The 57,671-nt window shown below is 65.4% G+C and carries 44 protein-coding genes (2 of these 44 cut by a window edge); 14 read left to right on the forward strand and 30 right to left on the reverse strand.

Annotated elements, in window-relative coordinates; all coding sequences use genetic code 11:
• From IB243_RS20510 to IB243_RS20600, 19 genes are all read right to left on the reverse strand, one after another.
• A protein-coding gene (locus IB243_RS20510; protein WP_192429016.1) for an AbrB family transcriptional regulator crosses the window boundary here: on the reverse strand, window positions 1-241 show its beginning. The gene continues 827 nt to the left of window position 1, outside the view; 241 of the gene's 1,068 nt are visible here — the first part of the coding sequence; its start codon is at window positions 239-241; its stop codon lies off the left edge, out of view.
• 177 nt (window positions 242-418) lie between these two features.
• Window positions 419-1,369, reverse strand: a complete 951-nt coding sequence (locus IB243_RS20515; RefSeq protein ID WP_057229544.1) for a UDP-glucuronic acid decarboxylase family protein — start codon at window positions 1,367-1,369, stop codon at window positions 419-421.
• Window positions 1,366-2,766 carry a UDP-glucose/GDP-mannose dehydrogenase family protein gene (locus IB243_RS20520; RefSeq protein WP_192429018.1) on the reverse strand — a complete coding sequence of 467 codons (1,401 nt, stop codon included), beginning with the start codon at window positions 2,764-2,766 and terminating at the stop codon, window positions 1,366-1,368. The genes IB243_RS20515 and IB243_RS20520 overlap by 4 nt, the downstream gene beginning before the upstream one ends.
• Before the next feature lie 67 nt (window positions 2,767-2,833).
• Window positions 2,834-5,050, reverse strand: a complete 2,217-nt coding sequence (locus IB243_RS20525) for a glycosyltransferase family 41 protein (protein ID WP_192429020.1) — start codon at window positions 5,048-5,050, stop codon at window positions 2,834-2,836.
• Window positions 5,051-5,241: 191 nt separating this feature from the next.
• The gene (locus IB243_RS20530; protein WP_057229550.1) at window positions 5,242-5,799 is read right to left on the reverse strand and encodes a hemerythrin domain-containing protein; all 558 of its coding nucleotides are present in this window, start codon (window positions 5,797-5,799) and stop codon (window positions 5,242-5,244) included.
• 7 nt (window positions 5,800-5,806) lie between these two features.
• Window positions 5,807-6,220 (reverse strand): hypothetical protein, encoded by a 414-nt coding sequence (locus IB243_RS20535; RefSeq protein ID WP_010462995.1) that lies wholly within the window; start codon window positions 6,218-6,220, stop codon window positions 5,807-5,809.
• A 48-nt stretch (window positions 6,221-6,268) separates the two neighbouring features.
• On the reverse strand, window positions 6,269-6,940 hold the full coding sequence (locus IB243_RS20540) for a nitroreductase (RefSeq protein WP_192429022.1): 672 nt from the start codon (window positions 6,938-6,940) through the stop codon (window positions 6,269-6,271).
• 24 nt (window positions 6,941-6,964) lie between these two features.
• On the reverse strand, window positions 6,965-8,296 hold the full coding sequence (locus IB243_RS20545) for an NnrS family protein (RefSeq protein ID WP_242421487.1): 1,332 nt from the start codon (window positions 8,294-8,296) through the stop codon (window positions 6,965-6,967).
• Window positions 8,293-10,737, reverse strand: coding sequence for an adenosylcobalamin-dependent ribonucleoside-diphosphate reductase (locus IB243_RS20550; RefSeq protein WP_192429029.1), 2,445 nt, complete (start codon window positions 10,735-10,737; stop codon window positions 8,293-8,295). Before IB243_RS20550 ends, IB243_RS20545 begins: the two co-directional genes overlap by 4 nt.
• 96 nt (window positions 10,738-10,833) lie before the next feature.
• On the reverse strand, window positions 10,834-11,514 hold the full coding sequence (locus tag IB243_RS20555) for a carbonic anhydrase (protein WP_057229552.1): 681 nt from the start codon (window positions 11,512-11,514) through the stop codon (window positions 10,834-10,836).
• Between the two features lie 27 nt (window positions 11,515-11,541).
• Window positions 11,542-12,348: a peptidylprolyl isomerase gene (locus tag IB243_RS20560; protein WP_225585136.1), complete on the reverse strand. Its 807-nt coding sequence runs from the start codon at window positions 12,346-12,348 to the stop codon at window positions 11,542-11,544.
• Between the two features lie 157 nt (window positions 12,349-12,505).
• Complete coding sequence (gene narI / locus IB243_RS20565) at window positions 12,506-13,240, reverse strand: respiratory nitrate reductase subunit gamma (protein WP_010463001.1); 735 nt, start codon at window positions 13,238-13,240, stop codon at window positions 12,506-12,508.
• Complete coding sequence (narJ, locus tag IB243_RS20570) at window positions 13,237-13,938, reverse strand: nitrate reductase molybdenum cofactor assembly chaperone (protein ID WP_192429033.1); 702 nt, start codon at window positions 13,936-13,938, stop codon at window positions 13,237-13,239. Before narJ ends, narI begins: the two co-directional genes overlap by 4 nt.
• A 21-nt stretch (window positions 13,939-13,959) precedes the next feature.
• On the reverse strand, window positions 13,960-15,483 hold the full coding sequence (gene narH, locus IB243_RS20575) for a nitrate reductase subunit beta (RefSeq protein ID WP_192429035.1): 1,524 nt from the start codon (window positions 15,481-15,483) through the stop codon (window positions 13,960-13,962).
• Between the two features lie 23 nt (window positions 15,484-15,506).
• Window positions 15,507-19,310, reverse strand: a complete 3,804-nt coding sequence (locus IB243_RS20580) for a nitrate reductase subunit alpha (protein ID WP_192429037.1) — start codon at window positions 19,308-19,310, stop codon at window positions 15,507-15,509.
• 34 nt (window positions 19,311-19,344) lie between these two features.
• Window positions 19,345-20,754 carry a NarK family nitrate/nitrite MFS transporter gene (locus tag IB243_RS20585; RefSeq protein WP_192429038.1) on the reverse strand — a complete coding sequence of 470 codons (1,410 nt, stop codon included), beginning with the start codon at window positions 20,752-20,754 and terminating at the stop codon, window positions 19,345-19,347.
• 20 nt (window positions 20,755-20,774) lie between these two features.
• Window positions 20,775-22,067: a nitrate/nitrite transporter gene (locus IB243_RS20590; protein WP_057229561.1), complete on the reverse strand. Its 1,293-nt coding sequence runs from the start codon at window positions 22,065-22,067 to the stop codon at window positions 20,775-20,777.
• 388 nt (window positions 22,068-22,455) lie between these two features.
• Window positions 22,456-23,235, reverse strand: a complete 780-nt coding sequence (locus IB243_RS20595; protein ID WP_225585115.1) for a response regulator — start codon at window positions 23,233-23,235, stop codon at window positions 22,456-22,458.
• A complete protein-coding gene (locus IB243_RS20600) occupies window positions 23,232-25,220 on the reverse strand; it encodes a type IV pili methyl-accepting chemotaxis transducer N-terminal domain-containing protein (RefSeq protein WP_192429040.1) in 1,989 nt (662 codons plus the stop codon). Before IB243_RS20600 ends, IB243_RS20595 begins: the two co-directional genes overlap by 4 nt.
• A 73-nt stretch (window positions 25,221-25,293) precedes the next feature.
• On the opposite strand from IB243_RS20600, the gene IB243_RS20605 reads away from it, so the two are divergent.
• Window positions 25,294-26,172 carry a ChaN family lipoprotein gene (locus tag IB243_RS20605; RefSeq protein WP_192429042.1) on the forward strand — a complete coding sequence of 293 codons (879 nt, stop codon included), beginning with the start codon at window positions 25,294-25,296 and terminating at the stop codon, window positions 26,170-26,172.
• Between the two features lie 6 nt (window positions 26,173-26,178).
• On the opposite strand, the gene IB243_RS20610 is transcribed toward IB243_RS20605, so the two are convergent.
• Window positions 26,179-28,491, reverse strand: coding sequence for a bifunctional diguanylate cyclase/phosphodiesterase (locus tag IB243_RS20610; RefSeq protein ID WP_192429044.1), 2,313 nt, complete (start codon window positions 28,489-28,491; stop codon window positions 26,179-26,181).
• A gap of 87 nt (window positions 28,492-28,578) precedes the next feature.
• On the opposite strand from IB243_RS20610, the gene purU reads away from it, so the two are divergent.
• The 5 genes from purU to IB243_RS20635 all read left to right on the forward strand — a co-directional run bounded on the left by purU (window position 28,579) and on the right by IB243_RS20635 (window position 35,397).
• A complete protein-coding gene (purU, locus tag IB243_RS20615; RefSeq protein WP_192429046.1) occupies window positions 28,579-29,427 on the forward strand; it encodes a formyltetrahydrofolate deformylase in 849 nt (282 codons plus the stop codon).
• A gap of 13 nt (window positions 29,428-29,440) precedes the next feature.
• Complete coding sequence (locus tag IB243_RS20620; protein WP_010463019.1) at window positions 29,441-30,346, forward strand: LysR substrate-binding domain-containing protein; 906 nt, start codon at window positions 29,441-29,443, stop codon at window positions 30,344-30,346.
• Between the two features lie 176 nt (window positions 30,347-30,522).
• On the forward strand, window positions 30,523-32,559 hold the full coding sequence (locus tag IB243_RS20625; RefSeq protein ID WP_225585117.1) for a UvrD-helicase domain-containing protein: 2,037 nt from the start codon (window positions 30,523-30,525) through the stop codon (window positions 32,557-32,559).
• 175 nt (window positions 32,560-32,734) lie between these two features.
• Window positions 32,735-34,234 carry an FAD-linked oxidase C-terminal domain-containing protein gene (locus tag IB243_RS20630; RefSeq protein WP_192429048.1) on the forward strand — a complete coding sequence of 500 codons (1,500 nt, stop codon included), beginning with the start codon at window positions 32,735-32,737 and terminating at the stop codon, window positions 34,232-34,234.
• A 728-nt stretch (window positions 34,235-34,962) separates the two neighbouring features.
• On the forward strand, window positions 34,963-35,397 hold the full coding sequence (locus IB243_RS20635; RefSeq protein WP_192429050.1) for a hypothetical protein: 435 nt from the start codon (window positions 34,963-34,965) through the stop codon (window positions 35,395-35,397).
• Window positions 35,398-35,806: 409 nt separating this feature from the next.
• Here IB243_RS20635 and IB243_RS20640 read toward each other — a convergent pair whose 3' ends face one another.
• From IB243_RS20640 to IB243_RS20655, 4 genes are all read right to left on the reverse strand, one after another.
• Window positions 35,807-37,102 (reverse strand): DUF445 domain-containing protein, encoded by a 1,296-nt coding sequence (locus tag IB243_RS20640; protein WP_192429052.1) that lies wholly within the window; start codon window positions 37,100-37,102, stop codon window positions 35,807-35,809.
• A 33-nt stretch (window positions 37,103-37,135) separates the two neighbouring features.
• Window positions 37,136-38,275: an aminotransferase class V-fold PLP-dependent enzyme gene (locus IB243_RS20645; protein ID WP_192429054.1), complete on the reverse strand. Its 1,140-nt coding sequence runs from the start codon at window positions 38,273-38,275 to the stop codon at window positions 37,136-37,138.
• A gap of 39 nt (window positions 38,276-38,314) precedes the next feature.
• Window positions 38,315-41,602 (reverse strand): carboxyl transferase domain-containing protein, encoded by a 3,288-nt coding sequence (locus IB243_RS20650; RefSeq protein ID WP_370540369.1) that lies wholly within the window; start codon window positions 41,600-41,602, stop codon window positions 38,315-38,317.
• A gap of 72 nt (window positions 41,603-41,674) precedes the next feature.
• Window positions 41,675-43,285 (reverse strand): AMP-binding protein, encoded by a 1,611-nt coding sequence (locus tag IB243_RS20655; protein ID WP_192429056.1) that lies wholly within the window; start codon window positions 43,283-43,285, stop codon window positions 41,675-41,677.
• Window positions 43,286-43,440: 155 nt separating this feature from the next.
• Between IB243_RS20655 and IB243_RS20660 the strand changes: the two genes are divergently transcribed.
• The 3 genes from IB243_RS20660 (at window position 43,441) to ltaE (ending at window position 46,594) form a co-directional block, all read left to right on the forward strand.
• Window positions 43,441-44,091, forward strand: coding sequence for a TetR/AcrR family transcriptional regulator (locus IB243_RS20660; protein ID WP_192429057.1), 651 nt, complete (start codon window positions 43,441-43,443; stop codon window positions 44,089-44,091).
• A gap of 73 nt (window positions 44,092-44,164) precedes the next feature.
• Window positions 44,165-45,415, forward strand: coding sequence for a branched-chain amino acid ABC transporter substrate-binding protein (locus IB243_RS20665; RefSeq protein WP_140426321.1), 1,251 nt, complete (start codon window positions 44,165-44,167; stop codon window positions 45,413-45,415).
• Window positions 45,416-45,523: 108 nt separating this feature from the next.
• Window positions 45,524-46,594, forward strand: a complete 1,071-nt coding sequence (gene ltaE, locus IB243_RS20670) for a low-specificity L-threonine aldolase (protein ID WP_192429059.1) — start codon at window positions 45,524-45,526, stop codon at window positions 46,592-46,594.
• A gap of 16 nt (window positions 46,595-46,610) precedes the next feature.
• Here ltaE and IB243_RS20675 read toward each other — a convergent pair whose 3' ends face one another.
• Complete coding sequence (locus IB243_RS20675) at window positions 46,611-47,330, reverse strand: YggS family pyridoxal phosphate-dependent enzyme (RefSeq protein WP_192429061.1); 720 nt, start codon at window positions 47,328-47,330, stop codon at window positions 46,611-46,613.
• A gap of 37 nt (window positions 47,331-47,367) precedes the next feature.
• Here IB243_RS20675 and IB243_RS20680 point away from each other — a divergent pair, with 37 nt between their 5' ends.
• From IB243_RS20680 to IB243_RS20695, 4 genes are all read left to right on the forward strand, one after another.
• Window positions 47,368-48,411: a type IV pilus twitching motility protein PilT gene (locus IB243_RS20680; RefSeq protein ID WP_010463046.1), complete on the forward strand. Its 1,044-nt coding sequence runs from the start codon at window positions 47,368-47,370 to the stop codon at window positions 48,409-48,411.
• 57 nt (window positions 48,412-48,468) lie between these two features.
• Window positions 48,469-49,104 carry a Crp/Fnr family transcriptional regulator gene (locus tag IB243_RS20685; RefSeq protein ID WP_010463048.1) on the forward strand — a complete coding sequence of 212 codons (636 nt, stop codon included), beginning with the start codon at window positions 48,469-48,471 and terminating at the stop codon, window positions 49,102-49,104.
• A 61-nt stretch (window positions 49,105-49,165) separates the two neighbouring features.
• Complete coding sequence (locus IB243_RS20690) at window positions 49,166-50,302, forward strand: PilT/PilU family type 4a pilus ATPase (RefSeq protein ID WP_010463050.1); 1,137 nt, start codon at window positions 49,166-49,168, stop codon at window positions 50,300-50,302.
• Between the two features lie 169 nt (window positions 50,303-50,471).
• Window positions 50,472-51,386 carry an NAD(P)-dependent oxidoreductase gene (locus IB243_RS20695; RefSeq protein ID WP_192429063.1) on the forward strand — a complete coding sequence of 305 codons (915 nt, stop codon included), beginning with the start codon at window positions 50,472-50,474 and terminating at the stop codon, window positions 51,384-51,386.
• Window positions 51,387-51,642: 256 nt separating this feature from the next.
• Here the strand turns inward: IB243_RS20695 and IB243_RS20700 are convergent, their stop codons facing one another.
• The 3 genes from IB243_RS20700 to IB243_RS20710 form a co-directional block, all read right to left on the reverse strand.
• Complete coding sequence (locus IB243_RS20700; RefSeq protein WP_192429065.1) at window positions 51,643-52,311, reverse strand: BON domain-containing protein; 669 nt, start codon at window positions 52,309-52,311, stop codon at window positions 51,643-51,645.
• Window positions 52,308-52,910 (reverse strand): SIS domain-containing protein, encoded by a 603-nt coding sequence (locus IB243_RS20705; RefSeq protein ID WP_010463055.1) that lies wholly within the window; start codon window positions 52,908-52,910, stop codon window positions 52,308-52,310. The genes IB243_RS20700 and IB243_RS20705 overlap by 4 nt, the downstream gene beginning before the upstream one ends.
• 100 nt (window positions 52,911-53,010) lie before the next feature.
• Entirely contained in the window at window positions 53,011-53,421 is a 411-nt protein-coding gene (locus tag IB243_RS20710; protein WP_010463057.1) for a YraN family protein, read from the reverse strand.
• On the opposite strand from IB243_RS20710, the gene rsmI reads away from it, so the two are divergent.
• A complete protein-coding gene (gene rsmI / locus IB243_RS20715; RefSeq protein ID WP_192429067.1) occupies window positions 53,421-54,383 on the forward strand; it encodes a 16S rRNA (cytidine(1402)-2'-O)-methyltransferase in 963 nt (320 codons plus the stop codon). The genes IB243_RS20710 and rsmI overlap by 1 nt on opposite strands.
• A gap of 137 nt (window positions 54,384-54,520) precedes the next feature.
• On the opposite strand, the gene IB243_RS20720 is transcribed toward rsmI, so the two are convergent.
• Both IB243_RS20720 and IB243_RS20725 read right to left on the reverse strand, forming a co-directional pair.
• The gene (locus IB243_RS20720; RefSeq protein ID WP_010463060.1) at window positions 54,521-55,777 is read right to left on the reverse strand and encodes an Hsp70 family protein; all 1,257 of its coding nucleotides are present in this window, start codon (window positions 55,775-55,777) and stop codon (window positions 54,521-54,523) included.
• A gap of 474 nt (window positions 55,778-56,251) precedes the next feature.
• A protein-coding gene (locus IB243_RS20725; protein WP_370540370.1) for a choice-of-anchor U domain-containing protein crosses the window boundary here: on the reverse strand, window positions 56,252-57,671 show its 3' portion. It continues 458 nt past the right edge of the window; 1,420 of the gene's 1,878 nt are visible here — the last part of the coding sequence; its start codon lies off the right edge, out of view — the gene reads right to left on this strand; the stop codon is at window positions 56,252-56,254.

The following is a 57,671-nucleotide window of genomic DNA, read 5'->3' on the forward strand; positions in this document are numbered from 1 at the left end:
CAATCAGCACGACCACCTGCGGGGTGAAATACAAACCCAGCGCCGCACCAATGGCCCATTGCCCCGCATTGCGCAGCGGCCCCCAGCTGTACGTAGGGCCACCCGCCATCGACACGATGGACGTGGCCAGCAATGGACCGATCATCCACGGCAAGGGCGTGTGCAGCGCGACACAGCCCCCGGCGGCAACCAGGGCGAGAAGAAGGGTGAAAAGGACGCGAAGCAGAAAATTCACAGGCATGGGTTTGGGATGCTTACGGAGCACAAGGCGGCGCCTCCCACGGGGACCATACCCTCACTTGGACTCAAACCACCGGAGGAAAATGGAACGGGGGGCATCGTGGAATGCCACCGCAAACTCCGAGAGCCAGATCCCACGACACTCCATGCCACCCGGTGCCCATCGCGCCTTTTCAACTCAACCAGTGCCCTCCGCCCTGAAATAGGCAATGGTCTTGCGCAAACCGGCGTCAAGATCAATGCGGGGCTCCCAGCCACCCAGCAGCTGCCGCGCCAGCGCGATGTCGGGCTGGCGCTGACGGGGGTCATCTCCCGGCAGGGTATGGTGGGTGATCCGGGCAGAGGACCCAGTCTGCGCGAGAACCTTTTGCGCCAGCTCCAGGATGGTGAACTCATCCGGATTGCCCAGGTTGATGGGGCCCGCCACTTCGTCGGGCGTGGCCATCGTGCGCACCAGGGCTTCCACCAGGTCGTCTACATAGCAAAAACTGCGGGTCTGCGCCCCCGCACCATACACCGTCAGGTCCGCGCCGCTGAGAGCCTGGACGATGAAGTTGGAAACAACCCGGCCATCGTCGGGGCGCATGCGGGGGCCATAGGTATTGAACAGCCGCACCACCTTCGTGCGCACACCATGTTGGCGCCGGTAGTCGAAAAACAGGGTCTCTGCACAGCGCTTGCCCTCGTCGTAGCAGGCACGCACCCCGATGGGGTTGACGTTGCCCCAGTAGGACTCCGGCTGCGGATGCACGCTGGGGTCGCCATACACCTCGCTGGTGGAAGCCTGCAGAATAAAGGCCCCGCACTTACGGGCCAGCTCCAGCAGGTTCATCGCACCGATCACGCTGGTGCGCAGGGTCCGCAGTGGATCGGCCTGGTAATGCACGGGTGATGCAGGGCAGGCGAGGTTGTAGATTTCATCCACCTCGACATCCAGCGGCTGGGTGACATCATGGCGAAGCAAGCGAAAGCCCGGCAAAGCCTGGAAGTGGGCGATGTTTTTTTCCAAGCCCGTCGAAAAGTCATCCATGCACCACACCGCATGGCCATCGCCCAGCAGGCGCTCGCACAGATGGGAGCCAAGGAAGCCCGCGCCCCCGGTGACCAGGATTTTCTTCGCCGTCGTCATGGTGTGGTGGATCCCAGTGCCTCCAACGCGTTACGGCCCACGGTCAGATAGTCAAAACCCAGGGCTCGCATGGAACGTGGTTCGTAAAGATTGCGCCCGTCCACGATCAGCGGCTGCCGCAGGGCCGCCCGCAGGGCATCGAAGTTGGGACTGCGGAAAACCTGCCATTCGGTCACGATCAGCAAGGCGTCTGCGTCGCGCGCCGCCTTCATAGGGCCCTGGGCATAGCAGATACGCTCCAGCAGGCGAGGCCTGTCGCGCAGGTCGTCCTCCAGACAGCGGCGAGCCTCCTGCATGGCTACCGGATCGAATACCTGAAGCACGGCCCCACGCTCCAGCAATTCGCGCACCAGCACCCGGCTGGGAGCCTCACGCATGTCATCGGTATTGGGCTTGAAGGCCAGACCCCACAAGGCAAGCCGGCGGCCGGAGAGATCCGGTCCGAGCCGTTGTACGAGTTTGTCCACCAGCAGCCGCTTTTGGCCATCGTTGACGTGTGCCACCGCTGCAAGCAACCGCAGCGGCAGCCCCACGTCATTTCCCATCCGCTGCAACGCGGTCACATCCTTGGGGAAACAGCTGCCGCCGTAGCCCACGCCCGGGTAAAGAAAGCTGTCCCCAATGCGGGGGTCGGCGCCAATGCCAACCCGCACTGGCTCGATGTCCACACCCAGGCGGTCGGCCAGATTGGCCATTTCATTCATGAAGCTGATGCGCGTTGCGAGCATGGCGTTGGCCGCGTACTTCGTGAACTCGGCGCTGCGACGGTCCATGCAGATGACACGATCATGCCCATGCCCGAATGGCCGATACAACGCACGCATGAGATCACCGGCACGCTGCTCTTCGGGCGCGTCGCCCAACCCAACGATGATGCGGTCAGGCCGCATGAAGTCGTTGATCGCACTGCCCTCTTTGAGGAACTCTGGGTTCGATACCACCGCAAAGCCAGGTGCTGGTCGGGCACCGGGCCAACGCTGGGCAAGCACAGTGGCTACGGCCTTGTGCACCGCTTCGCCCGCGCCCACAGGTACGGTGGATTTGTTGACGATCACCTTGAAGCTGGTCATGTGGGTCGCGATGGCACCCGCCACCTCAAACACATGGCTCAAGTCCGCACTGCCATCGTCCGCAGAGGGTGTTCCCACCGCGATGAACTGCACATCACCGTGGGCAACACCGCGCGCCATGTCGGTGGAAAACGCCAGCCTGCCGGCGCGGACATTGCCGACGATCAACTCCTGCAGCCCGGGCTCATAGATTGGCACCTCTCCGCGCTGCAGTGTGGCGATCTTGTCGGCATCCGTGTCGATGCACAGGACATCATTGCCCAGCTCCGCAAGGCATACGCCCGTAACGAGCCCCACGTAACCGGTTCCGAACAAGGTGAGATTCATGAAGGGGGCAAAAAATGAGAAATACAACACATGAGGCTCGCGCCCACGTGAAGGGCGCCGTGAAGTTTCACACCTCAATCACATCGGGAGGCAGCCCCTGGTGCACGCGTTCGACCATTGTGGTGTATGCCGACTCGATATGCCGCGCAAAGAGCCGGGCATTGAACAAGGGCGACCGGGGCCCCTGTTCCTCCAGCTTGTCCCGAATGCTCTTGAGTTGCGCCACATCGCGGGCAAGCTCTATGGCTCGGGACTCAAATGCAGACTGCGTCTCGGTGACAAGCTCGGGCAACCCGACAGCATGCAACAGGCTTGCAGCCACTCGGCTCGCAAACGACTGCCCTGAACACGTCAGAACTGGCAGCCCTACCCACAATGCATCGCTCGCGGTGGTGTGCGCGTTGTAGGGCAGCGTGTCAAGGAAAAGGTCGGCCATCCGCTGGCGGGCAAGATGCTGATCCATGGGCACACGGCCGGAAAACACGAGGCGGTCTGCAGAAATCCCCCGGGCCTGCGCCTCTCGGCGCAGATTCCGGGCCGCAATCGGGTTGTCTTCCAGCAGCCACAAGACGCTGCCTTCAACAGCGTGGAGGATGCGCATCCAGCCGTCGAATGTGGACGGCAGGATCTTGAAATTGTTGTTGAAGCAACAAAACACAAAACCAGTAGCGGGCAAACCCAGTTCGTCGCGGGAAAAGCTGCGGTCAGCTACTTTCCGCTGGGAGTCGTTGACTTGATAACTGTGCGGCAGATAGACCACTTTTTCAGTGAAGTCGGCCTGGGCATGGGGAGGAATCACCACCTTGTCGGCAATCACGTAGTCCATGTAGCTGGCGCCGGTGGTGCCGGGGTAAGCCAGGTAGCTGACCTGAACGGGTGCACATCGGTAGGAAAAACACCTCAAACGCGTCGCTTGCGTAAAGCCCATCAGATCCACGGCAATGTCGATACCAAGCTCTCGCGAAAGCCTCGCAATATCAAGATCGGTACGCTCACGCACATCCAGAAAATGGTCAAAAGCCACCACCAGTCGCTCGCGCATGCTGTCGTGCACTTGGGGACTGACCGAAAACGCGAACAACTCAAATCGCTCGCGGTCATGCACTTCAATCAGCTCTGCAATCAAGTACGCAGAGGGGTGGTTGCGAAAATCTGCGGAGTAGTAACCGATGCGAATCTTCTCGCCCCTTGCACGAACAGGAATCGCGCCCAACGCCGCAGACGCAGGCAGATCGCGTTCTACAAGAAGGCGTGCAACCTCTTTGTGGAGGGCAGGCTGGTCGAACACGGACAGGGCAGAGAAAGGCTCAAGGACAGGCTTCCGAGCCCTGATTTCTTGCTGGAGTTGAAGTAACTCCTCATCCAGGTTTTCCCAAATACAACCATGGACCTTGGCGGTAACTATCTCGCTTTGCAGCATCGCCAAAGGAGCAGGCAGGCGCTGGGCCACATAGAACTGCTGCAAAGCCTCGTCGTACCGCTTCATCTCCCGCAAAAGCCGGCCCATAAGAAACCTGGACTCCGCTTGCTGGGGCCGAAGCTCGATCGCCCGGCTAACGTCCGCCAGTGCACTTTCCAGATTTCTCAATTGCAGTTGCGCCTCGCCACGGTTGTTGTACGCCTCGGCGGACTGCGGATTGAGCTCCAGCGCCCGACTGAAGGCAGCGACCGCTTCTGCATACCGGCCCAGCCTGAGTAAGGCCGTGCCCCGGTTGTTGTGCGGCTCCGGTATCTGGGGTGCGCGTTCGATCACCTGGTCCATGCACTCCAGGGTTTCATCAAACTGCTTCATCTGCAGGTGAATGCAGCCCAGATTGAAACGCGCCTGAACATTCGCAGGATCTATCGCCAGCACCTTGCGGTAGCTTTCCATGGCCTCCGGCAACCGGTCCAAGGTTTGCAGGACCGTTCCCCGGTTGTAATGCGCGAGCCCCAATGCGGGCGACAGCGCGATGGCCTGGTCGAACGACGCCAGCGCTTCCTGGTTGCGCTGCAGGCGTAGCAGCGCGTTGCCACGATTGAAATAGGGATCAATGTAGTCGGGCTTGAGAGCGATGGCCCGGTCGTAGGCGCGAATGGCGTCTGCGGGCCGGTTGGACAGCAGCCATTCATTGCCCCGGGTGTTGCACGCCGTCGCATCATCGGGAAGGGGCGACTCCACAGCTCTACCGCCCGCAACCAAGCCCGTTCCGTAATTGATTCCGAATTTGAAACTGGGCTGGCTGGATGGTATGGCGCCAGGCTTGAAGGACTGGCCGAAATGGGGTTTCTTTGCGTCGGTCAAGGTGCTTCCCGATACGGATGAGAGGTTGACATCCCCTCATGGTAAACACCTGCGCAGTACCAAACCGCCGTCCGGCGCTAGCCGGGCGGCTCCCGGGCCAACAGCCAAGCACTCACCGTCAAGCGAACCCCATGGAAAGCGGGTAGCGTGACGCCCTGTTTCAGAGCGCGCTGATGGAACCTGCCTGCGCCTCAGGCAGCGCCCCGCCGGTGCGCCATCTCCTGCCCCATCCGGCCAAGCACAGCGGGCTCCAGCAGATGCAGCGCAGCCGGGTAGGCCAGATGTTCCTCTTGGTGGATATGGCTCGCATAGCGTGCCGCAAATCGATCAAAGAGCGCCTCGATCGATTCCGAGAATCCCTGGATAGACCCTTGCGCCAGCGCCTGTAGCGGAACTCGCGCCGCCTCCCAGTCAGCCACCATGTCCACATGGTCCTTTTGCAATGCCTGCACCAGCACCTTCACCTCAGGCGAGGCCTGGGCCAGGAGCAGCGGGAAGACATGCAGCTCCTCATCCTCATGGTGCAATGGCGCAGCGACATCAAAGTAGCGCAGCACATCGCGTGCGGCCTGGCGCGCGCTCTCGTCGGCACCTTGCTGGCGGACATGTTCACGCAGGCGGCCCAGAAGTGCCAGTGTGCGCTGCACGCGTTCGTGGCAGGCTTCCAGCATGGCAAAGGGCTCTTCGAACCCTACTGCGGGCGCGCTGAAGCCAGGAATGTGGCGAGCGGGTGCAGGAGAGGACGCCATCCTCGCCTCACCCAAAACGCACGGGCTGGCCCTGGCGGTCGAAGGGAATGTAGGCACCATGCGCGCCGCCCTTGATCGCATCCACCATGCGCTGCAAAGGCGCCTCGGCATCGGCGCTGGTGGGCGCCTTGTTGAGCGTGCCCGACATCGCGGCTGCAAACACCATGGCCCAGTCGTGGCCAGGGGCCGTGAACTGGCGCGCCTCTCCTACCAGCGCGTCGAATGATGGCAGTTCCTGCGGCGTTTTGTCCACGCACATCAGCGGCACCAGGGCACCGCCTTGCCCGGCTTCAAAGCGCGCGCGCTGCGCGGGGGTGGCGTCGTCGGGGAGTTCAACGGCAGCAAACACAAACAAGAGACGCTGAGGTTCGGGTTGCATGCGGGCTGCCTGCAACAGATCGTCGAAGCTGGAAATGTTCATAAAAATCTTGGTGAAATAAAAAATGCTGTCGGGTTCTTTCTGGCTTGCTCAGAAACCAGGCACCACGCCCTGCTGCGCGTCCAACGTGCTCACATAACTATCTGCAACGGGCCGCGCCCGCACGGCCTTGCGCGATTGCACGGTACCGATGCTGATAAAACACAGCGCCTGCTCCCAGGCTGCCAGCTGGAACAAGCCGCGCAATCCAGCTGATTTGAGCGCTTTGCCACTCGTGAGGGCGGATCCATAGCCCTGCGCAGTGGCCATCAGCAGCATGTTCTGCACGGCACAGCCTGCTGACACCAGGCGTTCGGACAGGTCGATGGCGGGGTCCCCGCATTGGCCGTCGACCACCACCAGCATGAGCACCGGGGCTCGGTAGGCTTTTTCGCGGGCCTGCTCGGCCTGCTCTGGTGTGGCGGCTGGATCGCGCTCACGAAGAGCCCGAGCAAACACGTCTGCCAGCGCTGGCCGCGCCGCGTCGGACACCAGCACAAAACGCCAGGGCGTCAATTTGCCATGGTCGGGGGCATGGGCCGCAGCGCCAAGAATCTGGGCCAGCTCCCCCCCTCTAGGCCCTGGGGCGGCCAAGCGTTTGGGCAGGATGGTCTGGCGCGACTGGATCAGCGCAGCAGCCATCGCGGCAGTGTCGTCTGAGGTGGTCGCCGCAGCGGGCATGCGCCGTTGTGCATGCTTCAAAGGCCAGGGAATGACAGCCATCGCAGATCCTTGAAAGAGCCGCCGTCAGCCCGGGCGACCGTCAGCCCGCAGGCAGCCGTACCACCTGCCAAGCCGGACACCCCACACGCCCATGGTGGCGGCCCACAGGCATGCCGCCAGCGGCAAAAGCGACACCCACGCAACGCCAAATACCCCCGGCACCGCCGCGGCAATGCGCAGTACCGTGGCCACCTGCAGGATCCAGAACAGCGTCCATGCCGTGCGGTCTGCCACCAGCGCACGGCCACTGTGTCCACAGGACACTCGCGTCACCATGGCCAGCATCAGCGATGCCAGGCAGCCCATGGTCAACGCGTGCAGTGCTCCCAGGCCCAGCGCTCCCATGCCAAAGCCCCAGGCCAGCCACGGTGACAGCCCGCCAAGAAGAAAAGCCAGGCCGAGCCATAGAAAACCAATGTGCAGCATCGCGAGCAGCCTGTTCTTGAGGCTTTGCACCAGGCCCCAGACACAGGCCAGCCAGACCAGCACGCCACCCACGGCCAATTGCAGCGTGCCGTATACCAGCCCCCAAACCGTCCCTGCAGCACCGGCAGGCAATCCGGCCCATTCCAACCATGCAGCCAGCACCTGCAGCAGGGCCGCTGCCAGCATCAACCACAGCACCCAGAAAGGCCTCCACGCCTTCACCATGGGCATGGCGCTGGAGGTGAAAAACGGAATCATGCGATGCGCCACCGTCACATACACCACGACAACAAATCCCCACAGACCGGTGAATACCCAGACACGCGCGAGCGCATGGGTCCCCACCGCCAGACTCAGCCACAGCCCTGCAAGACTGACGCAGCCCAGCGTGCAAGCCCAGGCGATGGTGCGAGCATGCAACTGGTCCTCGGACTGGCTTTTTCGCACACGCCCCCAGAACTGCACGGTCATCCAGACGAGGCCCACCACCGCCACCGCCAGCCCGCCCAGCGCCACACCCACCCACAGGTGCGCGCCTGCCAGCCACAGCAACCACCCCACCGCCTGCGCCACCAGGGGTGTGCGAAGCGCCTGCACGGGCAAAGGCTCCACCCCAAGCCATTTGGGGCCTGCCGTGAACAAGAAGCCCGAAAAGAACAGTGGAATAAATCCGAACGCCATCACGGTCGAGTGCACCAGCGTGGGAGACACCGCGTAATAGAGCCCCCACCCACCGGTAGACCGCGCCACCTGCACCAATGCCCACCACCCCCCCGACGCCACCAGCACCACCATGGCCAGGAAGAACCCCAACCGGTGCGGCGCCAGCATCAGATAGCGCCAACGCCAGTGACTGTCCAACGACGCCAGCACTTCGGGCGAAGGTTTTCCCGACGCGGTACGCAGTGGGATGACAGGACGAGACGTCACCCGCAGGTCCCCAGGTGCCCACACTGCGTGCAATAGTCGCAACCATCCTTGCGGATCACTGCATGGGCGCCACATTCGCTGCACTTCTTGCCCGCCATGGCCTGCGGGACCGCCAGAGGCGCGGGCGCGGGCTCATCCAGCGGCAGTTGCTGTTGCACCGGGTCCGCCACGCGGCGCGCCAGGATGTTCTGGATGGCATAGGCCATGGCCGCCACTTCGGAGTCATGCCACATGGGCACCAGCGTGCCGTCGTCCTTGCGGTGGGTGCCCAGGCGCACGGGCCCACGGTCCCAGGCCACTTTGCGCATGTCGGAGAGCGCCCGCTCCAGGAAGCCGCCGCGCGCCGCCAGCGACAACATGCGCATGCTGGACGTGATCCACTGCTGCGACTCGCCGCTCTGACCTACAGGCATGAAGAACTCGATGGCCCGGTCCACCGTGCCATTGCCAACCCCCGTGGGGACCGGCAAGAACGAGACGATAAGGTACAGCGTCTTGTGGCCTTCCTGCGTCCAGTATTCGAGCTTTTCGGCCACCGCCGAGAGGCCGCCTTGCGGGCGGCTTTCGATCACGGTACGCATGGGGTCCACCGGAGGTGCGGGGGGTGCCACAGGTGCTGCAACGGCTGCGGGTTCAGGCGCTGCATGGGTTTCCAGCACCGATCCCAGGATGGCATTGGGCCGGTAGGTGGCCAGGCCCTTGAGCTTGGCGCGCCAGGCCTGCAGGTACAGGTCCTTGAAACCTTCGTAGGGATAATCGGCGGGGATGTTCACCGTCTTTGAAATGGCCGTGTCCACGAAGGGCTGCACAGCTTCCATCATGGCAATGTGGCCTTCGGCGGGCATGGCGAGGGCCGAGACGAAATAGTCCGGCAAAGCACCCACGTCACCGCCCAGTTCGCGGTACAGCCGCCAGGCGTGGTCTTCGACGGCGTATTCCGAGGTAGTGCCGTCGGATTCACGCTTCTTGCGCTTGTACATCCACGAAAACGGCGGCTCGATGCCGTTGGAGGCGTTGTCGGCAAAGGCCAGGCTCACCGTGCCCGTAGGGGCGATGGAGAGCAGGTGGCTGTTGCGGATTCCGTGCTGGCGGATGGCCGCCTGGAGCGATTCGGGCAGGCGGCTGGCAAACGTGCCCTCCGACAGGTAGGGCTCCGCCTGGAACTTGGGAAACACCCCCTTCTCGCGCGCCAGGTCCACCGACGCGGCATAGGCGGCGTCGCGCATGCACTCGGCAATGCGTGCCGCCATGGTGCGCCCTTCAGGCAGGTCATAGCGCAGGCACAGCATGGCCAACGTGTTGCCCATGCCGGTAAAGCCCACACCAATGCGGCGCTTGGCCATGGCCTCGTCGCGCTGCTGCGGCAGCGGCCAATAGGTCACATCGAGCACGTTGTCCAGCGCTCGCACCTGCAGCGCCACGGCTTTGGTGAAGTCATCGAAATCAAACGCAGCCATGCCCCCAAAACCGAAGGGGTGGCGCACAAAGCGGGTCAAGATGATAGGGCCCAGGTCACAACACCCGTAGGACGGCAATGGCTGCTCGCCACAAGGGTTGGTTGCCGCGATGTCTTCGCAATAGTGCAGGTTGTTGTCTTCGTTGATGCGGCCCAGGAACAGGATGCCGGGCTCGGCGAAGTCGTAGGCCGACTTCATGATCGTGTCCCACAGTTCGCGCGCGGGCACGGTGGCGTAGACCCACAGGCCATCGGCACGCTGGCGAGCGCCCAGGGCCAGCAAAGCGGCACCCGGTTTCGCCTTGTGCACCAACTCCCACTGCGCGTTGTTCTGCACGGCGTGGATGAACGCATCCGACACGCCCACCGATACGTTGAAATTGTTCCAGCGGCCCGGCGTGCGCTTGGCGGTGATGAACTCGTGCACATCGGGATGGTCAATGCGCAGCACACCCATCTGAGCCCCCCGGCGCGCGCCTGCGCTCTCCACGGTCGAGCACGACTGGTCGAACACGTTCATGTAGCTGCACGGCCCCGACGCCATGGAGGCCGTGGCCTTCACTTGCGCGCCTTTGGGCCGGATGCGGGAGAAATCGTAGCCCACGCCGCCCCCACGGCGCATGGTTTCTGCAGCCTCGCGCAGGGCTTCGTAGATGCCTGGAAAACCCTCGTCGTCCACCCCCTGGATGCAGTCGCCCACGGGCTGTACAAAACAGTTGATCAGCGTGGCCTGGATGTCGGTGCCTGCCGCGCTCATGATCCGGCCCGCTCCGATGGCGCCCGCCTTCAGGTTGGCGAGGAACAGGGCTTCGTATTTGTCGCGCAGCTCCGGCGCCTCCACCGAGGCCAGGGCCCGCGCCACACGCTGGTAAAGCTCGTCTGCGGTGGTTTCCCCGGGTTTGAGGTATTTCTCACGCAACACATCCAGGCTGATGGGCTGCAATGAAGAGGTGGGCTTAAGGGGGGGCTGTGGTTCGCGTTTCATGGGGGCCGATGATTTGGGTTTCACGCCAGTGAGGTCTTGCGTTCCATCAAGAGGGCCTCATTCCTCACGGATATGCCGCGAGAATGCCGGACAAGGTCAAAGCTCGTCCAGAAGAACTTGCCCATCATGCTCCACGTAGGGGTGGTAGGGACCAGTGCCGCTGTTGTCCGCCCGCGAGGCCGGCACAAAGCCGCCCGTCTTGACATCAAACACATGGACTTCTCCTTCCTCGATCACATAGTGCCAGCCATGCAGGCTGATCTGCCCTGACTGCACACGGCTACGCACCATGGGGTACTCCATAAGCCGCTCCAGCTGCAGCACCACAGCGCGTTGCTCCGTGCGGCGCAGCACCTCAGGTCCGGGTTGCATGGGCAACAAGGCCTCTCGCCCCAGGTCCAGCCAGCGGTTCAGGTTGGGGGCTTCGGGCGAAACCTCACCATACATCGCCTTGATAGCCCCACAGTGACTGTGGCCGCACACCACAATGCGGCGCACCTGCAGGTTGAGCACCGCAAACTCGATGGCCGCCGTGGTGCCATGGTGGCCATGAGATCCGTCATACGGCGGGATGAACGCACCCACGTTGCGCACCAAGAACAGCTCCCCCGGGCCCGCACCGGTCAGCAGGTAGGGCACCAGGCGCGAGTCGGAACAGCCGATGAACAGGGTGGTCGGGTGCTGCCCTTCGTCCACCAGCGCCTGGAACTGCTCGCGGTACTGGGGAAAGGCGTCGTTATGGAAACGGCGCAGGCGATCAAGCAGCTCGTCGGGCATGGGGCACTCGGTTGAAGCGTGGTACAACTACTGTACAAGCGGGGAGTCGGCCGCGTCCAGTGCCACGCCTTCCACCACGGCAGCGCCCGCCAGCAATTGCAGGTACTGGCGCAGCGCATTCACCCAGGCCTGCTGGCGCAACGTGAGCGCAATGGCCTGGCGCACTTCTTCAAACGAAGGCTGCTGCCCGGGGTCGCGCGCCACCACCTCCACCACATGCAGGCCAAACCGGCTGTGCACCAGGCGTGCCAGCACACCGATCTCCGCGCTGCCAAACACCTCGCGGGCGAATTCAGGCGCACAGTCGGCGCGGGTCAGCCAGCCCAGATCGCCGCCTTGCTGGCCGCTGGGGCAGTTGGACCACTGCGCTGCCGCTTCGGCAAACTTGGCGCCACCGTCGTCCGCACAGCGCAGGTCAATCAGCATGGCTTCGGCACGCAGGCGCAGCTGCTTGACGTCCACGCCGGGCGTCACGGCAAACAGCACGTGGCGCAGCTGGGCCCGCTCACCATGGGCGTGTGCCGCAGGGTGGGCGTCATGGTAGCGGCGGCAGGCTTCTTCCGACGGGTCGGGGATGGGCAGCTCGCGCTCCAGCAGTTGCTCGATGGCATTCGAGGCCTTGGTGCTGATGGCCCCTTCGACACCCGGCACATCGTCCTGCGCCAGCAGGCCGCCTTGCTGGGCTGCCTGTCGCAGCAGCTCGGTGCAGGCACGCTGGCGCAAGGCTTCATCATCCAGCCACTCGGCCGTTGAATTCAATGCCACGCCGTTGATGCGCGCCACCGGGGCCTGCCCTATGGGCTGAGGGGTTGCCATGGCGGGCGTGTCTGCCATGGCCGTCGCTCCTACCGTGGCGGAGAGCGCCTCGTAGGCGGCCGTTTGCTCGGGGGAAAGCGTGCTTTGGGGGGCGCTCTGGCTGGTTGCGCTGGTGCCGCAACCGCAGCTACCGGTTCCACATCCGCTCATGGTGTGCTCCTTGGGTGGTATGAATTCAAACGCCACGGCGGTCTTGCGACTGCATATGGCCGGGTGGCAGATTCAGGCGGCGCGCACGCACTACCTGATAGGGGCGCAGCACATAGGCCAGCGTGCCAAAGCCGCTCCACACATGCACCAGGCGGGTGAACGGGAAGATCAGGAAGATGCTCATGCCCAGGAACATGTGCGTCTTGAAGATCCAACCCGCACCGGCCAGCAGATCGACCGCACCACTGCGGAAAGTGACGATGCGTTGCCCCCACTCAGCCAGGCGCATCATCATGGAGCCGTCCAGATGTTGTGCCGACAGCGGGATGGTGGCCAGGCCCAGCGCCAGTTGTACCCACAAGAGCACCAGGATCAGGATGTCGCTGGTCTTGGAGGTGGCGCGGATGCGCGCATCCGACAGGCGGCGGTGCAGCAGGAGGGACAGGCCCACGAAGCCCATCAGGCCTGCAATCCCCCCCGACACCATAGCCATGAGCTGCTTGGCGCCGGCGCCGATAAAGTGCTCATACAAGAAGTGCGGCGTAAGCATGCCCACGGTATGGCCGAAGAACAGGAACAACACGCCCACATGGAACAGGTTGCTGCCCCAGCGCAAGCTGCCGGTGCGCAGCAGCTGGGAGGAATCGCTTTTCCAGGTGTACTGGTCGCGGTCAAACCGCGCCCAGCTGCCAATGAAAAAGACAGCGAGGCAAATATAGGGATAGATGCCAAACAACAGGGTGTCAAGCCAGGTGGTCATACGGAGACTCCTTCTGGTGCCCGCTCGGCGCGGGGGGTACGAACAAAATGCAGAGGTTGTGGCTGGTCCGGCTTGGACTGGCCCTGGGTGCTGCAACCGCCAAACGCCTCGGGCTCGGCCCAGACCTCGTCCATCGGCGGCTCGGGGGTCAGCGCTACCGACTGCACGCGCTGGCCCGACACTTCGAGCACCGCAGCAATCACGCTGGCATAGGGGCTGTTGCGCGCCACCAGCGCACTGAACAGCGCGTTCAGGATGTGGGCCATCTCGCCCAAGAACTCCTTGGCCACTTCCACAGGCTGGGTGGAGGCGAACTCCAGCACCACCGGCAAGTGGTCGGGCAGTTCGTCGGCTTCGAACTTCAGGCCTGCTTTGTCGTAGGTCTGCAGCAGGTCGATAAGCGCCGGGCCCCGGTCGCGCGAGTCGCCGTGCACATGCTCGAACAGGTGCAGCGAGGTCTGACGGCCCCGGTCGAAGTTGTCCACATAGCGGGCTTCGGCTTCGAGAGGGTCGAGTGCAGCCAGGTGCTCGCACACAGCCTTCAGTTCATTCATGCGATCGGCTGTCAGGGCCTGCTCTGTCTGCAGGGCGTCGATCAGTTGCGGCATCACGCTGCGCAGTTGCGCATCGGGGTAGCTCAGCAGGTAGCCCAGGGCGCGCAGGGTCAGGCGCACGGAGGTCGGGTTCTTTTTGAACATGGTGATTCCTTTGCCTGAGCTTCAGACCGTGGCTTTGATCGGGATCGTGCGGGGCTTCTTGCCGCCGAACATGCTGGTCTCGGTGGCGCCATCGGAACAGCCGTTGCCAAACGAGAATCCGCAACCACCCCGAATGTCGAACGCGTTTTCGGCATATTCGCGGTGGGCCGATGGGATGACAAAGCGGTCCTCGTAGTTGGCAATCGCCATCACGTGGTACATCTCCTCGACCTCGGCCATCGACAGGCCCGCCTGCTTGAGCACACCCAGGTTCTGGCGCTGCTCCACATGCTTGTCGCGCTGGTAGGTGCGCATGGCCAGCATGCGCTCAAGCGCCCGTACCACAGGCCCGGTGTCGCCGGCGGTGAGCAGGTTGGCCAGGTACTGCACGGGGATGCGCAGCTGCGACACATCGGGAATGTCGCCATTCACACCCACATGGCCCGCGTTGGCGGCGGCGGTGATGGGCGAGAGCGGTGGCACATACCAGACCATGGGCAGCGTGCGGTATTCGGGGTGCAGCGGCAGGGCCACCTTCCATTGCACGGCCATCTTGTAGACCGGGCTGTTGCGGGCAGCGTCCATCCAGCTGTCAGGGATGCCGTCGATGCGGGCCTGCTTGATCACGTCCGGGTCGTTCGGGTCCAGGAAGATGTCGAGTTGCGCCTGGTACAGGTCGCGGTCGCGTTCCACGCTGGCGGCTTCCTGGATGCGGTCTGCGTCATACAGCAGCACACCCAGGTAGCGGATACGGCCCACGCAGGTCTCGGAGCACACGGTCGGCTGGCCCGCTTCGATGCGGGGGTAGCAGAAGATGCACTTCTCAGCCTTGCCTGATTGCCAGTTGTAGTAAATCTTCTTGTAGGGGCAGCCTGAGACGCACATGCGCCAGCCACGGCACTTGTCCTGGTCGATCAGCACGATGCCGTCTTCCTCACGCTTGTAGATCGAGCCGCTGGGGCACGATGCCACGCACGCCGGGTTCAGGCAGTGCTCGCACAGGCGCGGCAGGTACATCATGAAGGTGTTTTCGAACTGGCCGTAGATGTCCTTTTGCACATCGTCGAAGTTCTTGTCCTTGCTGCGCTTGCTGAACTCGCCGCCCAGAATTTCTTCCCAGTTCGGGCCCCACTCGATCTTCTCCATGCGCTTGCCGGTGATCAGGCTGCGCGGGCGGGCCGTGGGTGCGGCCTTGCTTTCAGGTGCGGACTGCAGGTGGTCGTAGTCGAACGTGAAGGGCTCGTAGTAGTCGTCGATCTGCGGCAGGTTGGGGTTGGCGAAGATGCGCATGAGCAGCTTCCACTTGCCGCCCTGGCGGGGGGCGATGGAGCCGTCCGGGTTGCGCACCCAGCCGCCGTTCCACTTGTCCTGGTTTTCCCATTCCTTGGGGTAGCCGATGCCGGGCTTGGTCTCGACGTTGTTGAACCAGGCGTATTCCACGCCCGGGCGACTGGTCCAGACGTTTTTGCAGGTGACGGAACAGGTGTGGCAACCGATGCACTTGTCCAGGTTCAGCACCATGCCGATTTGTGCGCGAATTTTCATCGTGTTTCTCCTTGTCTTCGGCTTCAGGCGTGGGCTGCCGTGCTGGACACGGGCTCGTCGTCGAGCCAGTCCACGCGGTCCATCTTGCGCACCAGCACGAACTCGTCGCGGTTGGTGCCAATGGTTCCGTAGTAGTTGAAGCCGTAGCTCAACTGCGCATAGCCGCCGATCATGTGGGTGGGCTTGAGCACGATGCGCGTGACCGAGTTGTGGATGCCCCCGCGCGTGCCGGTGATCTCGGAACCAGGGGTGTTGATGATCTTCTCTTGCGAGTGGTACATCATCACCATGCCCGGGTTCACACGCTGGCTCACCACGGCACGGGCTGCGATCGCGCCGTTGGCGTTGAAGAGTTCGACCCAGTCGTTGTCCACGATGCCGGCGCTCTTGGCGTCGTCTTCGCTCAGCCACACCACCGAGCCACCGCGATTGAGCGTGAGCATCATCAGGTTGTCGCTGTACGTGCTGTGGATGCCCCACTTCTGGTGCGGCGTGATGAAATTCAGCGCGATCTCGCGGTTGCCATTGGGCTTCTTGCCTTCGACCTCTTCCAGCGTCTTCAAGTGCACGGGTGGGCGGTAGCTCACGAAGCCTTCACCAAAGTCACGCATCCACGGGTGGTCCTGGTAGAACTGCTGGCGGCCCGTGAGGGTGCGCCACGGGATGTACTCGTGCACGTTGGTATAGCCGGCGTTGTAGCTGACCTTTTCGCTTTCCAGGCCCGACCAGGTGGGCGAGCTGATGATCTTGCGCGGCTGCGCCTGGATGTCGCGGAAGCGGATCTTTTCGTCCTCGCGGTGCAGCGCCAGGTGCACGTGGTCGCGCCCGGTCTGCTTGCCCAGGGCCTCCCATGCCTTGCAGGCCACGTGGCCGTTGGTCTCAGGCGCCAGCATCATCACCACCTCGGTGGCATCGATGTCGGTGACGATGCGGGGCATGCCCTGCGTCACGCCCTCTTCCTTCACGCGGCCGTTCAGGTCACCGAGCTGGCCCACTTCGGTCTGCGTGTTCCAGCCAATGCCCTTGCCGCCATTGCCCGCCTTGTCCATCAATGGGCCCAGGGCGGTGAAGCGCTTGTAGAGGTTGGGGTAGTCGCGCTCGACCACCGTGACCTGCGGCGCGGTCTTGCCGGGGATGAGTTCGCACTCGCCCTTCTTCCAGTCGCGCACGCCATAAGGCTGGGCCATTTCACCGGGGGTGTCGTGCATGATGGGCGTGAGCACCACGTCCTTCTCGACGCCAAGGTGGCCCACGCTAACCTCGCTCACGGCCTTGGCGAAACCCTTGTAGATCTCCCAGTCGCTCTTGGCCTGCCAGGCAGGGTCCACCGCCGTGGACAGCGGATGGATGAAGGGGTGCATGTCACTGGTGTTGAGATCGTTCTTCTCATACCAGGTGGCCGTGGGCAACACGATGTCGGAGTACAGGCAGGTGGTGCTCATGCGGAAGTCGAGCGTGACCAGCAGGTCCAGCTTGCCCTCGGGCGCATTGGTGTGCCACTGCACTTCCTCGGGCTTGGCTTCGTCTTTGCCCAGGTCCTTGCCCTGCACGCCGTGGGTGGTTCCCAGCAGGTGCTTGAGGAAGTATTCATGCCCCTTGCCCGACGAGCCCAGGATGTTGGAGCGCCACACGAACATGTTGCGCGGCCAGTTGGCAGGGTGGTCCGGGTCTTCGCAGCTCATCGTGAGGCTGCCGTCCTTGAGCGACTGCACCACGTAGTCCTTGGCATCCATCCCCTTGGCAGCGGCATCCTTGGCCACCTGCATCGGGTTGGTCTTGAGCTGGGGAGCCGATGGCAGCCAGCCCATGCGCTCGGCACGCACGTTGTAGTCGATCTGCGCGCCGTGGTAGGCCTTCTTGTCAGCCAGGGGCGAGAGGATTTCTTCCATGCCCAGCTTCTCGTAGCGCCACTGGTCGGTGTGGGCATAGAAGAAGCTCGTGCTGTTCATCTGGCGGGGGGGACGGATCCAGTCCAGCGCAAAGGCCAGCGCCGTCCAGCCCGTCTGTGGGCGCAGCTTTTCCTGGCCCACGTAATGCGCCCAGCCGCCACCGCTCTGGCCGATACAGCCGCACAGCATCAGCATGTTGATGATGCCGCGGTAGTTCATGTCACTGTGATACCAGTGGTTCATGGCCGCGCCGATGATCACCATGGACTTGCCGTGCGTCTTGTCGGCATTGTCGGCAAACTGGCGCGCCACGGCAATGATCTGCTCGCGCGGCACACCGGTGATGGCCTCTTGCCATGCGGGGGTGTAGGGGCGGTCGGCATCGTAGCTGCCACCAGATTCTTCACCCGGCAGGCCACGGTCGATGCCATAGTTGCCTGCCAGCAGGTCGAACACGGTGGCCACCATCACGCGGCCCCGGGCTTCGTGGCCTTCCAGTTCCAGGTGGGTGACGGGTACGCGGCGCACCATCACGTCGCCGCCTTGTTCGTTGGCCGTGAAGTTGGGCGTGGCTACACCACCAAAGTACGGGAAGCCCACATCAGCCACGTCGTGCGCCTGCTCGCCGTCTTCAATCACCGAGAGCTTGAGCTTGACGGTGTTGCCGGTGCGTGCTTCTTTGTTCTCCAGGTTCCACAGGCCCTGGTCGGGGCGGCCGTCCGCCCCCCAGCGAAATCCGATGGAACCATTGGGCAGCGTGACCTGGCCCAGTTCGTCGTAGCCCACGGTCTTCCAGTCGGGGTTGTTCGACTGGTCGAGCTTGTTCGGAAAGTCGCTGGCGCGCACATAGCGGTCGGGCACCATCACCGTGCGGCCATCGGGCAGGGTCTTTTCCTTCAGCACCACCAACAGCGGCAGGTCGGTGTAGCGGCGGGCGTAGTCGTCGAAGTACGCCGATCGGCCCTTGCCGCCGTCCTTGAAGTAGAACTCGTTCAGGATCACATGGCCCATGGCCATGGCCACGGCGGCGTCCGTCCCCTGCTTGGGATGCATCCAGAGGTCGCCCAGCTTGGCGACTTCAGAATAGTCGGGCGTGATGGACACGACCTTGGTGCCCTTGTAGCGCACCTCGGTCAAAAAGTGCGCATCGGGCGTGCGCGTCTGGGGCACGTTGGAACCCCAGGCAATGATGTACGAGCTGTTGTACCAGTCGGCCGACTCGGGCACGTCGGTCTGCTCACCCCAAACTTGCGGACTGCTCGGGGGCAGGTCGCAGTACCAGTCGTAAAAGCTCATGCACACGCCACCAATCAGGCTGAGATAGCGGCTGCCCGCGGCGTACGAAATCATCGACATCGCCGGGATGGGCGAGAAGCCGATGATGCGGTCCGGCCCGTGCTTCTTGATGGTGTACACGTTGGCCGCAGCGATCATCTGGTTCACTTCTTCCCAGGTGCTGCGCACGAAGCCGCCCAGGCCCCGTTGCTTTTGCCATTCGCGTTTGGAGGCATCGTTCTCGACGATGCTGGCCCAGGCGTCCACCGGGCTCTTGGCGAGGGCAATGGCAGCGCGCCAATGCTTGAGCAGGCGGCCACGCACCATGGGGTACTTCACGCGGTTGGCGCTGTACAGGTACCAGCTGTAGCTGGCGCCACGCGCACAGCCACGGGGCTCGTGGTTGGGCAGGTCGGGGCGGGTGCGGGGGTAGTCGGTCTGCTGGGTCTCCCAGGTCACGATGCCGCCCTTGACGTAGATCTTCCAGCTGCAGCTGCCCGTGCAGTTCACGCCGTGCGTGCTGCGCACGATCTTGTCGTGCGCCCAGCGGTCGCGGTAGGCATCTTCCCAGGTGCGGTCTTCACCGTTGGTTTCGCCGTGGCCTTGGGCAAAGGTCTCGCGGGGCTGCGAGAAGTACGAAAGGCGATCGAGGAAATGGCTCATCGGGGGCTCCTTTTTCTGTTCTGTCCAGGGGTGATCAGCAAGGCATCTCGGCGTGCTTGCGTGCGTAGTACCACCAGGTGATCACGATGCAAACGAGATAGAAAGCGAAAAATGTCCACAGCGCCGCATGGGGGCTGCCAGTCAGGGCAATCGAGCTGCCATAGCTTTTGGGGATGAAGAACCCGCCATAGGCGGCCATGGCGGCAGTGAAGCCCAGCGTGGCAGCGCCCAGCGTGTTGCCTTCCTTGTTGGCCTGTGCCACGGCGGCGGTGTTGCGGGGGTCCACACCGCGCATGGCTTCGGTCAGGAAAATCACGGGGATCATGCGGAAGGTGGAGCCGTTGCCGATGCCGGTGGTGAGGAACAGCACCAGGAAGCACACAAAGAAGCCTGCAAACTGGCCTTCGTTACCCGTCGAGGGCAGGAAGAACGTGACGCCCACCACCGCCATGGCCATGACGATGAAGTTCCACAGCGTGACGCGCGCACCGCCGAGCTTGTCGGCCATCCAGCCGCCAAACGGGCGGATCACCGCGCCCACCAGCGGGCCCAGCCAGGCGTAGGCCAGGGGGTTCACGCCAGGGAACTGGCTCTTGATGAGGAGCGGGAATCCTGCGGCATAGCCGATGAAGGAGCCGAAGGTGCCGAGGTACAGCACGCACATCAGCCAGTTGTGCTTGCGCTTGAAGATGGCGGCCTGGGCGGCGAACGAGGCGCGCGCGTCGGCGATGTCGTTCATGCCGAACCAGGCGGCCAGCGCCGTCAGCGCAATCCATGGCACCCAGATGAAGGCGGCGTTCTGCGTCCACACCTGCACGGTCTGGCCGTTCTTCACAATGGTCTGGCCTTCGCCGCCAAAGATGCCGAAGATACCGGCCGTGACCACCAGCGGGCTCAGGAACTGCACCACCGACACGCCCAGGTTGCCCAAGCCCGCGTTCACGCCCAGCGCCGAGCCCTTGCGCTCCTTCGGAAAGAAGAAGCTGATGTTGGCCATGCTGGAGCTGAAGTTGCCGCCGCCTAGGCCGCACAGCAGCGCCAGGATGAGCATGGTGGGGTACGCGGTGGTGTTGTCCTGCACCGCAAAGCCGATGCCAATCGCAGGGATCAGCAGCGAGGCGGTGGAGATCGCCGTCCAGCGGCGCCCGCCCACGAGCGGCACCATGAACGAGTAGAAGATGCGCAGCGTGGCGCCCGAAAGCGCGGGCGCTGCCGCCAGCCAGAACAGCTGGTTGGTCGAATACTTGAAGCCCAGGCCCGGCAGGCTCACGGCGACCACGCTCCAGACCTGCCAGATGGCAAAGGCCAGGAACAGCGCGGGCACCGAGATCCACAGGTTGAGCTTGGCGACGGCTTCGCCTTCGCGCTCCCAGAAGGACTTGTCCTCCGGGGTCCAGAGGGTGAGCAGGCGCCCCTGGCGCCCGCTGTTGGTGGTGGCAGACATGGTGAGGTTTCCTTGAAAAATCAGCGGGTGGCAGGCTGTGCGACAGCGCCCTGCGAGCCCATGAGACGGGTGTTGCGCACTTCGGTGAAGTACATCCAGATGAGCGAGACCCACACCACGCCATACATCAACATGAAGGCGCTGGAGCGGATGCCGGTGAGGTCCATGAGCGCACCAAACAGGATGGGCAGGATGAAGCCGCCGAGGCCACCGGCCAGGCCCACGATGCCGCTGATGGCACCGATGTTCTTGGGATAGTCATCGCTGATGTACTTGAAGACACTGGCCTTGCCGAAGGCCCACGAAATGCCCAGCAGGAACATCAGGCCGGTGAACGCGTAGACGTTGAGACCCAGGTGGAAGGTCTTGGGGCCGTTGACGGTGAGGATGGTGAAATCGGTCTGTGGGTAGCTCAGCAGGAACAGGCAGATCCAGCTCACCCACATCACCCACCAGGTCACGCTGTGGGCGCCGTACTTGTCAGAGAGCATGCCGCCGATGGCGCGCAGCACACCGCCCGGCAGCGAGAAGCAGGCCGCCAGCAAAGCCGCCACGCGGATGTCGAGGCCAAACTCGCCCACGTAGTACTGCACCATCCACAGCGACAGCGCCACGTAGCCGCCAAACACGATGCTGTAGTACTGGCAGTACTTGAGCACCTTGGGGTCCTTGAGCGCCTTGAGCTGGTCGGTGAACTTGACGCTGCTGGGCACCAGGTGGGCCGGGTCGCTGTAGCTGAAGAGCCAGAACAGCACCACGGTGCCCAGCATGATGGCCGCATACACCTGCGGCACCATGGTCCAGCCAAAGGCCACCAGCAGCACCGGAGCCACGAACTTGTTCACGGCTGCGCCCGAATTGCCCGCGCCATACACCCCCATGGCCGTGCCCTGGCGGTGCTTCGGAAACCAGCGCGCCACATAGGGCGTACCCACCGAAAACGAGCCACCTGCCAGGCCCACAAACAGGCCGATGGTGAGAAAGTGCCAGTATTCGGTGGCGTAGCCCATCATCCAGATGGCAGGCACGGTGGTGGCCATCACCGCAGTCATCACGATGCGGCCACCGAAGCGGTCGGTCCAGATGCCGAGCGGCACCCGCACCAGCGAGCCCGTGAGCACGGGCATGGACATGAGCAGCCCGAACTGCGTGGAGTTCAGGTTGAGCATCTTCTTGATGGGAATGCCGATGACGCCGAACATCATCCAGACCATGAAGCAGACGGTGAATGCGAAGGTGCTGACGATGAGCACCGACCAGGCCTGGCGGGTGCGCTGTGGGCTGTCGCCCGGGGGCAAAATGGTGTGTGCCATTGCGCGGTTCCTCTTCTCTTTGCGTATGGCGGTATCGTCCCGCTTTGGGCATGCACTGCCTATCCTTCGCAAGGACACCTGGGGCGCGGCAGAAGGACTAGTCCGGGCCTACGCTACCGCACCGGCCCATCGTCCGAAAGAACTATGGATGGATGACCAGGCAGGCGCGCGCAGCGGCGGGCCGGTTCGTGAGAGGAAATCCAGGAGAGGGGCGGCGCACCAAGGGCCATGGGAGCCATGCTGCAGCGGCGACGGGCTCCGCACCGCAAAAATTCAGCAAAAAGTGCCGCCAGCGCTTGATAGGAAAGCGAAAATAGCTATTAAAAATATAGCAAACACCATGCACAGGCGACCGCACGGCCGTGCGCGCAGCGAATCCGCTATTCGGCTACTCCGCGCGCTGGCGGTCTGAGGCGTAGACCGCAGCCTGCACGCGCGAACTCAGGCCCAGCTTGCGCAGGATGTGCTGCACATGGATCTTGACGGTGGTCTCGGCGATGTCGAGCGTGCGCGCGATTTCCTTGTTGCTGGCACCCCGCGCGATCTCGCGCAGCACGTCTTCCTCGCGCGGCGACAGGGGCGCTGCGCCATGGACGGCCTCGGGCGGCTGCGCGGTCGCTGCAGGCGCTGCGGGCGCGGCAGACATATTGGGCGCAATGAGCGCTGCCGCCTCGGCAACACCTTGCGACTGGAACGCTGCGACCAGCTTGCCCATGAGTTCGGGGCTCACCACCGGTTCGCCACGGGCCGCGCGGCGGATGGCCTGGGCCAGCAGGTCGCCGTCGATGGTCTTGAGCAAATAGCCCTGCGCGCCATTGCGCAGCGCGGCGGCAAGGTCCTGCCCGTCTTCGCTCACGGTGAGCATGAGCACGCGCGACGCAGGCGACACCTCGCGCAGGCCCCGGATGGCGTCCACGCCCATCACGCCGGGCAGGTGGTTGTCCAGCAGGATCACCTGGGGCTGCAGCTGGGGCGCCAGGCGCAGCGCCTCGGCAGCGTCACCCGCCTCGCCCACCACCTGCAGGCCCGCGTCCTGCCCCAGCAGCGCGATCAGCCCCCGGCGGAACAGCGTATGGTCGTCCACCACCAGCAGCGTCACCGGCGGTGGCGCCGGGACGTGGGGGGCCACACCAGCAGATGTTGCGAAAGGGATGGTGGAGGTCGTCATGGAGTAAGTGTTGCCACCCGGCCGTCGGCCAAGGCGCTATGGAATTCGCCGCCAGAAGCGGTGCCCTGGTCGATGGGCTCCGCAGCAGGACGCGGCGCAGGCTGTGCAGGCAGGGTGGTGGCGGAAGTCACTGTAGGCAGTTCGATGCACACGCGCGTGCCCTGGCCCGGGGTGGATTCGACCTGCAGGACGGCACCCACGCGGTGGGCCCGCTCGCGCATGATGCCCAGGCCCACATGCAGCGAATCGGGCGGCACCGTAGCCACGTCAAAGCCCTTTCCGTTGTCCTGCACCTCAAAGCGCCAGCGCGGGTGCCGGTGCACCAGCAGGTCCACCCGCGTGGCGCCCGAATGCTTGCGCACGTTCGACAGTGCTTCCTGCACCATGTGCAGCACCTGGATCTGCAGGTCTGGCGCCAGCGGCAGGCCATGGCCCACCATGCCGAGCGTGGTGGCCATGCCGGTCTGGTGCTCGAACTTGGACAGCGTGGCCCGCAGGGCGGATTCAATGTCTTCCTCGCTGGTGCGGGTGCGAAAGTGCACCAGCAGCTCGCGCACGTCCGCATAACACTCGCGCACGCCCACATCCAGCTCGCCCATGCTGCGGTCGCGTTTGGCTTCGTCGCCACGGTTCACGGCGTCGCGCAACAGCTGCGTCTGGATCTTGAGGAAGGCCAGCGACTGGGCAATGGAGTCGTGCAGCTCGCGCGCCAGCATGCCCCGCTCTTCGGCCACGGCGGCTTCGCGCTCCAGGGCATTGGCGCGCAGGCCTTCCATGGCGCTGGCCAGGTGGCGCGTCATGGCTTCGAGCAGGTCGCGCAGCTCGTCGGTCAGCTCGACGGGTGATCGGAAGAACAGGTCCACCTCGCCCAACAGGCGCTGCTGCATCTGCACGGGGATGGTCACCATGGTTTCAAAACCCGCTTCGCGGCAGTGGGGCAGCGCGACGTGGGTGGACGGCGTGATGGGGATGACCCGCGTGCGCGCCTGGGCCTGAGGCTGGCCGCACAGGCAACTGCCGGTGTGCAGGCAGTGCTCGCCCTCGGCCATGGAGCGCGGCAGGCCGTCTGCGGCCAGCAGCACATAACGTTCGTTGGCCTCGTTGGACCAGCGCACGGCGGCCGCATCGGCCCCGGCCACACGGCGGATCTGCTGCACGAAGCCCTGGGCCAGCAGCTCCAGGCTGCTGGCGGTGGAGGCCAGCGCACTCACCTCGTACAGTGCGGCCAGGCGCTGGTTCTGCACGGCGATGCTGGCGGTCTTTTCGCGCACCTTGTGCTCCAGATCGTCGTGCGATGCCTGCAACGCGTGCGCCATGAGATTGAAGCCCGCCGACAGCTGGCCGAACTCATCATCGGTATCGACCGGCAGGCGCGTGCCCAGCTCGCCCTGGCGCATCCGCGCCTGGGCCTGCTGCAGGCGCGCCACCGGGTTGATGACAAGCAGATAGCTCACGGCCATGAAGGTCACGGCGGCCACGATGGCCAGCGCCATCATGAACAGCTGGAACAGGTGCAAGGCCGCCGTCCAGCCTGCGATCTGGATTTCGATGGCATCGACAAACCCATCCACCTGCTGCACAAACGCATCGGCCTGCGCCAGTGTCTGCGCGCGGTCGGGCGGCAGCGTGGCCACCCAGCCGCTGCGCGCCTGCGCCCATTGGGTGCGAATGGCCTCAAAACGCGTGCGGGTCTCGTCGCTCCAGGGCACGAATAGCGGGCGCGACGGATCACCCGTGCGCAGCAAATCCAGGCTCGCGTCGAACAGGCGGGCGCGCTCCTGCACAGCCTCGGCCGGTTCGGTCTGCAGCACCAGCACCATGCGCAGCATGTTCATGCGCAGGCGCCCGGCCTCGTTGACGGCGGCAGCCCCGCCTTCGAGCTTCCAGGTCACCCACAGCGTGAGGCTGATCGAGGCCAGCGCCACCAGCAAAAAGCCCGCGCCCATGGCCAGCAGTTTGGTGGTCAGTGTGGGCTTGGTGCGCATGCAGGGCAGTGTAGGCACCGAGCTTGCGCCGACTCTTGACCTAGGTCAAGACTGGCCCGCGTAGCATGGCGCCATGCAACGACCCACACGCTCCCCCCTGCGGACCTGGCTGGCACTCGGCGGCGCCCTGATGGCGCTGGCGGGCTGCGCGGGAGCCCCGCCCCCCAGCACCCTGACCGGCACCCTGACCGCCACCCAGCCTGCCCCCCCATGGCCCGACCGCCTGCAGGCCCTGCTTCCCGCCGATGTGCTGCTGCTGGGTGAGCAGCACGATGCGCCCGACCACCAGCGCCTGCAGCGCGAAGCCGTGCTGTGGCTGGCGGCCCGGGGCCAGCTTGCCGCCGTGGTCCTGGAAATGGCCGAGAGCGGGCACCACACCCGGGCGCTGGCGCGCGACGCCACCGAAGCCCAGGCCCAGGCCGCACTGCAGTGGAACGATGCCGCCTGGCCATGGAAGGCCTATGGCCCCGTGGTCATGGCGGCCGTGGCCGCCGGTGTGCCGGTGCTGGGTGGCAACCTGCCCCGCGCCCAGATGCGCGCCGCGATGGGCGAAACCGCCTGGGACCATCACCTGCCGGCCCCCGCACTGGCGTTGCAGCACCAGGCGCTGCGCGACGGCCACTGCGGCCTGCTGCCCGAATTGCAAATCACGCCCATGGCCCGTATCCAGATCGCCCGCGACGCGAGCATGGCGCGCACCGCCCAGGAGGCGTTGCGCCCCGGGCAGACGGTGCTGCTGGTGGCCGGGGGCGGCCATGTGCTGCGTGGCCTGGGCGTGCCCACCCACTGGCCTGAAAATTTGGTATCAAAAGTGGCCTTGGCGCAAGCAGGACAAGCGCCAACAGCTATCAAAAATGATGCAGATACGGTGATCAACACCCCCGCCCTGCCCCCGCGCGATGCCTGTGCTGAACTGCGCGCAAAATGGCGCCCGGCGTCCTCAGCACCTTGAGGTGATCTATGGGACGGCTGGCAGCGGCTGCGCCCGCAGCAGCGCCGCGAAGTCATCGGCGGGCACGGGACGGCTGCACAGGTAGCCCTGGTACGAATCACAGCCCCGCTCGCGCAGGAAGGCCAGCTGGCCGTCGGTCTCCACCCCTTCGGCCAGCACCGACAGCCCCATGCTGTGCCCCATGGCGATGATGGCGGCACTGATGGCCATGTCGTCCTCGCTTTGCGGAATGTCGCGGATGAAGCCCTGGTCGATCTTGAGCACGTCGATCGGAAACCGCTTGAGCTGCGCCAGCGACGAGTACCCCGTGCCAAAGTCATCCACCGCGATGCGCAGGCCCAGGGCGCGCAGGCGCATCAGCACCTGGCGCGCCTCCTCGGTGCGCTCAGCCAGGGCGGTTTCGGTGATCTCCAGCTCCAGCAGCTCGGGCGGGAAGCCCGAATCGGCCAGTGCGCCCGACGCGCAACCCGCCAGGTCCGTCAGGTGGAACTGGCGCGGCGACACATTCACCGCCAGCGTGAGGTCCGGCAGGCCCGCCAGGCGCCACTGCTGACCCTGGCGGCAGACCTCGCGCAGCACCCATTCGCCCAGCGGGCCGATCACGCCCGAGGTTTCGGCCACCGGGATGAAGCGCGCGGGCGAGATCAGGCCCTCGTGGGGGTCGTTCCAGCGCACCAGCGCCTCGGCCCCCTGGATGCGGCCTGTGGCAATGTCCACCTGCGGCTGGTAGTACATCTGCAGGTGGCCCTGCGCCAGTGCCAGGCGCAGGCGTGACTCCAGTGCCAGCCGCTCACGCGCGGCCTGGGTCATGGCCTCATGGAAGAAGCACCACGCGCCCCGGCCCCGCGCCTTGGCGCCGTACACGGCCGCGTGGGCGCCCTGCAGCAGCAGCTCGGTGGTGCCCGCATGTTCAGGAAACATGCAGATGCCCACGCTCACCCCCGCCACCACCTCGAAACCGTCGGGCGAACGCCAGGGCTCGGCCACGGCCGTGATCAGGTGCCGCGCCACGGCAGCAGCGCCGTCGGAATGGCGCAGGTGGCGCGCCACCACGGCCAGCTCGTCCCCGGCCAGCCGCCCCATCACGTCACCCGGCCGCAGGGCCGACTGCACCTGCCGCGCAATGTGCTTGAGCACCTCGTCGCCCGTGGCATGGCCGTAGCTGTCGTTCACATCCTTGAAACGGTCGAGGTTGAGCAGCAGCACCGCAAGGTGCTCGCCACTGGCGCGCGCCGACTGCACGGCCTGCTCCAGCTGGTGCCCGAACCAGGCTCGGTTGGACAGCCCCGTGAGCGCATCGTTGTGGGCCAGGAACTCCAGCCGCTGCTGCTGCACTTTTTCTTCGGAGATGTCCGTGAACATGCACACGTAGTGCGTGATCTGCCCCGCAGGGTCGCGCACGGCCGACAGGGACATGTGCTCCGGAAAAATCTCCCCGTTCTTGCGGCGGTTCCAGATCTCGCCCTGCCAGTGGCCCGTCTGGCGCAGCGTGCCCCACATGGCCTCGTAAAACGCCTTGTTGTGCCGGCCCGACTTGAAGACACGCGGCGTCTGGCCCAGCAACTCGTCCTCGGTGTAGCCCAGCAGTCGCGTCACCGCGGCGTTGGCCGACAGGATGCGGCTTTGCGCGTCGGTCACCACCACGCCCTCGATGGTGTTGTCCACCACCGTGGCGGCCAGGCGCTGGCGGGCCTCGCTGTGCTTCAGCGCCGCGCGTGCGGCCTTGATCTCGTCCAGGTCCTGCACCACGCAGACCAGGTGGGCGGGCTCGGCGTCCGACTCGGGCACCAGCGTCACGGTGCACAGCACCGCCACCTTGCGGCCATCGCCCGGCCGCAGGCAGTCACGCTCACCCACGTAGTGGTCGATCTCGCCCGCCAGCAGGCGCGACAGCTGTGCCGCCGCCCAGTCACTATCGACCGCCAGCATCACGTCGCGAAAGTTCAGGGTGCACACCCGCTCCAGGGATGCGCCCAGCAGGTCACACAAGCGTGCGTTGGCCCACAGGAAGCGCCCGTCCGGTGCTACCCGCGCAAACCCGGCCGGCGCATGGCGCACCACCTGCGACAGCTCCCGCGCCACGGCCCAGCGCACCTTTTCGGCACGGCGCATGCGCCGCAGCATCCACCAGGCGAGCACGCTGGTCAGCAGCACATAGCCCCAGCCCTTCCACGTCTGCCAATGCGTAAGCTGTGCGGGGTCGGTCACCCAGTGCGCCAGCAGCGCGTCGCCCGCAAACACCCAGGCCACCCCGAGCACCAGGTACAGCAGCATCCCCCGCCAGGGGGCAAAACGCGGGGCCTCGCCCGGATTGACCATCGATTTCCCCCATTCCCGTAGACCGAAAGTTCGACCTCGAAGGGGTCGTCCACACAGCCCCAGCCATGCTGCGACAATTGGGCAGCTATGACCAACGCCTACATCCTTACCCTGTCTTGCCCCGACCGCCTGGGGCTGGTGCATGCCGTCTCGGGCTTTCTGCTGGAGCACAGCGGCAACATCGAAGAAGCCGCGCAGTACAACGACCACGATACCGGCCTGTTCTTCATGCGCGTTCAGTTTGCCTGCGACCAGCACGACCACGCAACCCTCAAGGCCCGCCTGGCCACGTTTGCAGAACCCTACAACATGCACTGGCGTCTGCACGCAACAGCTGCGCCCATGAAAACCGTGCTCATGGTCAGCAAGGAAGGCCACTGCCTGAACGACCTGCTGTTCCGCTGGAAGAGTGGCCTGCTGCCCATCGACATCCGCGCCATCATCAGCAACCACCGCGACTTCTACCAACTGGCGGCCAGCTACAACGTGCCGTTTCACCACATCCCGGTCACCGCTGCCACCAAGGCCCAGGCCGAGGCAAAGCAGTTCGAGATTATCGAGGCCGAAGGTGCCGAACTGGTAGTGCTGGCCCGCTACATGCAGGTGCTTTCTCTTGACCTATGTCAAAAGTTGGCCGGACGGGCCATCAACATCCACCACAGCTTCCTGCCCAGCTTCAAGGGCGCCAAGCCGTACTACCAGGCCCATGACCGGGGCGTGAAGCTCATCGGCGCCACGGCCCACTACGTGACGGCCGACCTGGACGAAGGCCCGATCATCGAGCAGGACGTGGCCCGCGCCGACCACACCGACACGGTGGAAGACCTGACCGCCCGCGGCCGCGACACCGAAAGCCAGGTGCTGGCCCGCGCCGTGAAGTGGCACAGCGAGCACCGCGTGCTGCTCAACGGGCACAAGACCGTGGTTTTCCGCTAGCCCGTTCTGCCCCATGGCCACGGCAGCACCGTCCTCCTTCCTCAGCAGCGCGGCGAGGCGCATTCCGCCGATCCAGTGCCTGCTGACGTTTGAAGCCCTGGCCCGCCTGCGCAGCGTGACGCAGACCGCCGAGGAGCTGTGCGTGACGCCCAGCGCGGTGAGCCACCGCGTCAAGCAGCTCGAACAGATCCTGGGCGTGCGGCTGTTTGGCCGCGCCGATTTTTCGCTGACCACCGAGGGCAGCGCCTACCTGGCCCACGTGCGCGAAGGGCTGGGCGCGCTGCAGCGGTTCCCGGGTGCGGCATCGGCGCCGGGGCGGCGGCGGCTCAAGCTGGCCGTCACGCCCACGTTCGCGCGCACCATCCTGATCCCGCGCCTGCGCCAGTTCACCGAGGCCTACCCCGAGATCGACCTGGCCCTGCAGGTGTCTATCCCGCTCCTGGACGTGGTGGCCGAGGACGCCGACCTGATGGTGCGCTTTGGCCCCGGCCACTATGCCGACGTGGAGCATGTGGAGCTGGCCCGCGATGTGGTCACCCCCCTGGCCTCGCCCGCTTTCGTGCGCGAACACGGCCCGTTTGACCGGCCGGAAGACCTCGAAGGTGTGGCCCTGCTGCGCAGCCCGCTGGAGCCCTGGCGCACCTGGTTTGCCGCCACGGGCCTGGACTGGGCCGAGCCCAGTGAGGGCTCGCAGTTCAACGACATCGGCCTGATGTGCGACGGCGCCGCCGCCGGTATGGGCGTGGCGCTGGTGCGCCTCAAGCTCGGCGCACCCTGGCTGGAGAACGGCACGCTGGTGCGCCTGTTTGCCACCGACACCGCCAGCCCCCACGCGCACTACCTGTGCTGGCGCACTGGCACCATGGACCGCTGGGAGTGCGCGGCGTTTGCCGAGTGGCTGCGCAAGACCATGGCCTGAACACCCATTTATTGGTGATTTTGGCCGCTAGCGCTTGCCCATAAAGCGCAAAAAGCTATAAATTCAATAGCATTCCTGAAGTATCCAGCCTTCACCTGTGGCGCTCAGGACTCCAGATTCCCAGAGCCCGCCTGCCGCAGCCACCGGGCACGCGCCTTTCACATCTCGCCTGTCTCTTGACCCCTTCACCCCCTCACCACGCCGTGCCGCAAGACGCCCACTTCAAGAAGAGATACCCCACACTGGAGCAGAACGCGGTGCTCAATGCCACGGCGCGCGCGGTGCTGGTCAACGCGCTGGCCGGCACGGGCAAGACCACCACCCTGGCCATCAAGGCTGCGGACCTGATCCGCACCCAGGGGGCGAGCCGCATCCTGATGCTCGCGTATTCGGAGGCCGGGCTGGCCGCCATTGCGCAGCGGCTTGAAAAGTTCGTTCCCACCATTCCCCGCCAGGTGCAGATCATGACCGTGGAGCAGCTGTGCGCCACCGTTCTCAAGGAACAGGGCGACCCCCTTTTTCGTGTGACCGAGCCCCTGCACAAGAGCCTGCTCGTGCGCCAGGCCCACGCCGCGCTGCTCCAGGACGACGCGCTGGACAGCTCGCCCGAAGTCGGCGACTTCCGCTCGCGCGATCTGGACGTGCAGGCCTTCATCGACTTTGAAGCCCAGGCCAAGCAACGGCTGCTGCTGCGCGCCATCGAACAGTCGGAGCTGGGCGCCGGGCCCTATTGCCGCGAGCACCAGCTCGACTACGGGCTCTACCAGCTCTTGGTCAAGTACGAGCGCCTGCGCAGGGGGCTGAACAACGAGCCGCAGTTTTACGCACCCGGCGACTGCACCTATGAAATCGCCACACAGCTCGGTGAGCTGGATTTCGACGATGCCTTTGCGCCGCTGCAGGGGCGCTTTGATGCGGTGTTGTTCGATGAGCTGCAGGACCTGGACGAGGCTGCCATGCGGGTGCTGCGGACGCTGGTGCAGGGCGGCAACGGTCTTTTTGTCGGCGCGGGAGACTTCAACCAGCACATCCTGCCCGGCGCATTCTCCGTCTTTGGCAACAGCCTGGCCCGCATCCGGCAAGAGCTGCCTGCAGACACGCAGGTCGTCGCCCTCAACACCACTTACCGTTTCGGCAACGCCATCTGCCAGGGGCTCAACCCCTTGTTCGGCGTGGAGTTTTCTGCGCACTACCCCACCAAGCCTGCCGCGTTTGAGCGGCGCAGCTATACCGACGACGAGGATTGCGCCCGGCAACTGCTGGCGATCCACGACGCCGTGCTGCACCAGCTGCCCCCACCGTCGCAGTCGCCCCAGTCGCCCGCCACCCAGACGGCACCGTGCCTGAATGTGGTGCTACGGTCGCCGGAAGACTCGATCCTGCTCGAATGGATGTTTGCCCATGAAGGCGTGCACTACGCCTGCAAAGGCATGAAGCGCTTCTACCAGCGCCGCGAGATCGCACTGGTGCTGGCCATCATGGGCGCCATGCAGGGCTGCAGCGACAACGTGCGGCTGACCCAAGGGATCCTGAGCAGCGCGATGGAAGGCCTGCTGCGCTACGTGCGGCGCGGCAGCCAGCCCGACCAGGATGTACTGGCCAATGGCGCTTTCGACATGCAAGCGCTGGTGGAAGACTCCCCCGTCGAAGTCGACACCCGCGCCGTGGCCGCAGAACTCGTGGGCAAGCAGGACTTGATGCGCCGGTTTCTGGTGCGCGCCAGCTTCAACCCTCAGGCCCCAGTGGCGTCGCCCCTGTGCGAACAATTGTTGGCCCTGCCGCCTGAAGCCTGTGCCGACGCCGGGCAACTGTGCGGGCACCCGCTGGTGCGTCAGTTCTTTGCGCAGGCGCCCATCAGCCCCGGCGAGCTGCGCTACTGCACGGACAGCCTCGGCGCGCTGGCCCGCATCTGCGCCGGGCTGTCGGTGGACGAATTCCTGGGCCGGCTGGCGCTCATGGTGCAGGCCAGCATCCAGCAGCACACCCAGCAGGAAGCCTCCAGCCTGCAACTGCTGACGGTGGAGCGCTGCAAGGGGCATGAATACGACTATGTGGCGGTGCCCTTGGTAGAGCGCGGACGCTTTCCGCGCAGCGCCGCCCTGCAAGACGCTTACCGTGAACGCAACATGCTCTATGTCGCTATGACGCGGGCCAGCAAACGCCTGTGGCTTCTGGAAGGCAGCCAGCGCCCGGTCAGCCCCGGGCCGGTGTGAGGGGGCTGCGGGCTCTGCTCACAACAAAATTTCTAGTCAAATTGGCCTTCAGCGCTTTATCCACAAGCGCCAAAAGCTATATAAATCATAGCAAACAGCCACATCCAGGCCATTTCACAGACTGCTGCAAGAAAACTCACGCTCCCGCACGCAGCCTTCCTCTACAGTGGCAGCCATGAACACTGCCGCCCAACCCACCACAGCCCTGTCCGAACGCGCCGCACGCCAGGCCGAGGTTGTCCAGGCCCTGGGCCGCGTGCTGCCCGCACACGCGCTGCTCTGGCACACCGAAGACACCACGCCCTACGAATGCGACGGCCTCACCGCCTACCGCCAGCGCCCGCTGGTGGTCTGCCTGCCCGAAACGTACGACCAGGTGCAGGCCGTGCTGCAGGTGTGCCACCAACTGCAGGTGCCGGTGGTGGCGCGCGGTGCGGGCACGGGACTGTCGGGTGGCGCCATGCCGCATGCCATGGGCGTCACGCTGTCGCTGGCCAAGTTCAACCGCATCCTCGACATCAACCCCGAAAGCCGCACGGCCGTGGTGCAGTGTGGCGTGCGCAACCTGGCGATCAGCGAGGCCGCGGCCCCCTACAACCTGTACTACGCCCCCGACCCCAGCAGCCAGATCGCCTGCACCATCGGCGGCAACGTGGCCGAGAACTCGGGCGGCGTGCATTGCCTGAAGTACGGCCTGACGGTGCACAACGTGCTCAAGGTGAAGGGTTTCACGGTGGAAGGCGAGCCCGTCGAATTCGGCAGCGAGGCACTCGACGCCCCCGGCTACGACCTGCTAGCCGCCGTGATCGGCAGCGAAGGCATGCTGGCCGTGACCACCGAAGTGACGGTCAAGCTCATCCCCAAGCCCCAGCTGGCGCGCTGCATCATGGCCAGCTTCGACGACGTGCGCAAGGCGGGCGACGCCGTGGCCGCCGTCATCGCGGCCGGCATCATCCCCGCAGGCCTGGAGATGATGGACAAGCCCATGACCGCCGCCGTCGAAGACTTTGTGCACGCAGGCTACGACCTCACGGCCGAGGCCATCCTGCTGTGCGAAAGCGACGGCACGCCCGAAGAGGTGGAAGAAGAAATCGGCCGCATGAGCGAGGTGCTGCGCGCTGCCGGCGCCACCGCCATCTCGGTCAGCCAGGACGAGGCCGAGCGCCTGCGCTTCTGGAGCGGCCGCAAGAACGCCTTCCCCGCCAGCGGCCGCATCAGCCCCGACTACATGTGCATGGACTCCACCATCCCGCGCAAGCGCCTGGCCGACATCCTGCTGGCCATCCAGGAGATGGAAAAGAAATACCAGCTGCGCTGCGCCAACGTGTTCCATGCGGGCGACGGCAACCTGCATCCTCTCATCCTGTTCGATGCAAACGATGCTGACCAGCTGCACCGCTGCGAGCTGTTTGGCGCGGACATCCTGGAGACCAGCGTGGCCATGGGCGGCACGGTGACGGGCGAGCATGGCGTGGGCGTGGAGAAGCTCAACAGCATGTGTGTGCAGTTCACGGCCGAGGAGAACGCGCAGATGTTCGGGCTCAAGCATGCGTTCGACCCGGCGGGGTTGCTGAACCCGGGGAAGGTGATTCCTACGCTGAACCGGTGTGCGGAGTACGGGAAGATGCTGGTGCGCGGGGGGGCGATCAAGCATCCGGATTTGCCGCGGTTTTAAAGAATGAACGCCACCGACGTATAAAAGCGACTGAAAGGCCATTTCGGCGCTTGGACCAAGATGCATGGATTTAGCCCATTAGAGCGAGGCGTCTCTTGGAGTCGGCCTCACGGTAGTGAGGCCTTAATTTTTGGTTTCGGCGTTGCGCGCAGGGACTATTGGGATCAATTTGCAGGATCTCAGTTTGTTTTGGATTTCCAGATTGGAAAGCCAGGGAACGACGATCTGAAAAATCGGTGCTTTCGATTTTGTTACTTGCTAACGGACGCTCAGCGGGAAGAGCTGCGCCTAATACAAAATCGCGTAATCAACTCACTGACCGCACCTCCCTACGACCACCAGCGCGTACGAGACCTTGATACAGCAACGAGAGATTGGTATCTGGAAAAGTTCGTACCAGTGCCTTCGATCAATCCAAAGCACGATACGTGGATGCGGTACTACACCGCTGAACATGTGGATGAATGGGCCCACTATCTGCTGCGCCAAATGCCTCACTTCCTTAACGAGCTCGAAACGCGGAAATGACGAATGGTCGAGACCGACACGCAACAGCTTGGCTCCCGCGAGGTGCTGGCAATCGCATGCCTCGCAGTACCAAGCCGTTTCGTGCATTTCACTGCCAACGCTGAGCGTCCAATTTCATAGCAGCCACCGGCTCCTCTGGACAATTGCGCCCTGCAAAACCCCGACAATCTGCAGGTCCTCGCGTTCTTTCATCCGACCTCATGCCCAGCGACTCCCCCACCACCCTCCTCCAATCCGGCAACGCCCTCGTAGCCCAAGCGCAAGCCGTAGCCACGCAAGACTTTGCCGCAGCGCGGGCGTTGTGGCGGCAGGCGGGGGTGTTGTTTCAACGGGCGCATGACGCCGACCCCGGGCAGCACGCTGCGGCGTTTCGGCTGGGGCAGGCGTGGGTGGCAGAAGCCCATGCGCTGCAAAAAGAAGGATCTGAAGATGCGACTGCTATGTGGCGCCAGGCAGCGCTGCAGTGCGAGGTGGCCTTTGCGCTCGACCCGCACCATGCGGTGACGGCCATGCACATCGCCAGCTGTTACGCCTGGGCACAAGACGCGGAGGCCAAGCAGGCCTGGGCGCAGATTGCGCAGCATCTGCAGGAAGAACACGCGGCCAACATGGCGGCGGATGAGGCGGCACGCTAGGCCCAGCCCCAGGCGGTCGGAGCGCGGCCGAGCAAAGCGATGGCCCGTGTGGCTGCTCGGCTCCCCCACCCCTGCTGGCTGCGCCTGCGGCGGGGCGGTTGCGGGGTGAGCATGCGCGTCGGAGCGCGCATGCCTCGTGAACTGACTCGCCGTGGTTGTCCGAGCGGCGCTGCGCAGCAGCGAAGCGAGTTCCACGGCGCACCCCGCAACCGCCCCGACGCAGGTTTGCCCCGTAGCGCAGCGAAGGGGTCGCAGACTGGGGGTCGCCTTTCTTTTGGGTACTTTTCTTTGGCGAAGCAAAGAACAAGTACCTCGCCCGCCGGGGCGAGTCCCGGCTTCCGCACTCAACACAAGCATGCTTTCCGAACCAGCACGCCCTGGCTTCGACAAGCTCAGCCCGAACGGGTGGTCAACTGCCCACCACCGCCCGCCCAATCTCCCCCGCGTGCGACACCGCAAACAGCACCAGTCCGATCAGCCCGCCCACCACGGTGCCGTTGATACGGATGTACTGCAAATCCTTCCCAATGTTCAGCTCAATCAGCTGCGTCATCTCCTCGGTATCCCACCGCCGCACCGTCTCCTCAATGTGCTGCGCAATGAACGCCGACACATCCGGCGCCAGATCCTCCACCCAACGCTCCAGCCGATCATTGAACGACTGCCTGAGCGCCGCATCCCCCGCCAGAGACTTCCCCAGCCACAACCCCAACTTGCCCACCTGCCGCGCCAGCACCGAGTCGGCATCAGCCAGGTCGCGCTGCAACGCACCTCGCAGGTCCAGCCACAAAGTCTGCACATAGCCGCCCACCGTGGCGTCGGTCTGCAACCAGGTGCGGATCTCCTCGCCCTTGCGCGCCCACTCGGGGTCACTGCGCAGCCGCTCGATAAAACGCTGCACCGCCGCATCAAACTGCGCGCGCAGGGCGTGCTGCGGGTTGGCGGCAACGTCGGCCATCACGCTCTCCAGCGCGCGGGCTAGCAGGGCCGAGCCCTTATCACCCAGCCAGTCGCTGGGCAACAACTTTTCGGTGCGCGGGTGGTCCTTCTTGAGCCAGGCCACGATGGTCTGGGCTACCCAGGCGCGGGTCTGCTCGTTTTGCAGCAGCTCGATGAGTTTTGCCAACACATCATCCAGCAGCGCCTGATGGCGGCCGTTGTGCGTGAGGGTGTCGAGGACCGCTGCCAGCGCGCGCGACATGTCCACCTGACCGATCAGCGCACGCGCCGCCTTCTGGATAAAGCGCTCCACCTGCGCATCCTGCACCGTCTCCAGCGCGGCCGACGCCAGGCGCGTGGCCTGGTGCCCCAGCAGCGCGGCGTTGCCGGGCGCCGTCAACCACTGCGCCAGCCGCTCGGCGGGGTCGTGCCGGCGGATCAGCGCCACCAGCGAGGGCACATCGAGAAACTTGTCGCGCACAAATGTGGCCAGGTTGCGGCCAATGCGCGCCTGGTTGCGCGCGATGACCGCGGTGTGCGGAATGGGCAAACCCAGCGGGCGGCGGAACAGCGCCACCACCGCGAACCAATCCGCCAGCGCGCCCACCATGGCGGCCTCGGCCATGGCCTTCACGCAGTTGAGCCACAGGCCGCGGTCGACCACGCTGGTAGCCACGAACACCGCCGTGACCAGCAGCAACAAGCCCAGGGCCTGCCGCTTGGCACGCCGCAAGGCGAGGGTTGCGCTGTCAGCTTCGGCGCTCATCAGGCCTGACCCGCCGACTTCGACGGCTGGCCGTCAGGCAGCCGCCGCAATCTGGTCCAGCGCCTTCGACAGATGACCCACGCTGCGGTCCACGTTGTGCCACTTCTCCAGGCCAAAAAGCCCGATGCGGAAGGTCTTGAACTCGGGCCCTTCGTCGCACTGCAGCGGCACGCCCGCAGCGGTCTGCAAACCCACTTCCAGAAACTTCTTGCCGTTCTGGATGCCGGGGTCGGTGGTGTAGCTCACCACCACGCCAGGGGCCTTGAAGCCCTCGGCGGCCACGCTGGGGAAGCCACGCGATTCGAGCAGTGCGCGCACCTTGGCGCCCAGTTCGATCTGCTCGTCGCGCACCTTGGCAAAGCCGTAGGCGCGCGTCTCGGCCATCACCTCGGCCAGGCGCACCAGCGCATCGGTGGGCATGGTGGTGTGGTAGGCGTGCTGGCCCTTTTCATAGCCCTCGGCGATCTGCATCCACTTCTTGAGGTCGCACGAAAAGCTGCTGCTCGTGGTGCCGTCGATGGCCTGTCGCGCGCGCTCACTCAACATCACCATGGCGCAGCAGGGCGAGCCGCTCCAGCCCTTTTGCGGGGCGCTGATGAGCACGTCCACGCCGGTGGCCTGCATGTCCACCCACATCGCGCCCGAGGCAATGCAGTCGAGCACAAACAGCGCGCCCACCTCATGGGCAGCGGCTGTCAGCGTGCGGATGTAGTCGTCCGAAAGGATGATGCCGCTGGCCGTCTCCACATGGGGCGCGAACACCACCTTGGGTTTTTCGGCGCGGATGGTGGCCGCCACCTCATGAGCTGGGCAGGGTGCCCAGGGTGCCTGCGGGCCATCGCCCTGGCGGCGCGCCTTGCACACCACCGCGCCACCGCCCAGGCCCGTGTCGGCATCAAAGATCTGGCTCCAGCGGTAGCTGAACCAGCCGTTTCGCACGATGAGCACCTTTTCCTTGTTGGCGAACTGGCGCGCCACGGCCTCCATGCCGAAGGTGCCGCTGCCGGGCACCAGCACGGCAGTGTGGGCGTGGTAGACCTCTTTCAGCGTGCCCAGAATGTCCTGCACCACGCCGGTAAAGCGCTTGGACATGTGGTTGAGCGCGCGGTCGGTGTAGACCACCGAAAATTCGAGCAGGCCATCAGGGTCGATATCGGGCAAAAGGCCGGGCATGGGCAGTCTCTCCGTTGAACAAATCAGCGGGTCAGCTTATCACCACGTGTCCACGAAACGGTGCCCCAGCGGCGCCACCTTCGCCGACGCCAGGCCCCGTGCCAGCCACGCCCGGGTGTCGGCCGGGTCGATCACCGCATCGATCTCCAGCGTGGCGGCCATGTGCAGCGCCTCGCCGTTGGCGTAAGACTTGGCCAGCAGCTTGGCGAACAGCGCGTCGCGCTCGGGGCCTTCGGGCAGGGCCTCCAGCTCTTTGCGAAAGCCCAGGCGCACCGCGCCTTCGAGGCCCATGGCGCCGAACTCGCCCGTGGGCCAGGCCACCGTGAATACGGGCGCATGGAAGCCCCCGGCCGTCATCCCCATGGCGCCCAGGCCGTAGCCCTTGCGCAGGACCACGCTGAAGGTGGGCACGCGCAAGCTGGCGGCGGTGACGAACAGGCGGCTCACGTGGCGCACCTGGGCCGTGGCTTCGACCTCGGGGCCGACCATGAAGCCGGGCGTGTCCACCAGGCTCACCAGAGCCAAGCCATGCGCATTGCACAGCTGCATGAAGCGCGCGCCCTTGTCGGCCGCGTCGGCGTCGATGGCGCCGCCCAGGTGTTGCGGGTTGTTGGCCAGGATGCCCACGGGGCGGCCTTCGATGCGCGCCAGCGCGGTGTGGATGCCGGCACCAAAGCCGGTGCGCAGCAACAGCAGGCTGCCCTCGTCCACCAGGCCCTCCATCGCCGTGCGGGTGTCGTACACGCGCAGGCGGTTCTCTGGCACCACGGCGCGCAGCAGGCGCTGGTCGGGTGCAGACCACTGCGATGTGCGGCCCTGGAAGAACGACAGGTAGTGGCGCGCAGCCTGCACCGCACCGGCCTCGTCCTCCACCAGCACGTCGATCACGCCGTTGGCATGCTGCACGCGGCTCGGGCCGATCTGCTCGGGCTTGAAGACGCCCAGGCCGCCGCCTTCGATCATGGCCGGGCCGCCCATGCCGATGTTGCTGCTGCGCGTGGCGATGATCACGTCGCTGCAGCCCAGCAGCGCCGCGTTGCCGGCAAAGCAGCGCCCGGCCGCGATGCCGATCACCGGCACCTGGCCCGACAGCGCGGCGTAGCTGGCGAACGTGTGCACATGCAGGCCTGCCACGATGGGCATGTCGGTATCGCCCGGGCGGCCACCGCCGCCTTCGGCCAACAGCACCACCGGGAGCTTCTGCGCCAGGGCGATGCCCAGCATGCGGTCGGTCTTGGCGTGGTTGCGTGCACCCTGGGTGCCGGCCAGCACGGTGGCGTCGTACGACATGACCACGGCGCGGGACTGCTCGGGCCCGAAGAGTGCGCCGTTGATGCCGCCGATGCCCGTGACCATGCCGTCGGCCGGCGTGTTGGCGATCAGGTCGTCCAGGCTGCGGCGGCGTGTTTGTGCGGCGATGGCCAGCGCCCCATATTCGATGAAGCTGCCGTCGTCGCACAGGTCGGCAATGTTCTCGCGCGCGGAGCTGCCGCCTTGCGCGTGGCGCTTGGCGATCGCCTCGGGGCGCGCGGCGTCGAGCGTGAAGGCGTGGCGGTCGATCACGCGCTGCAGGTCGGCGCGGATGTGGTCGGGGTCGAACGCGGCGCTGCCCGGCGCTTCCACAGCCGCCGCATCTGCGACCGCCTCCAGCACCAGCAGCGGCTGCCCCTGCGCCAGGTAGCTGCCCGCCACGGCCCACAGCGTGCCCACCCGGCCCGCATGCGGGGCCAGCAGCACGTGTTCCATCTTCATGGCCTCCAGCACGGCCAGCTCGGCGCCGGCAGCGACCACGTCGCCCTCGGCCACGCTCAGCTGCACCAGGCGGGCGGGCATGGGGGCCAGCACGGCGCCGTCAGTGGTGTCAGAGGCGATATGCGGGTCTTCTTGCCCTATAGCGCTAGTCGAATCTGCCTTAATAGCTATATTTTTAGTAGCAACCAAAAGCTCCGGCAGCACCGACTCCAGCCAGCGCGTGTGCACCTGCTGGCTCTCCATCTCGGGCCGCGCGGCCAGGGCCTGCAGCAGCGCCAGGTTGGTGGCCACGCCCTCGATGCGGCATTCGGCCAGTGCGCGCTGCGAGCGGCGCAGTGCATCGGCAAAACGCGGGCTGCGCGTGTGCACGATGAGCTTGGCCAGCAGCGTGTCGTAGTGCGGCGACGGCGTGGCGCCCGCTGCGCCGTGCGTGTCCACGCGCACGCCGGGGCCCGTGGGCAGGTCGAAGCGGAGGAGCGTGCCGCTGCCGGGCGTGGCACCGCCCTGCGCGTCCAGCGTCTCGGCGTTGATGCGCCACTGCACGGCAAAGCCCAACACGGCAGGCGGTGCGGCAGGGTCGAGGCCGATGTCTTGCAACGTGCGGCCCGCGGCCAGCGCGATCTGTGCCTGCACCAGGTCCACGCCGGTGACCTCTTCGGTGATGGTGTGCTCCACCTGCAGGCGCGGGTTGCATTCGATGAAGACAAACGGCAGGTCGCTCGACGCCAAGTTCACCAGAAACTCGAAGGTGCCCAGGCCTTCGTACTGCACCGCCCGCGCCATGGACAGTGCGGCGGTGGTGATGCGCTCGCGCAGCGGCGCGGGCAACGAAGGGCTGGGCGCGATCTCCACCACCTTCTGAAACCGCCGCTGCAGCGTGCACTCGCGCTCGCCCAGCGCGATCACCTCGCGCCCGTCGCCCAGCACCTGCACCTCGATATGGCGGGCGTTGCCCATCAGGCGCTCCGCGTACACGCCGTCCACACCAAAGGCGGCCTGCGCCTCGCTGCGGCAGCGCGCGTAGGCAGCGGGCAAGTCATCGGCCGACGCCACCGCACGCATGCCCCGCCCGCCGCCACCGCCGATGGCCTTGATGACGATGCCGGCACGGGCGTGCTGCGCGAAGAAGGCCTGCGCCTCCTGCAGCGTCACCGCCGCCTGCGTGCCGGGCATGAGCGGCACGCTCTGCTGCTGCGCCAGCGCACGGGCCTGCGCCTTGTCGCCGAACAGCGCGAGCTGCGCAGGCGTGGGGCCGATGAAGCGCAGCCCCGCCTCGGCACACGCACGGGCGAAGTCGGCGCGCTCGCTCAAAAAGCCGTAGCCCGGGTGCACGGCATCGCAGCCCTGCGCCTGGGCAATGGCGATGAGGCGTGCGCCGTCCAGGTACGCCGCCGAGCCGGTCGACCCCAACGCCACGGCGGAGGTGGCCGCTTGCACATGGGGGCTGGCGGCGTCGTCGTCGGCAAACACGGCCACGCTGGCAATGCCTAGGTCATGCAAGGCGCGCACGGTGCGCAGTGCGATTTCGCCCCGATTGGCAACCAGCACTTTGGTGAACAGAACAGAAGATGGCATGGGGCAGTCGCTATATTTTGTATAGCTGCCAGCGCATATTCATCCGGCGCCAGCAGTCTAATTCTCGTCAGATCACGCAATATCCCGCAGCAGGCGGCGCAGCACCTTGCCCGCGCCCGTGGCGGGCAAAGCGTCGATGAAACGCACCTCGCGGGGAGCCTTGTAGGGCGCCATGTTCTCGCGGCACCAGGCTACGAGCGCAGTGGCGTCCACGTCCTGGCCGGGCTTCTTGACGATGAAGGCGCGCACCACCTCGCCCTTTTCCGCATCGGGCACGCCGATGACGGCGGCCTGGGCCACGGCGGGGTGCTTGATGAGCAGGGTCTCGACCTCTTCGGGGAACACGCTGTAGCCCGAGACCTTGATCATTTCCTTGAAGCGGCCGATGAAGCTGAGGTAGCCGTCCGCATCGATCTTGCCCATGTCGCCGGTGTAGACCCAGCCGTCACGCAGGGTCTTGGCCGTGGCGTCGGGCTTGTTCCAGTAGCCCTTGAAGTTGCCGGGGCCGTGGATGGTGATCTCGCCCACCTCGCCGGTGGGCAGCGGCGCGCCGGTGTCGGGGTCGACGATGCGGATGGTGTTGCCCGGCACGGGCTTGCCCTGCGTGCCCCAGCGGATGGCGTCCACCGGCATGGCGGTGTCCACCGTGTGGGTCTCCGACAGGCCATAGGCCGCTTCGTGCGAGATGCAGTGCGGCGCAAACTGCTGCCACTGCTGGGCCAGGGCCTCGGTGAAGGTGATGCCGAAGCTCGTGACCGGGTTGCGGCGCAGCGCGCTCCAGTCCATGCCGCGCGCGCTGGGCACCTGCATGAGCGCGCCGTTCATGGGCGCGATGCTGTACCACCAGGTGACGCGGTGGCGCTCCAGCGCCTGGGCCACACCCAGCGGGTCGAAGCGGTACAGCAGCACGGCGGTAGCGCCGGTGTAGACCGGCAGGTTCACCCCCATCACCATGCCGGCGATGTGGTACAGCGGCGCCACCGCCAGCAGCGTTTCGTGCGGTGTCATGCCGTTGCAGTCGGCCGATGCGGCGGTCTTGAAGGTAGCGTTGCCGTAGCTCAGCATCGCGCCCTTGGGCAGGCCGGTGGTGCCCGAGGTGTAGGTCATGAGCGAGACGTCGTCCATCGACAGCGCCACGGGCGTGGGCATCGCGCCTGTGCGGGTGGCGGCCAGAAAGTCTTCGCAGCCTGCGGGCACTGGAGTCGCTGCTGCACGCATGGCCAGCAGCTCGGCAGGGATGTCGATGCTGGGCGCGCCCTCGGGCAGCAGCTCGGCATAGCGCGCCACAAACACGTGCTCCAGCGCGGTCTTCGCGCGCACCTTGTCCACCACGGGCAGCAGCACGTCGGCCGCGACGATCACGCGGGCCTGCAGGTCGGTGAGCTGGTATTCGAGCTCATGCTCCTTGTTCAGCGGTCCGCAAGGGCAGACGATGGCGCCGATCTTCTGGATGCCGTAGTGCGCCATCACGTACTGCGGGCAGTTGTTCATGAACAGCGCCACGGGCTCGCCCTTGGCCACACCCAGCGCCTGCAGGCGCGCGGCAAATGCATCACTGGCCGCATCAAGCTGCGCCCACGTGAGGGGCTGGCCGTACCAGAGGTAGGCGATGCGGTCGGGCGTTTCGCGCGCGTGGCGGCGCAGATTTTCGTGCAGCGGCAGCTGCGGTGCGGCAGAAGGCATGGCGTTGTCTCCGAGGTGTCTGGAATCGCTGGTTCTTGGCGGCCACTCAGGGTTTTCTCTGGGTGGCCGCACCCGCCAGCGTCTTGCCAATATATACCGCTCGGTAGAACAATGCTACCCATGGGTATAAATCAAACGTCGCGCAAAGGACAGCCATGAAACAGCAGCCCCCCGTGCAGGCCAGCGGCCGCCAGAAGGCCGCCACGGCCGGCTCGGACGAAAAGCGCGAACGCATCCTGCGCGCAGCCGAGGCGCTGTTCGATGCGCAGGGCTACGCCAACACCACCATCGAGCAGATCGTGCAGCGGCTGGGCGTGACCAAGCCCTTTGTGTACTACTACTTCCGCAACAAGCAGGAGATCTTCGAGACGCTGTCGTGGGCGCCTGCCGTAGCGTGTTTCACTGCGATGGACTTTGCGGCGGACGATGACCGGCCTGCGCATGTGAAGGTGACGGAGGGCATCGAGCGGCTGATCCGCGCCACGTTGGCGCACCACCCGTCGGCGTTCTTCCCGTACCGCGAACCGCAGGTCTACCGGCCCGAGTACCTGGCGGCGCAAAAGGATCTAGCGAACCACTTCTACGACCAGTTGTGCGCGCTGCTCGAACAGGGCCGCGACGACGGCATGTTCGAGTTCAACGACACCAAGATCACCGCGCTGGCCGCATGCAGCCTGCCCGGCTTTCTCTACAACTGGTACCGGCCCGACGGCCGCCTGTCGCAGGACGAGGTGGCGCAGGAGCTGGCACAACTGGCTTGGCGCGTGCTGGGCCTGCGGCGCACACGCAAGCGGGAAACCGCATAGCACCCCACGCCCCTCTGCGGCGGCGCCCCGTCAGACCAAGACAAGCCTTACTACGACAGGAGACAAAGACACCATGAATACCGCCTTCCTCACCACCCCACTGGCCGCCGCGGCAGCCTTGCTCATCGGCACGGCCGCCAGCGCGCAGGAGACCTTCAAGGTCGCCTACATCGACCCGCTGTCCGGCCCGTTCGCCAACGTGGGCGAGCTGATGCTCACGCACACGCAGTACGCCATCGAGGACATCAACGCCAAGGGTGGCGTGCTCAAGGGCGTGAAGCTGCAGCTGCTGCAGTTCGACAGCAAGCTCTCGGCGCAGGAGAGCCAGAGCGCGCTGCAGGCCGCCATCGACCAGGGGGCCAAGGCCATCGTGACCGGCGGCTCGGGCTCGTCGGTGGTCACCGCGCTGGTGCAGGCCGCGGCGCGCCACAACCAGCGCAACCCGGGCAAGGAGATCCTGGTGCTGAACCACTCCTCCATCGACCCCGAGCTGACGGGCAAGGCGTGCAACTTCTGGCACTTCCAGTTTGAAGCCAACACGGCCATGAAGATGAAGGCGATTGCCAACTACATCAAGAAGCAGCCGGACATCAAGAAAGTGTATCTGCTGAACCAGGACTACGCGCACGGCAAGCAGTGGGCGCACTACGGCCGGGAAATGGTGGGCCTGGCGCGGCCCGACATCCAGTTCGTGGGCGAGGCGCTGCACCCCATCGGCCGCGTGAAGGACTTCGCGCCCTACCTGGCGAAGGTCAAGAGCAGCGAGGCCGATTCGATCATCACCGGCAACTGGGGGCAGGACATGACGCTGCTGCTGAAAGCCGCGGGCGACGCGGGCTACAACCTGCGCTACTTCAACCACAGCGCGGGCTCCATTCCTGGCACGGTGCTGGCGGTGTCGCAGGCCAAACAGGGCCAGCTGACCTGGGTGGCCGAATGGCACCCGGGCCAGGCCGATACGCCCAAAGTGGATGCGCTCGCCAAGGCCTACAAGGCCAAGACGACCAAGGACTTCCTTGCACCACGCATCGAGATGACGCCACGCTTTCTGGCGGCGGCCATCAACAAGGCACAGTCCACGGACCCGGTGAAGGTGGCACGCGCGCTGGAAGACCTGACCATCGACTCGGTGGTGGGCCCCGTGCGCATGCGCGGCGAGGACCACCAGTTGCTGCTGCCGCAGGTGGTCAACACCATCGCGCCGGTGGACGGCAAGACGGTCAAGGCCGGTTGGGAAGGCACGAACTACGGCTTTCGCACCGATGCGGCCTACACCGGCAATGAGCTGGCGCAAGGCACCGACTGCAAGATGAACCGGCCCTGACGCCGCGGCTTGGGAAGGGGCCGTAACCCCACAGCGGCAGCCGCCACGGAGCGCCGCTACCATGGCCGGTCATTGCATTCATTGACCCGACCCACAAGGACCGCGCCCATGCCCGACTTTCGCAGCGACACCGTCACCCAGCCCACGCCCGCCATGCGCGAGGCCATGTTCAAGGCCCCGCTGGGCGACGATGTGTTTGCCGACGACCCTTCGGTGAACGCACTGCAGGAGCATGCGGCGCAGTTGCTGGGCTTCGAGGCCGCGCTGTTCGCGCCCTCGGGCACGCAGACCAACCTGATTGCGCTGTGGGGCCACTGCCAGCGCGGCGACGAGGCCATCGTGGGCCAGAGCTGGCACACCTACCGCTGGGAGGCCGGCGGCATGGCGGTGCTGGGCTCCATCCAGCCGCAGCCCGTGGAAACCCAGCCCGATGGCACGCTGCGCGTCAGCGACATCACCGCCGCCATCAAGCCGGACGACCCGCATTTCGCGCGCACCCGCCTCGTGGTGCTGGAGAACACGACCGGCGGCCAGGTGCTGCCGCCCGCCTACATCGCCGACGTGGCCCAGCTGGCGCGCAGCCGGGGGCTGGCGATGCACCTGGACGGCGCACGGATGTTCAACGCCGCCACGGCCAATGCGGCGCGCCACGGCACCGATGTGTATGACGAGGCGCGTGCGCTGTGCAGCCATTTCGATTCAGCGTCGCTGTGCCTGAGCAAGGGCCTGGGCGCACCGGTCGGCTCGCTGGTGCTGGGCTCGCGCGACTTCATCCGCCAGGCGCGCCGCACCCGCAAGATCCTGGGCGGCGGCATGCGCCAGGCCGGGGTGCTGGCTGCTGCGGGCCACTACGCCCTGGAGCACCACGTGCGCCGCCTGGCCGACGACCACGCGAACCTGGCGCGTCTGGCCCAGGGGCTGAGCGATATCAACCAGAGCCATCCGGTGCTGCAGGGCAAGATCACGGTCCACCCCTGGCAGACCAACATCCTCTTCACCGACCTGCACGCGGATGTGGCCCCGGCCTTCACGGCCTGGCTGGCCGAGCACGGCGTGCGGGTGACGAGCAGCCTCTATGGCGGCGCCACCCGCCTGCGCTGGGTGGCGCATCTGGATGTGAGCGAGGCCGATGTAACAGCGGCGCTGGATTGCGTGGCGCGGTTCCAGTTGCCGGGCTGATCGGCCTTCTCGCGCTTCAGGCGGCGGGGTAGGCCCGCCCGCCGAAGATGCCGGTGCCCACGCGCACGAGGGTGCTGCCGGCGTGGATGGCGGCCTCCAGGTCGGCCGTCATGCCCAGGGACAGGGTGTCGAAGCGCTCGAGGCGGGGTTCCTGCAGCGCCGCTATCTGGTCGAAAAGCGCCTTGGCGCTCGCATGAAGGGCGCGTTGTGCTTCAAATTCAGGAGCATGGTCCGGAATGCTCATGATCCCGCGCACCACCAGTCGTGGCAGTTTCGCGACAGCGCGGACCAATTCCAAGGCCTCAGTCGGCGCCACGCCCGACTTGGTAGGGCCGCCATCGATGTTGACCTGCACGCATATTTGTAACGGCGCCAGGTGCTCCGGGCGCTGGGCCGACAGGCGCTCGGCGATCTTCAGGCGGTCCACCGTGTGGACCCAGTCAAAGTGCTCGGCCACCAGGCGCGTCTTGTTGCTCTGGATGGGCCCGATACAGTGCCACTGCAGCGCCACGCCGGGCTGGGCAGTGCGCAGGGCGACGATCTTGTCCACCCCTTCCTGGATGTAGTTCTCGCCAAAGTCGCGCTGGCCGGCGGCCACGGCCTCGGCCACGGCGTCGGCGCCAAAGGTCTTGGAAACCGCCAGCAGGGAAACGCCGGCCGGATCGCGCCCGGCAGCTTTGCATGCCTGCGCCATCCTGCCCAGAACCTGTTGGAGGTTGTTAGCAATCGTGGTCATAATGTTTGGCAAGCGTACCAAACGATAGAGGGACTCCGTGGACATTACCCAACTGCTCGCGTTCAGCGTCAAGAACAAGGCCTCCGACCTGCACCTTTCCGCAGGCCTGCCGCCCATGATCCGGGTCCACGGCGACGTGCGGCGCATCAACGTCGATGCGCTCGACCACAAGACGGTGCATGCCATGGTGTACGACATCATGAGCGACTCGCAGCGCAAGACGTATGAAGAGTTCCTCGAGGTCGACTTCTCGTTCGAAATCGAAGGCCTGGCACGTTTCCGGGTCAACGCCTTCAACCAGAACCGCGGCGCGGCCGCCGTGTTCCGGACCATTCCGAGCAAGATCCTGACGCTGGAGCAGCTCAATGCGCCCAAGATCTTCGGTGACCTGGCCCTCAAACCTCGCGGCCTCGTGCTGGTGACCGGCCCCACGGGCTCGGGCAAGTCCACCACGCTCGCAGCCATGGTGAACTACCTCAACGAAACCGAGTACGGCCACATCCTCACGGTGGAAGACCCGATCGAGTTCGTGCACGAGTCCAAGAAGTGCCTGATCAACCAGCGTGAAGTGGGCCCGATGACGCTGTCGTTCGCGGCCGCGCTGAAGTCCGCGCTGCGCGAAGACCCGGACGCCATCCTGGTGGGCGAAATGCGCGACCTGGAAACCATCCGCCTGGCCATGACGGCGGCGGAAACGGGCCACTTGGTGTTCGGCACGCTGCACACGTCCAGCGCCGCCAAGACCATCGACCGGATCATCGACGTGTTCCCCGCCGAAGAAAAGGAAATGGTCCGCGCGATGCTCTCCGAATCGCTGCAGGCCGTGATTTCGCAGACGCTGTGCAAGACCAAGGATGGCTCGGGCCGCGTGGCGGCACACGAAATCATGCTGGGCACCAGCGCCATCCGCAACCTGATCCGCGAGGCCAAGGTGGCGCAGATGTACTCCACCATCCAGACCAGCAACAGCGTCGGCATGCAGACGTTGGACCAGAACCTCACCGACCTCGTGCGGCGCAACATCATCAGCCCCGCCGAGGCGCGCGCCAAGGCCAAGATTCCTGAGAATTTCCCTGGCTGATCTGCGCCCACCCATGTACCTAGCGGCCTCACGATGTGCCGCACACCGGAGCACTGTATGAAAGGCATTCTGAGCCTTCTGAAAATGAAAACCCGGGGTGGCAAGCCCGCGGAGGATCACACGGATTCCGTGCTGTTCTCCACGGCCTTTGCCGGCCAGGGCGTGGACGATTCGATGCTGGTGCCCTGGGAAGCCCGTGCGGTGGAAGTGGGCGCCAAGCGCCTGCCCACGAGCCGTGGCGGCAAGCTGCTGCAGGGGCTGTGGGCCAAGGACAAATACATGGCGCACCTGGACAAGGACGCCGTGGAGCGCATGGAGCGCTTCTTCGAATTCGCGGCCATCCCCTCCAACCGCGACGTGATCCGCCAGGATGAGTACGGCAACTTCATGGTGGTGCTGCTCACCGGCACCATTGCGGTGGACCGCGTGCAGCCCTGGGGTGAACAGCTGCGCCTGGCCGAGACACGGCCGGGCGATATCCTGGGCGAGATGTCGCTGCTCGACAGCGGCATCCGCTTTTCGGCCTGCACCACGCTCACTGACTGCGAAATTGCCGTGCTGAGCGCCGAAGCCATGGACGACATGATGACCAAGGACCCGCAGCTGGCCGCCAGCCTGATTGCGCTGCTGGCCCGCAAACTGTCGCTGCGCCTGCGTGTAGTGAGTGCCCGCCTGAGCGACAACCAGAAGTAATGATGCGGCGAACCAAGACCCACGGTCGACCGACCGACGAACAGACCCGGGAGAAACTCTGATGGAACGCGATCAGGCCAGTAAATTCATCAATGACCTGCTCAAGTTGATGGTGGGTCGCAACGGCAGCGACTTGTTCATCACCGCGGAGTTTCCGCCCGCCATCAAGGTGGACGGCAAGGTGACCAAAGTGTCGCCCCAGCCACTCTCGCCCAACCATACGCTCACGCTGGCGCGCGCAGTGATGAGCGACAAACAGGTGGCGGACTTCGAGCGCACCAAGGAGTGCAACTTCGCCATCTCGCCCGCGGGCATCGGGCGCTTTCGGGTGAACGCGTTCATCCAGCAGGGCAAGGTTGGCATGGTGATGCGGACGATTCCGCTCACATTGCCCACCATCGACGGACTGGGCGTGCCCCAGGTGCTCAAGGAAGTGACGATGGCCAAGCGCGGCCTGTGCATCCTGGTGGGAGCCACGGGCTCGGGCAAGTCGACCACGCTGGCCGCCATGGTGGACTGGCGCAACGAGAACTCGTTCGGCCACATCATCACGGTGGAAGACCCGGTGGAATTCGTGCACCCGCACAAGAACTGCGTGGTCACGCAGCGCGAAGTGGGCCTGGACACCGACAGCTGGGAAGCGGCCCTGAAGAACACGCTGCGCCAGGCGCCCGACGTGATCCTGATGGGCGAAATCCGCGACCGCGAAACCATGGAGCATGCCGTGGCCTTTGCGGAAACCGGCCATTTGTGCCTGGCCACGCTGCACGCCAACAGCGCCAACCAGGCGCTGGACCGGATCATCAACTTCTTCCCCGAGGAGCGCCGCCCACAGCTGCTGATGGACCTGTCGCTCAACCTGCGCGCCATGGTGTCGCAGCGCCTGATCCCCAAGCAGGACGGCAAGGGCCGGGCAGCCGCCGTGGAGATCATGCTCAATACACCGCTGATCTCCGACCTGATCTTCAAGGGCGATGTCCACGAAATCAAGGAGATCATGAAGAAGAGCCGCAACCTCGGCATGCAGACTTTTGACCAGGCGCTGTTCGACCTGTACGAGGCCAACCTGATCACGTACGAAGATGCGCTGCGCAACGCCGACTCGCTCAATGACCTGCGCCTGCAGATCAAGCTCAACAGCCAGCGCGCCAAGTCGCCCGACCTTGCGTCGGGTACCGAGCACTTCGCGATCGTGTGACAACCCCCTGAGCGGCTGCGCCGCTTCCCCCTTCTCTCATCGCTGCGCGATGGGAAGGGGGCCGATGCCAGTGGCCTGGCAAAGCCAGTTCCACGGCGTCCACTGGCCCAGGCCGCGCCAGTTTCAAACGCCGCCGACATGGTGGCCTTTTCTTACAAGAACCATTTCCATGCCAAGCACCAACCCCCGAAACTACGACGCCACCCCTTCCCGCAAAGTCGCCTTCCTGGGCCTGGGAGTGATGGGCTACCCGATGGCCGGCCACCTCGCGCTGGCGGGGCATGAGGTTACGGTGTACAACCGTACAGCTACCAAATCGATAGCTTGGTGCGCAGAGTACGCAAGCGCCAAGGCGCCAAAACATGCAGCAACACCGCGCGAGGCAGCTGCGGGTGCAGACATCGTGTTCTGCTGCGTGGGCAATGACGATGACCTGCGCTCGGTCACGCTGGGCGCCGACGGCGCGTTTGCGGGTATGAAGCCGAGCGCGATCTTCGTGGACCACACCACCGCGTCGGCCGAGGTGGCACGCGAGCTGCACGCAGCTGCCAAGGCCCTGGGCCTGCAGTTTGTGGATGCGCCCGTGTCGGGCGGGCAAGCCGGTGCGCAGAACGGTCTGCTCACCGTGATGTGTGGTGGCGATGCGGCAGCCTTCGAGGCCGCCCAGCCGGTGGCCATGGCGTTCTCGCGCGCCTTCACGCTGCTGGGCGAAAGCGGCGCGGGCCAGCTGGCCAAGATGGTCAACCAGATCTGTATTGCCGGACTGGTGCAGGCCCTGTCCGAGGCGGTGGCGTTTGGCCAGAACGCGGGCCTGGACATGAAACAAGTCCTCGACGTGATCGGCAAGGGCGCAGCCCAGAGCTGGCAGATGGACAACCGTGGCAAGACCATGGTGGACGACAAGTTCGACTTTGGCTTTGCCGTGGACTGGATGCGCAAGGACCTGGGCCTGGTGCTCGACGAAGCCAAGCGCAACGGCTCACGCGTGCCCGTGACGGCACTGGTGGACCAGTTCTACGCCGATGTGCAGAAGATGGGCGGCAACCGCTGGGATACGTCTAGCCTTGTCAAAAGGCTGAAGTAGGCTCCCTGGCCGGTTCCCCTGAGTTGCCTGCGGCGCCTTGGCGACACGCGCCAGAGGCGCGGCCTCTTCGGCCTGTCCAAGCCTGCGCAGGCAGGCCTGGAGCCGCAGGCCTCAGCCCAAGTGGGGCATGCAGCGCCAGTTCTTCGCCGCCGCGCTCGGTGTGAGCCGCCCACAAAAAATCCCGGCCGCTTGGTGCGCGCCGGGATTTTTTGTTCAGCGGTTGTGCAGGCTATCGAGCCTGACCGACCGACTGCTTTCAGCCGCCGGGCGATGCGCTGTTGTCCGTGGTCACTGGCGCGGGCTGCGGTGCGATGCGGCGCAGCTCTTCTTCCGAGACGATCTCGAACACGCGCACGACCTTGCTCACGCCGCTCACGCCCCGGGCGATCTCGGTGGCTCGGTTGGCCTCGCGCTGCGATACGCGGCCCATCAGGTAGACGATGTTGCGCTCGGTCACCACCTTGAAGGAGTTGGCCGAGATGTCCTGGGCGTCCACCAGGCTGGCGCGCACCTTGCCCGTGATGAAGGTGTCGTTGGAGCGCTGGCTCAGGCTGCTGGCGGGCAACACGGCCAGGTCATTGACCACCGCGCGCGCGTTCTCCACCTGCGACACGATCTGCTCGACAGTCTGGCGGTCCTGGGCGCTGGGCACCTCGCCCGTCAACAGGGTCTGGCGGTTGTAGCTGGTCACGTTGACATGGGCGCGGTCGCCCAGGGTTTCGCGGATGCGGTTGGCGGCACGCAGCTCGATGCCTTCGTCTTCGATTTGCGTGCCGGTCGTGCGGCGGTCCACGGCCATCACGCCGCCCACCACCGCGCCTCCGACGATCAACGGCGCGCAGGCCGAGAGGCCCGCCGCCAGGGCGGCAGCGGCCAGCACGGTGCACACCGTGCGCTGGGTACGGTTCATGGTTGTTTGCTTCATAGCGGAATCTCCTGTTCACCAAGTAACTGGGCGTCCACGCCGTCGCTCAGGCAATGCAGCACCAGGGCATGGACTTCTCGCACGCGTGCGGCGCGGTCGTGGGGCACGCTGATCAACACATCGGTCTCGCGCAACATGGCGGCCAACTTGCCGCCCGTGCGGCCAGCCAGCACCACCACGGTCATGTCGCGCTCGTGGGCGGCTTCGGCGGCGGCCAGCAGGTTGGCGTCGTTGCCGGTGACCGACAGGGCCAGCAGCACGTCCCCCGCCTGGCCCAGCGCCCGCACCTGGCGGGCAAACTGCTGCGCGGCATCATGGCTGCCGCCCGCCGCAGCGGTGAGCAAGGTGCTGTCGGATGTGAGGGCCAGGGCTGCCAGCTCGGGCCGCTCACGCTCGAAACCGGCCACACAGAACGCGGCGAACTGCTGCGCCTCGGCGGCCGAGGGGCCATTGCCGCAGGCCATCACCTTGCCCCCGCTGGTCACACAGGCCAGGACGGCCTGCACGGCGGCGGCGATGGGATGGCTCAGAACCTGCGCGGCCTGGTACTTCAGGTCGGCGCTGTCGATGAAATGCTGTTGGATGCGTTGCTCAAGCATGAGGGCCCGATGATACCCGCCGCGTGTTACAGCTTTTGTAGCAAACCGTAGTCACCGGCATTGCGCTGGCGCCCAAAATGGCCATGGGGAACGGACGCACCTACTGCGCATCAAAGGCCGCCTTGAGCCACTGCGTCGATGCCTCGACCAGCACCACGTCAAAGCGGCAGGGCGGCGGGGAAGGCATGCGCAGCAGGTAGTGCCGGGCTGCAAAAATGATGCGCTGCTGCTTCGTGGCACTGATGCTGGCCCCAGCGCCCCCAAAGGCACTGCCTGCACGGCTGCGCACTTCGACAAACACCAGCGTGCCGTCCCGTTCGCGCATCACCAGGTCGATCTCACCACCACCACGCCCGGGCGTCCGATAATTGCGCACCACCAGTTGCAGGCCGGCTGCCTGCAGATGGGCCAGGGCTTGGTCCTCCGCCACATTGCCGCGTTCACGCGTGGTGGTGGTTTTGGCAGCCAGACCGGGTGCCCCCGCCGGTTTTCTCTTTCCAAGGAATTTCATTGAGCGCATCTTTCGCTTCAGCCCAGGGCGCCGCGCGCGAAGCGGCGGCTGCGCAGCATTATCCCGAGGGCGCCCTGTACGTGGTGGCCACGCCCATCGGCAACCTGGCCGACATCACCTTGCGCGCGCTGCATGTGCTGCAGATGGCCGACACCGTGGCCTGCGAGGACACGCGCCATACACAATCCATGCTGCGCGCCTACGGCATCGACAAAGGTGCCGCGCAGTTGCTGGCCGTGCACCAGCACAACGAGACCGAGGCTGCCCAGAACGTGGTGCAGCGGCTGCAGCAGGGGCAGCGCGTGGTGTATGTGAGCGACGCAGGCACGCCTGGCGTGAGCGACCCCGGTGCCCGGCTGGTGGCCGCCGTGCAGGCGGCCGGCCTGCGTGCCGTGCCCCTGCCCGGCGCCAGCAGCATCACCACGGCGCTGAGCGTGGCGGGCGCCGTGGCCCGCAGCACCGAACATGGCGGCTTCGTGTTTGCGGGCTTTCTGCCCGTCAAGAATGCCGAACGCGCCACGGTGATTGCGCAGCAGCTGGCCCACGAGCCGCGCTGCGTGGTGCTGCTCGAAGCCCCCCACCGCATCAACGAACTGGCCCAGGCCCTGGCGGTGCTGGGCGATCGCCCGGTAACCCTGGCGCGGGAATTGACCAAACAGTTCGAGGAAGTGACCACACGACCCGCCCATGAGCTGACGGCGTGGCTCGACGGCGCCCCCCAGCGCTCGCGCGGCGAGTTTGTGGTGCTGCTGCACCCGGTGGCGGTGGCCAGCGACGATGGCGCCAGCCTGCGCGTGTTGCGCCTGCTGGTGCAGGAGCTGCCACTGAAAACCGCCGTGCGCCTGGCCGCCGAGATCACGGGTGCATCGCGCAACGTGCTGTACGACACGGCACTGGCGTGGAAGCGCAGCGGTGCGGACGATGAAGACGATGAAGACGAAGCAGGCGACGCCGGAGACTGACGAAGCCTCGGATTTGAGGCAAAAATGGCACCTAGCGCTTGATAGGAAAGCGCAAGCAGCTATATTTTCAATAGCAAACCTACTCGCTACGGCGAACTCCCCCCATCGACCGTGGCGCCGCTGCGCCTCTTCCAGATCTATCGCCCCGACACTGCCAATCCTGCCGCCACCCCGCCGAACAGATCGCCTTCTACCTGCGGGGTAGCGGGAAACGCGGCCTTGAGCGCCTGGCGCAGCGGCCGCAGGGCCGACGAGCCCCCGGTGAGATAGATTGCATCAAGCCCCTGCAAACCCAGGCCCGCCAGCTGCACGCATTCGTGCGCGCAGGCCACCACCTGTTCGAGGGGTTGCAACAGGAACTGCGCCAGTCCCTCCGGCGTCACGGCGGCGCCAAGTCCAGCCTCGATCCAGTCCAGTGGCATGGGCGCTTCGGCATCGGCCAGCGAGGCCGCAATCTTGGCCTGCTCCACCGTGTTGGCCATGCGGTGCCCCAGGCGCTCATGCAGCACCCGCATGAGCCGCGCGTGCAGCCGTGCGTCTGAATAGTCCGTGCGCAGGTTCTGCGCATCGCGCAGCGCGCGCGGCGAGTACAACCACTGGATCAGGTGCCAGGTGGACAAATCAAAGAACACCCGGCTAGGCACCTCGCGCCCCGTGGGCCCGGTATGCCGAAATCCCAGCAAGGGCATCAACAGGTCCAGACTCAGCCGCCGGTCAAAGTCGGTGCCACCCACGTGCACGCCGGTGGTGGCCAGCACGTCGCTGCCGCGCTCAGCGCGCGCCATGCGCTCAGGCCCGAGCCGCACCACCGTGAAGTCCGACGTCCCGCCCCCAATGTCCACCACCAGCACCAGCGACTCGTGCGCGATGCGCTGCTCGTAGTCCAGCGCTGCGGCAATCGGCTCCAGCTGGAACGACACCTCGGCAAACCCCGCGTCCAGTGCCGCCTGGCGCAACGCATCCTCCGCCTGCTGGTCCCGGTCGGCATCCCCGTCCACGAAATGCACCGGGCGCCCCATCACCACCCGGGCGGGCATGCCGCCCAGCTCATCGCGCGCCTTTTGCACCAGCATGCGCAAGAAGAGGCTGATGATGTCCTGGTAGCTCACCATCTTGTTGTGCACCGCCGTCTTGTCCTGGAGCAGCGCACTGCCGAGCAGGCTCTTGAGCGATCGCATCAGTCGCCCCTCGGTGCCCGCCAGGTACTGCCCCACGGCATCCCGGCCAAAGTGCGTGCGATGGTCCTCGGCATTAAAAAACAACGCGGTGGGCAGTGTGTGCGCACTCCCTTCCAGCGAAATCATCCGCGCCAACCCCGCCCCCTGGCGCACGGCCATCGCGGAGTTGGAAGTGCCAAAGTCGATACCGAGGGTGGTGTCCTTCAAAAGGGGCATGGGTCAAATGTCGAAACGATGGGGAAGGGTCTGCACGCACAGGCGACTGCCTGGGTGGGGTGGGCACAAACATCGAATGCGGCGCCGCGGGAAAACCCGTTTCGAGCAACCGGGGCGCTGGAGAGGCGCCCTGTAAAAAGCACACCAAGGCACAACCCAGCGCCGCATTCAGAATGGAAAAAGCCCTTGATTGGCAAAAATCAAGGGCTTTTATTGGGTGGCGGGGGCTCTACCAAAGAACGCCTAGAACCCGCACAAACGCTGAAAACGACGACTTTGAAAACAAGCCAGTGGTCCCCAGAGCTGCCTCCAAAAAACTGCTTCAATGATAACCAACTGTGAGAGCCCTCACCGCATCGGATGCCATGAACGAGGCCCCAGGGCAGGTTCTGGGGCTCACAGTGAAAAGCCCCGGCAGTGATGCCGGGGCTTTTGCATGCGCGCAGCCAGCATTGCCCGGCCGCTGCGAGGGCGCTATCTTCCGAAGCGCTTCGCCCTGCGGCCCCAGCCCGTCAAGGCAGCGAGCAACAAGGCTGTGAGTGAAAGCCCGGCGGGAGAAAGCGTGGGCACCGCGACAGGGTTTCCGGCAAGCACCGCAGCGCCAAACGGGTCCAGGATGACACCGCTGGCGCTGTCACTGTCGCCCACCCCGTTGTCGGTGATGGAGTAAGTCACCGTCCTACGATCAGGGCTGAGCGTGACCCCGGGGTATTCAAACCATGTGGCTGCAGCTGCGGGAGTTGCAGGACCATGCTTCCAGAACTCCGTTTGCGGCGCAAGAGGGTTCGGGTAGGTGATGGCGACCTGAAGCGTGCTTCCATTCACGCAGCCGCTGGCCCGAAACCGGAATACGCCATACGGAAAAGAAAGCTGTGGCGGTGCGCCTGCGGGGGGTGTCGTCGCGTAGGTGTCCACCCCAATCAGGGTGCAGGTAGCCCCACCGCCCCCGACCACTACGTTGATGGTGCCCCCACCCCCCGGCGTAGGCCCACTGTACTGCCGAGTCCCAGGCGTCACAGGCGCAGAGGCCACCGACAAGGGCCCTGGGCCATTGGGGTGCTGCGCCTGCACCGTGAAGGTGTAGGGGGTGCCATTCGCCAGCCCCGGCACCGTGCAAACCGTCAAAGGCGCCGTGGCGGTGCAACCCGCACTGGCGGGGCTGGAGGTAACGGTGTAACCGTCCGGCGGATTGCCACGGGTGTCGACGGGCGGCGCCCAGCTCACGGTCGCCTGCCCATCGCCTGGTGTGCCCATGGGTGTACCCACAGGGTCGGTAAACCGGACCAGCCGTGCCACGGAGGGCACGCCATCCACGACCAACCGCGCCATGTACAACCCGGCCGGCAAAGTGCCCAGGGCGGGCGATGTGAAGCTGTTGGCGGTATGGCTGACCGGGAACCACGTATGGATCGCTCCGTTCTCTGCGCGCTGCAACTGGAGCTGGGGCGTGCTTGTGCCCGTAGCGCCCTTGAAATCGGTGCCCGTGAAGGTCAGCGCAGCACCGGCGCGCTGCAGCAGCAGCGGTAGCGCGTCCAGCACCGGCACAGGCCCCGGGGGCACGGCCGGTGTGTAACGTTCGACCGTGCTGTGGAAGGTCAGGGTGGGATTGCTGTTGTATCCACCCGCCAGCAGCACGTCGCCGTTGGGCAACAGGTTGGCCGTGCCATTCTCCCTACCCGTCGCCATCGACCCAGCGGCCGCCCACGTGCCCGATGCGGGGTCATAGAGCTCTGCGGCAGGCTGCGTGTTTCTCGTACCATCCGAGCCACCAGCCATCAACACCCGGCCTGAGGCAAGCACCGTGGCATGGGCCAGCGGCGAACCCATTGCACCATTGCGGGCAAAGCTCAGGGCACCAGTGACGGTCCAGGTGTTGGACAACGGGTCGTAGATT

The organism is Acidovorax sp. ACV01 (assembly GCF_014851495.1).
In the GTDB taxonomy this organism is placed as follows: domain Bacteria; phylum Pseudomonadota; class Gammaproteobacteria; order Burkholderiales; family Burkholderiaceae_C; genus Acidovorax; species Acidovorax radicis.

Bases quoted from the DNA above. Each gene is read 5' to 3' on its own strand.
- IB243_RS20515 (WP_057229544.1), bottom strand. From the start codon at position 1,369: ATGACGACGGCGAAGAAAATCCTGGTCACCGGGGGCGCGGGCTTCCTT.
- IB243_RS20520 (WP_192429018.1), bottom strand. From the start codon at position 2,766: ATGAATCTCACCTTGTTCGGAACCGGTTACGTGGGGCTCGTTACGGGC.
- IB243_RS20530 (WP_057229550.1), bottom strand. From the start codon at position 5,799: ATGGCGTCCTCTCCTGCACCCGCTCGCCACATTCCTGGCTTCAGCGCG.
- IB243_RS20535 (WP_010462995.1), bottom strand. From the start codon at position 6,220: ATGAACATTTCCAGCTTCGACGATCTGTTGCAGGCAGCCCGCATGCAA.
- IB243_RS20540 (WP_192429022.1), bottom strand. From the start codon at position 6,940: ATGGCTGTCATTCCCTGGCCTTTGAAGCATGCACAACGGCGCATGCCC.
- IB243_RS20550 (WP_192429029.1), bottom strand. From the start codon at position 10,737: ATGAAACGCGAACCACAGCCCCCCCTTAAGCCCACCTCTTCATTGCAG.
- IB243_RS20555 (WP_057229552.1), bottom strand. From the start codon at position 11,514: ATGCCCGACGAGCTGCTTGATCGCCTGCGCCGTTTCCATAACGACGCC.
- IB243_RS20560 (WP_225585136.1), bottom strand. From the start codon at position 12,348: ATGGCAGACACGCCCGCCATGGCAACCCCTCAGCCCATAGGGCAGGCC.
- narI (WP_010463001.1), bottom strand. From the start codon at position 13,240: ATGACCACCTGGCTTGACACCCTGTTGTTTGGCATCTATCCCTATATT.
- narJ (WP_192429033.1), bottom strand. From the start codon at position 13,938: ATGTTCAAAAAGAACCCGACCTCCGTGCGCCTGACCCTGCGCGCCCTG.
- narH (WP_192429035.1), bottom strand. From the start codon at position 15,483: ATGAAAATTCGCGCACAAATCGGCATGGTGCTGAACCTGGACAAGTGC.
- IB243_RS20580 (WP_192429037.1), bottom strand. From the start codon at position 19,310: ATGAGCCATTTCCTCGATCGCCTTTCGTACTTCTCGCAGCCCCGCGAG.
- IB243_RS20585 (WP_192429038.1), bottom strand. From the start codon at position 20,754: ATGTCTGCCACCACCAACAGCGGGCGCCAGGGGCGCCTGCTCACCCTC.
- IB243_RS20590 (WP_057229561.1), bottom strand. From the start codon at position 22,067: ATGGCACACACCATTTTGCCCCCGGGCGACAGCCCACAGCGCACCCGC.
- IB243_RS20595 (WP_225585115.1), bottom strand. From the start codon at position 23,235: ATGACGACCTCCACCATCCCTTTCGCAACATCTGCTGGTGTGGCCCCC.
- IB243_RS20600 (WP_192429040.1), bottom strand. From the start codon at position 25,220: ATGCGCACCAAGCCCACACTGACCACCAAACTGCTGGCCATGGGCGCG.
- IB243_RS20605 (WP_192429042.1), top strand. From the start codon at position 25,294: ATGCAACGACCCACACGCTCCCCCCTGCGGACCTGGCTGGCACTCGGC.
- IB243_RS20610 (WP_192429044.1), bottom strand. From the start codon at position 28,491: ATGGTCAATCCGGGCGAGGCCCCGCGTTTTGCCCCCTGGCGGGGGATG.
- purU (WP_192429046.1), top strand. From the start codon at position 28,579: ATGACCAACGCCTACATCCTTACCCTGTCTTGCCCCGACCGCCTGGGG.
- IB243_RS20620 (WP_010463019.1), top strand. From the start codon at position 29,441: ATGGCCACGGCAGCACCGTCCTCCTTCCTCAGCAGCGCGGCGAGGCGC.
- IB243_RS20630 (WP_192429048.1), top strand. From the start codon at position 32,735: ATGAACACTGCCGCCCAACCCACCACAGCCCTGTCCGAACGCGCCGCA.
- IB243_RS20635 (WP_192429050.1), top strand. From the start codon at position 34,963: ATGCCCAGCGACTCCCCCACCACCCTCCTCCAATCCGGCAACGCCCTC.
- IB243_RS20640 (WP_192429052.1), bottom strand. From the start codon at position 37,102: ATGAGCGCCGAAGCTGACAGCGCAACCCTCGCCTTGCGGCGTGCCAAG.
- IB243_RS20645 (WP_192429054.1), bottom strand. From the start codon at position 38,275: ATGCCCGGCCTTTTGCCCGATATCGACCCTGATGGCCTGCTCGAATTT.
- IB243_RS20650 (WP_370540369.1), bottom strand. From the start codon at position 41,602: ATGCCATCTTCTGTTCTGTTCACCAAAGTGCTGGTTGCCAATCGGGGC.
- IB243_RS20655 (WP_192429056.1), bottom strand. From the start codon at position 43,285: ATGCCTTCTGCCGCACCGCAGCTGCCGCTGCACGAAAATCTGCGCCGC.
- IB243_RS20660 (WP_192429057.1), top strand. From the start codon at position 43,441: ATGAAACAGCAGCCCCCCGTGCAGGCCAGCGGCCGCCAGAAGGCCGCC.
- IB243_RS20665 (WP_140426321.1), top strand. From the start codon at position 44,165: ATGAATACCGCCTTCCTCACCACCCCACTGGCCGCCGCGGCAGCCTTG.
- ltaE (WP_192429059.1), top strand. From the start codon at position 45,524: ATGCCCGACTTTCGCAGCGACACCGTCACCCAGCCCACGCCCGCCATG.
- IB243_RS20675 (WP_192429061.1), bottom strand. From the start codon at position 47,330: ATGACCACGATTGCTAACAACCTCCAACAGGTTCTGGGCAGGATGGCG.
- IB243_RS20685 (WP_010463048.1), top strand. From the start codon at position 48,469: ATGAAAGGCATTCTGAGCCTTCTGAAAATGAAAACCCGGGGTGGCAAG.
- IB243_RS20690 (WP_010463050.1), top strand. From the start codon at position 49,166: ATGGAACGCGATCAGGCCAGTAAATTCATCAATGACCTGCTCAAGTTG.
- IB243_RS20695 (WP_192429063.1), top strand. From the start codon at position 50,472: ATGCCAAGCACCAACCCCCGAAACTACGACGCCACCCCTTCCCGCAAA.
- IB243_RS20700 (WP_192429065.1), bottom strand. From the start codon at position 52,311: ATGAAGCAAACAACCATGAACCGTACCCAGCGCACGGTGTGCACCGTG.
- IB243_RS20705 (WP_010463055.1), bottom strand. From the start codon at position 52,910: ATGCTTGAGCAACGCATCCAACAGCATTTCATCGACAGCGCCGACCTG.
- IB243_RS20710 (WP_010463057.1), bottom strand. From the start codon at position 53,421: ATGAAATTCCTTGGAAAGAGAAAACCGGCGGGGGCACCCGGTCTGGCT.
- IB243_RS20720 (WP_010463060.1), bottom strand. From the start codon at position 55,777: ATGCCCCTTTTGAAGGACACCACCCTCGGTATCGACTTTGGCACTTCC.